This is a genomic window from Janthinobacterium rivuli, assembly GCF_009208735.1.
In the GTDB taxonomy this organism is placed as follows: domain Bacteria; phylum Pseudomonadota; class Gammaproteobacteria; order Burkholderiales; family Burkholderiaceae_D; genus Janthinobacterium.
The window spans coordinates 115343-165487 of record NZ_WFLJ01000018.1 but is presented as its reverse complement, the minus strand read 5'-3'; the positions used below and the strand labels follow the sequence as shown (position 1 = coordinate 165487).

Below are 50145 nucleotides of genomic sequence, written 5' to 3'. Positions count from 1 at the left end.
CGCGCCGATGCCGATGCCAGCGCTGGCGCCGGCGCCAGCGCTGGCATCGGCATCGGCGCGGGCACGGCCTGGGCCAGCACGACGGCAGGGGCAACAGCAGGCGCAGGCGTGGCTGCCGCCTGCCAGGGCTGCCACAGCAGCAACGCGGCAGCCACGGCCACGGTCACGCCGCCCAGCGCCAGCCAGACGGGCGCGCGCCGCGCCGCGCCGGATGCGGCGGCATCGTGCAGCTGCACTTGCGGTGCGTGGATCGACGGCAACTCGCCCAGTTGGCGCTCCGCTTGCGATTTTTTCAGTGCTTCAAGTATGTAGGACATCTTATTTCCCCACCACCATCGCCGTCGCGGCGGGCGCCGCCACGGCAGGAGCTGCGCTGCTCAGGCGCGGCTCCGAATTGTCACCCAGTTGCATCAGGCGTATGAATGTTTTCGGGCCCGCCAGGCCATCGGCCCGCAGGTTCTGGCGCTGCTGGAAAGCGCGCAGCAGGCCTTGCATCTCGGCGTCGAGCGGCTGATTGGCGACCGGTGCAGGCAAGCCCTGCTGTTGCGCCAGGCGCTGCCCCAGCCAGTCCACGTCGGCGCCGCGGGCGCCCAGCGGCACTTCGTCGCGCCAGCCGCGCGGGGCGCGCCAGAAGGTGGTGAAACTGCCATCGCTGTGCTGCGCCAGCTGGGCCAGCGGCAAGCTTTGCTGCTTGCCGTCCAGCATCAAGGTGGCGTTCTCGTCCTGCACGCGCGTCAACAGCGCCAGCTGTTCATTCCCATCCGCATCGCGCAAGGCCAGCATGGCGGGACGGTCCAGCACGCGCAGCTCGGCGATGCCGCCCCGGCTGTGCAGGCAGCGCAAGCCGGCGCGGGCGCCGGCCTGGCAAGCGTCACCGGCCGGCAACTGCTCGCCCCACAGGCTGGCCAGCTGGCGCAGCACGGCGTTGCGGTCCGGCAGGCTGGCCGGCGCGGGCACGGATGCGGCGGCCGCCACCACGGCGGACGCGGCCGGCTGCGAAGCGGCCACGGCCGGTACAGCGGGCACAGCGGAAGGGCGCGGCATGAAATGCCAGGCCAACGCGGCCGTGACCACGGCGCCGGCCAGCACCCCGCCCGCCACGTGCGGCCAGCGCAGACCCCGTCCTGCCGCCGGCCTCCCCTCTTCCGCAAACACTTCCTCGGCGGCGCGGCGCAGTATCTGGCGCGTCACCTGCGGCTGGTTTTCCACGTAAGCGCCCAGCAGCGCGCGATCGCACAGCAGGTTGATGCGGCGCGGCACGCCGTGGCTCATGGCGTGAATTTGCGCCATCAAACGGGGCGCGAACGGCGTCTGCGCCGTGCTGCCCGCCACGGCCAGGCGGTGACGGATATAGCTGGCCGTCTCGTCCGCCGACAGCGAACCCAGGTGATAACGGGCGATCACGCGTTGCGCCAGTTGCTCCAGTTCCGGCCGGGCCAGCATGGCGCGCAATTCCGGCTGGCCGATGAGTATGATCTGCAGCAACTTGCGTTCGCTCGTTTCCAGGTTCGTCAACAGGCGCAACTGCTCCAGCACGGCGGCGGACAGGTTTTGCGCTTCGTCGATGATCAGCACATTGTTCTTGCCCTGCGCGTGGCTGGCCAGCAAGTGCGCATTGATGGCGTCGACATAGCCTTTCACGCTGGCCACACCGGGCGCCAGGGCGATGCGGAATTCCTCGCAGATCGACAGCAGCAATTCCTCGACGGACAATTTCGGATTGAAGATGTAGGCGAGCTGGCAATTTTCCGGAATCTGTTCCATGAAGCAGCGGCACACGGTGGTCTTGCCGGCGCCGATTTCTCCCGTCAGCAGCACGAAGCCGCCGCCGCTGCCCACGCCATACAGCAGGTGCGCCAGCGCTTCGCGGTGGCGTTCGCTCATGAACAGGTAGCGCGGATCGGGGGCGATCGAGAACGGCGATTGCTTGAGCTGGAAATAATGCGTGTACATGGAGACCCTGCGGATGAAACGATCAAAATGCGCAGCGGCAAGCCGAACCCTTCATCGGGTGCGGGCGGGCGGCAACGGTTTGTATTTGGCGCAATAGACTTTCGCCTTGCTGCGGAAGTAGACGATTTTACTGCCAGGCACGGAACCGCGGACGGGAAAGGCGGAATTGTCGAGCTTATTGAAGCGCAGGCCCGAGGCGCCGCGGATGGCCGGTTCCAGCTTTTCCGGCGTCGAATCCGCCACCACGCCCATGAAGACGAGGGGACTGGTGTCATCGCTGACGATGACGTCGGTAATCGGCGCGCCCCACAAGGTGGCATCCGTGCGGAACCAGTAGGCGCCCCCTTCATGCTTGTAGGCGGGGCCGAAAGCCGTCAGCAGATAGGCATAGAAGGCCTTGTTGTCGATCTGGTCGATGCACAGCACGGCATTGCCCACCACTTGCCCGAACGTGGACGGCGGCGGCTTCTGCTGCGCCAGCACGCCGGACACGGGTGCACCGAAGACGAGCAGGGCGAACGCCGCCAGCAGGGCCGGCGCACGCCACGGGCGCGTCAAGGAACGGCGCAGAGGCATGATCAGCGCTTGCGCTCTTCTTTCTTGACCTTCTTGGCTTCCTTCTTTTCCTTCATGGTCTTGGCCGGTTCCTTCTTGGCTTCTTTCTTGCTGTCCTGTGCCTTGCTCATCATCTACTCCATACCTGGGCGGAAATGCCTGGGCCATTATGACACTCCCCCATGAAAATGCCACGTCATTTTCCCCCGTGCAATAGATCCCGCCCGGCTAGCACAGACTGCGCATGCGCTTATTTGCAAAAAGACGTATGCATTTTCAATTTATTATGTTTTAATACACGCAATTTATAAAAAGATATCATTTCAGCGCCGCAAGAGCAGCACTGAAGGCAAGCATACACACTGGGGACAGGACATGGGCCGGCATACGGCAGGGCCATGTGTCATCGACGTACAGCCCTCGGCGGAAACAGACAATATGATGAGAAAGATGATCTTGCTGGGCGCGGCCCTGTCGCTCTGGGCCGCTGGCACCGCGCATGCGGCGGGCACGCCACCGATGCGGGCGGCCACCTACCCGGCGGCGCCCGCCACCCTGGCTATGCGCCTGGCCAGTTTCCAGTCACCGCAGGCCAGCCTGCGCGCGCCCGCGCCGTACGAACCGAGCACGCAGTCGCTGCTGCTGGTCGCCATCGTGCTGCTGAGCCTGCGCGTGCGCGTGGGGGCCAGCAGCGAAAAGTTCAGTAGCTGACGTGAAAACGGCCGCGCAAGGCGGCCGCTCCAGTCACGCATCAGCGCACGATCAGTGCAGGCAAAGACGGCGGCGCGTCTTTTCGATCAGCGCCGCATCGTAGGGATACAGGTTCTCGATAAAGAACAATTCCGTTTCCGCCTCGTCTTCCAGGCACATTTCGATCATGACCGGGCCATCGCTTTCGCGGCCCAGGAAATCCTTCGGCCAGCGGTTCTTGCGGTGCGTGCGCATCATTTCCATGCCCAGCGCAGCCAGCGGCGCCGACACGCCAGCGGCCAGCGCCTCTTGCTGCCAGTCGTCCCAGTACTCGCTCTTTGCTGCCTTGTCGTTCATCATGCTCTTCCAACTCAGATGTAAAAGGCGGACTTTACTCTTCATGGCGCCCCTTGCCAAGCATGCGCGGAAGCAACACTACCGCGCGCGGCGCAGACCACTCGCGAAAAATTGGCATTAAACAAGGCCAATTTCAATACCATTCACGATACACAAAAACTCCTTTATTAACAATCACTTGCAATCATACGCTCGGGCATGGCGCGCCAGCGCGCAACGCATTTGTTAATACCACTTAAATACCTGTTGACAAGCCATCGGGGCGACAATATAGTGCCTTCAGCTTTTTCGCCGCCCGACAAATAAAAGAACCGAGACAGGCGCAATCAACCAAACGCGGGACTGCACAACATGATCGAATACATAATCGGCGTCGACGGCGGGGGCAGCGGTACCCGCGTACGCCTGGCGCGCCCCGATGGCCAGGAACTGGCGCAGGGACAAAGCGGCCCATCCGGCCTGGGACTGGGCATCGAACGGGCCTGGACGTCCGTGGCGCATGCCGTCACGCTGGCCTTCCGCGCCGCCGGCCTGGAACAGCCGCCGCTGCAGCGCATGGCCATCGGCCTTGGCCTGGCCGGCGTGCACAACAAGCAGTGGGCCGCCAGCTTCATCGAACACAATCCCGGCTATGCCTTGGTGGCGCTCGAATCGGACGCCCTGACCACCCTGCTGGGCGCGCATGCTGGCCAGCCGGGCGCCATCGTTGCCATCGGTACCGGCAGCGTGGGCGAAGTGCTGCACGCGGACGGCAGCCGCCACGAAGTGGGCGGCTGGGGCTTCCCCTCCGGCGACGAGGCCGGCGGCGCCTGGATCGGCATGCGCGCCATCAACCACGCGCAGCAGGTGGTCGACGGGCGCGTGCCCGGCAGCGCCTTCGCCACGGCCCTCATCGACGCCTGCGGCGGCCAGCGCGACGCCATGCAGGTGTGGCTGGCCGCCGCCAGCCAGACCAACTTCGCGCAACTGGCGCGGCTGGTGCTCGAGCACGCGGCCAGCAATGCCGTGGCGCGCACCATCCTGATGGACGCGGGCCAACAGATCGCCCTCATCGCCAAAGCGCTCGACCCGGCCGGCACCCTGCCCGTGGCCCTGTGCGGCGGCCTGGCGGCGCCCTTGTCGAGCTATCTGCCGGCGGCACTGTTGCAACTGGTCGTGCCGGCACAGGGCGACTCGGCCGCAGGCGGCCTGCGCCTGATACGCAAGCACTTGCAGGAGCAATGACCATGCTGGCCAAACTGTCCGCCTTCAAACCCGATCCGGCCAGCGACACGCCGCTCTACATGCAGCTGGCGAACATGCTGTCGGACGGTATCGCCAGCGGCGACTGGCGCGCCAACCAGGCCTTGCCTTCCGAGCGCGTGCTGTCGGACATCCTCGAGATTTCGCGCGTCACGGCGCGCAAGGCCATCGACATGCTGTGCGACCGCGGCATGCTGACGCGCAAGCGCGGCTCGGGCACCTACATCACGCCCAAGCTGGAACAGCCGCTGTCGCGCCTGACGAGCTTTTCGGAAGAATTGCGCCAGCGGGGCTTCACGGCCGGCTCGCGCTGGCTGCAGCGCGACATCGGCTCGGCCGCGCCGCTGGAACTGCTGTCGCTGGGACTGTCGCCGCACATGCCGGTGGCGCGCCTGCGCCGCCTGCGCACGGCCGACGAAGTGGTGATGGCGATCGAAACGACCACCATCCCCGCGCTGTACATGCCGGACCCGCAGCAGGTGACCGATTCGCTGTACGGCTACCTGGAGTCGCGCGGCACCATCCCGATGCGCGCGCTGCAGCATATCCGCGCCGTCAACGCCACGGCGGAACAGGCCAAGCTGGCCAATATCAAGACGGGTGAAGCCATGCTGCACATCACCCGTGTCAGTTATCTCGACAACGGCGCGGCGGTGGAACTGACCCACTCGTATTGCCGCAGTGATTATTATGAATTCGTAGCGGAGTCGCGCAGATGAGCAGCACTATCAAAGGCAATATCCTTACCCCCGGCGGCTGGATCCACGGCGCCATCGCCTTCGGCGAAAGAATCGACAGCATCGAGGGCAGTTCCAGCCACCCTTCCGGCAACGGCGACGATTACATCCTGCCCGGCTTCATCGACCTGCACGTGCATGGCGGCGCCGGCAAGGACATCATGGAAGGCGGCGAAGCCGTCTACACCATCGCGGCCATCCACGCGCGCCACGGCACCACCAGCCTGCTGGCCACCACCATGACGGCGCCGCCGGAAGACATCGACATGGCCTTGACGGCCATCGGCATCGCCGCCAACAATCGCCGCCCGAACACGGCGCGCGTGCTGGGCGCCCACCTGGAAGGCCCGTACATCAATTCCGGCAAGCTGGGGGCGCAGCCGAACTACGCGCGCGCCGCCACCCTGGCCGAAATCGAGCGCCTGCAAACGCTGGCCAGGCTGCGCGTCATCACCGTGGCGCCGGAAATCGCCGGCCACCTGGACCTGGTGCGCGCCCTGGCCGACGCCGGCGTGCGCGTGCAGATCGGCCACACGCTCGGTTCCTATGAAGACGGCGTGGCCGCGCTGGAACACGGCGCCATGGGTTTCACGCATTTGTTCAACGCCATGAGCGGCTTGCATCACCGCGAACCTGGCATGGTCGGCGCCGCCCTGGCGCACGCCGAATACGCCGAACTGATACCGGACCTGCTGCACGTGCATCCGGGCGCCATCAAGGTGGCCCTGCGCGCCATCCCGCGCCTGTACTGCGTCACCGATTCCACCGCCGCCACCGGCATGCCGGACGGCGAATACATGCTGGGCCGCCACGCCGTGCAGAAATGCATGGGCGGCGTGCGCCTGCCCGACGGCACCCTGGCGGGCAGCACCCTGACCCTGGACCAGGCGCTGCGCAACCTGGTGGGACTGGGACTGGACCTGGCCGACGCGTCCAAGCGCGTGTCGACGAACGCCGCCGATTACCTGGGCCTGGAAGAACGCGGCCGGCTGGCCCCCGGTACTTACGCCGATCTGGTGGTACTCGATCGCGATCTCAAACTCAAAGCTGTGTATATAGAAGGAGAAATCTGTGACCTCAATGATGCTTAAAGAAGCCATTTCCGCCGCCGAATGCGTCGCCCTGCAACTGGCCAGCGACACGGAACGCTACGCGGAACTGGGCCGCAAATTGAGGAGCACCTCGTTCTCGACCGCGCTGACCATCGCGCGCGGCAGCTCCGACCACGCCTGCAACTACGTCGCCTACCTGATCATGGCGCGCCTGGGCCGCGTCGTCGCCTCCCTGCCGATGTCGCTGGTGACCTTGAACAAGTCGCCGCTGGTGACGCGCGACACGCTGGCCATCTCGATCTCGCAATCGGGCCAGAGCCCGGACGTGGTCGAGCCGATCCGCTACTTCCGCGACGGCGGCGCCACCACCGTGGCCCTCGTCAACGACATCGATTCGCCGCTGGCGCACGCCGCCGAATGGGCCATGCCCCTGCGCGCCGGCAAGGAGCAAAGCGTCGCCGCCACCAAGAGCTTCATCACCAGCCTGGTCGCCGGCGCGCGCATGGTGGCCCAGTGGCAGAACGACCCCGAGCTGCAGGCGGGCCTGGAAGCGCTGCCCGAAGCGCTGCTCGAAGCGACCCGCGTCGACTGGTCGCCCGCCATCGACGTGCTGGCGCCGGCCCGCAACATCATGGTCGTGGGGCGCGGCATCAGCTTCCCCGTGGCGCTGGAAGCGGCGCTGAAATTCAAGGAAACCTCGGCCCTGCAGGCGGAAGCCTTCAGCGGCGCCGAAATCAAGCATGGCCCGATGGCGCTGATCGAAGACGGCTACCCGCTGCTCATTTTCGCCACGCGCGGCCCGACCCAGGCCGGCCTGCTGCAACTGGCCACGGAAATGCGCGGGCGCGGCGCCAAGGTCTTGCTGGCGGCCCCCGCCGACGTGGCCGAGCGCGACCTGACCCTGCCCGTGGCGGCCACGCCGGACCTCGACCCGATCGTCGCCATCCAGTCCTTCTACGTGATGGCGGCGAAACTGTCGGCCGCGCGCGGCATGGATCCGGATGCGCCGCGTCACCTGAGCAAGGTAACAAAAACAAACTAAGCACTCTTCGGCAGCTGCGCCCCCGGCACGGGGCGCGGCTGCCGTCAGCAGCACGCATATAAGCGACGGCAAGGGCATGTACCCGCGCCGCGGACTCATGGACATTGGAGCCTCGCGCTCCAGGATAAAAATGACGATCAAGAGACTGTTGGCGGTTGTTGCCTGCGCGGGCCTGCTCGCGCCACAGGCATGGGCTGCCGAGAAAATCGAATTCTGGACCTTCAGCATGAAGCCCAAGTTCACGCCGTATTTCAATGCGGTGGTGGCGCGCTATGAGGCGCAGAATCCCGACGTCAAGATCGAATGGATCGACTTCCCGTGGGACGTCATCCAGACCAAGCTGGTCACGCGCATCGTGGCCGGCACGCCGCCCGCGCTGGTCAGCCTGAACGTGCCCTGGGCCGACGAATTCGCGCGCGACGGCTTGCTCACGCCCGTCGATGGCCTGATCGCGCAAGCGCGCGCCAGCTACATTCCCAGCGCCCTGGACGACTTGCGCTTCAAGGGAAAAACCTATGGTTTCCCCATGTACAGCAATGTCGCGGTGATCGCCTTCAATACCGACATCTTCAAACAGGCGGGCCTCACGCGCGGCCCCGCCAGCCTCGATGAACAGCTGGCGTTCGCGCGCCAGATCGCGCAACGCACGGGCAAGGCCGGCATCGCCCCCGCCCTGTCGAAAATCGATGGCCTGTTCATGCAGCAGGGCCTCGCCGTCATCACCGACAACCGCGCCGTCTTCAATTCGCCGCAGCACGTGGCGCTGGTGCAAAAGCTGGCCGACACCTACAGGGTCGGCGGCCTGCTGAAGGAAAGCCTGTTCGCCGAGGATAACTTCCCCGCCGTGATCGACGCCTACAAGGGCGGGCGCCTGGGCATGCTGCTGGCGCCGCCGACGGCCATGCAGCGCATCCGCGGCGACGCGAAGGACATCTACGCCATCACCGACGTGGCGCCCGCGCCGCTGGGACCGACCGGTATCGCCGATGGCGGCTGGCTGGTGCACTTCGCCATTCCGCAAGGCGTGCCGGCGCGCCAGCTGCCATCGGTCGGCAAGTTCGCGCGCTTCCTGACGAACGATGAAAACCAGCTGGCCTTCGCCAGGCAGGCCAGCGTCTTTCCCACCACGATCAAGGCGGCGGCCGACCCGTTCTTCCTGTCCACGCCGGCCAACGCGGGCGCGGCCGAAAAGGCGGTGGCCGCCGGTGCCCTGTCGATGGGCCACTCGCGCACCCTGTACGTGGCCGGCATCGACGACTACGACGAGCTGCGCCGCTCGCTGGTGAAAGCCGTCGAGGCGGGCGTGACGGGCAAGCAGGACGTGAAGCAGGCGCTGGACCAGGCCGTCGCCATCTGGAACCGCAAGCTGGCCACCCTGCCGCGCCACTGAGGACATGATGAAACTCGCCCACCGCCATACCGTGCAAGCCTGGCTGTTCCTCGCCCCCGCCCTGCTGCTGCTGGCCGCCTTTTCCTTCTGGCCCGTCGGCTACGGCTCCGTGCTGGCCTTCACCGATTACAGCCTGATACGCGAGACGCGCTTCGTCGGCCTCGATAACTTCCGCTACATCTTCAACAACGAGATGTTCGTCTCGGGCCTGAAAAACTCGCTGCTGTTCCTGCTGATGGTGCCCTTCGTGCAGGTGGGTGCCATCACCCTGGCCGTGCTGGTCAACAACCGCCTGCCCGGCATCCGTCTGTTCCGCGCCGCCTTCTACGTGCCCGTGGTGACCACCGTCTCCGTGGTCGGCATCATGTGGGGCTTCATGTTCCACGAACAGGGCGCGCTCAATTACGTGATGCAGACCCTGCAACTGGTGAACGCGCCCGTGGGCTGGCTGACGAACGACAGCCTGGCCCTGTTTGCCGTCATGTTCGTCACCCTGTGGCGCGGCCTGGGCTGGTACATGGTGATGTACCTGGCGGCCCTGCAGGCTATCCCGTCGGACATGCAGGAAGCGGCCATGCTCGATGGCGCCAACCGCTGGCAGCGCTTCTGGAAGATCACCGTGCCCATGCTGCGCCCGACCATCATGCTGTGCTCCATCCTGTCCGTGCTGGCGGCCCTGAAGGCGTACCAGGAAGTCGACGTGCTGACGCAGGGCGGGCCGATGAATTCCACCTTCACGGCGCTGTACTACGCCTATGACCAGGGCCTCAAGCACCTGAAACTGCCGCGCGCGCTGGCGGCCAGCTTCGTCGTCTCGCTGTTCTGCATCGGCATCGCCCTGCTATGCCTGCGCTATCTCAAACCGAAGCACCGCTGACCATGGCAAGCCGCTCCCGCCCCCTGAAAACGCGCCTGCACATACTGGGCCACTACGCCGTGCTGTGCGCGATCGCCGTCGTCTGCGTCTTCCCGTTCTGGTGGACCCTGGTGACGGCCATTTCCACGCAAGGCAATATCTTCGCCTTCCCGCCCACCTTCTGGCCGAAGGCGCCGTCCTTCGACAACTTCATCGAAGTGTTCCAGGCCATCCCGATCTGGTCGTTCTTCAAGAACTCCGTGCTGATCGCCGTGTTTACCGTGTTCTGGAAACTGCTGCTGTGCTCACTGGCCGCGTATCCGCTGGCGCGCCTGAAATTCCGCGGCCGCAAACTCGTGTTCGGCCTGATCCTGGCCACCCTGGTGCTGCCGTCCGAGGTCAACTTCCTCGTCAACTTCATCACCATCACGCAAATGAGCCTGGTCGACACCTACACGGGCGTGATCCTGCCCAACGTGGTGACGGCGGTGGCCATCTTGCTGCTCAAGCAGGCGTTCGAGGAAGTGCCGCAAGACCTGATCGACGCGGCGCGTGTCGATGGCGCCTCCGAGTGGGTCATCTTCAGCCGCATCATGCTGCCGCTGATCACGCCCTGGCTGGCCACCGTCGGCATCCTGACGGCCGTCGAATCGTGGAATGAATACATCTGGCCCTCCATCGTCATGAGCAAACCCGATGAATTCCCCCTGTCGGTCGGCGTGCTGTATTTGCGCGGCACCTTCGGCAGCAGCACGCGCGTGATCGCCGCCGGCACCCTGATCACCATCGTGCCGACCCTGCTCGCCTTCCTGTTTACCCAACGCTTCTTCATGCGCGGCATGGATGGCGCAGTCAAATGAAAACGTCTCTCGATAAGGAAGCCTCCATGCACGACCAGCGCATCAGCATCAGCAAGAAAGTCCGCAGCCCGATTTCCTGGGTGCCCACCTTGTACTTCGCCCAGGGCTTGCCGTTCTACGCCGTGGCCCTGGTGGCCGGCCTGATGTTCAAGAGCATGGGCGTGCCGAACGACCAGATCGCCCGCTGGACGGGCCTGATCGGCTTTGCCTGGGTCTTCAAGTCGCTGTGGAGCCCCTTCCTGGAACTGGCGTCGAGCAAGAAAACCATGGTGGTGCTGTTCCAGTTCGCCGGTGGCCTGAGCCTGGGCCTGATCGCGCTGGCCCTGCAAACGCCGCTGTGGTTCGCCGCCTGCATCGCCGTGCTGTTCGTCGCCGCGCTGGCCTCGTCGACGCACGACATCGTCTGCGACGGCCTGTACATCGCCAGCCTGTCCGACAAGCAGCAGGCCGCCTACGCGGGCTGGCAAGGCGCCTTCTTCAACGCGGGCAAATTCATCTCGCTGGGCGGCCTGGTGATCCTGGCCGGCTACCTGGAGAAAAAAATCGGCATCAAGCCAGCATGGTCGGTGATCTTCCTGATCATCGGCGCCATGATGCTGTCGCTGGCCGCCTACCACCTGTGGGCGCTGCCGCAGGTGCGCAACGCGGCCGTGGCCGACAAGAGCGTGGCCGGCATCAGCCGCACCCTGTGGGACGTGCTGGTGGACTTCCTGAAAAAGCCCGGCATCTGGGGCATGATCGCCTTCATCATCCTGTTCCGCGCGGGCGAGGCGCAAGTGCAGACCATCGGCCCGCTGTTCCTGCGCGAAGCGCGCGAACTGGGCGGCCTGGGCCTGTCGACGACGGAAGTGGGCGCCGTGTATGGCACGGCCGGCACCGTGGCTTTCCTGCTGGGCAGCATCGGCGGCGGCTACTTCACCTCCTGGCTGGGCCTCAAGCGCGCCATGTTCTTCCTGATCCTCGCCATGAATCTGCCGAACCTGGTGTTCTACTACCTGAGCCACAGCATGCCGACCGACCTGACCCTGATCACGGCCGCGCTCAGCGTGGAGATGTTCGGCTATGGCTTCGGCTTCGTCGGCCTGATCCTGTTCATGATGCAGGTGGTCTCCGTCGGCAAGTACCAGACGGCCCACTATGCGTTCGCCACCGGCGTGATGCAGCTGGGCTTCGTGCTGTTCAAGATGATCAGCGGCGACATCCAGACGGCGCTCGGCTACAAGACCTTTTTCCTGTGGGTGCTGGTGTCGGCCGTGCCCGTATTGATCCTGTCGCGCTTCATGCGCATCGGACCAAAGGCCCCCTCCGACCAGGCTGACGCCGGCGCCACGTCCGCGCCGGCCAGCGCCAGCTAGGAATCGCACAGTCCATGGCACACATCGCATTAAAGAATATCGTCAAGCTGTACGACGACAAGCACCCGGTCATCCACGGCATCGACCTCGATATCCGCGACGGCGAATTCGTCGTCTTCGTGGGGCCGTCCGGCTGCGGCAAATCGACCCTGCTGCGCATGATCGCGGGCCTGGAAGACATCACGGACGGCGAGCTGCATATCGGCGGCAAGCTGGCCAACGATATCGCGCCGGCCGAGCGTGGCCTGGCCATGGTCTTCCAGAGCTACGCCCTGTACCCGCACATGACGGTGTTCGAGAACATGGCCTTCGCCCTCTCGCTGGCCGGGCACAAGAAGGCCGAGGTGCGCGCCGCCGTCGAACGCGCGGCCGAGATCCTGCAGATCACGCCTTTGCTCAAGCGCAAACCCAAGGACCTGTCGGGCGGCCAGCGCCAGCGCGTGGCCATCGGCCGCGCCATCGTGCGCAAGCCACAGGTGTTCCTGTTCGACGAACCGCTGTCGAACCTCGACGCCTCGCTGCGCGTGCAGATGCGCGTGGAAATCTCGCGCCTGCACCAGGAATTGAAGACGACCATGATCTACGTCACGCACGACCAGGTCGAGGCCATGACACTGGGCGAGCGCATCGTCGTCTTCAACGGCGGGCGCATCGAGCAGGTGGGCAGTCCGCACGCGCTGTACAACAATCCCGGCAACCTGTTCGTGGCCGGCTTCCTCGGCGCGCCAAAGATGAACTTCATCGCTTGCGTGGCCGTCGCGGCAAGCCCAGGCGCGGTGGCCGTGCGCCTGCCCGGCGGCGCCGTGATCGACGTTGACGCGCAGGGCGAGAGCGTGGCGCCGGGCGACCCGCTGACCCTGGGCGTGCGCGCCGAGCACGTCTCGCTGCAGGACAGGGAGACGGCGAACGACAACGTGATCGAAGCCAGTGTCAGCCATGTCGAATACCTGGGCGACGTGGCCATCGTTTACGCCGGCATGCCGGGCGTGACGGAGATGCTGGCCGTCAAGCTGGCGGCCGAGGATGGCTTGCGCCAGATGGGCGACGCCATGCGCCTGCATCTGCCGCCGCAGCGCTGTCTGCTGTTCGATGCCAATGGGCAAGCCCTGGCGCGCACGTTTGCCGCACCCGCTCAGCCGTTTATGTAACAATAGCCGTTTAGTATCATGCCGCTTCTGTTTGACTTATGCAGGCAGAACGGCTGAAATGTGTTTTTTTCGAGCTTCCTTGCCCCTCTGGCAATGCCACTGCACGACGTTGCGGCTGCCAGTGCAGGTGCGTATTTTTGTTATTGATTGAAGGATAACCCATGTCCCAATTCCGTCTTGCCCGTCTTAGCCTGCTCCTGGCCGCCATCGGCCTGAATGTACTGCCATCCCTGTCGCACGCGCAGGATGCCAAGCCGGCCGCCGCCGCTGCCGCTCCAGCCGAATCGGTGCGCCCTGAAGTGTTCAAGCTGCTCGATCCGACCGCCGTGAAGGCCTCGATGGATGCGAAAAACTACGCCGACGTGCAAAGCCGCATCGACCAGGCAGCCGCCATTCCCGCCCTGACGCCCTACGAATTGTTCGTGCTGAACCGCCTGCGCGTGGCGCTGGCCTCGACCACCAACAATGCGCCCATGGCCATGACGGCGCTGGAAGCGGTGATCGAATCGGGCAAGCTGGACAAGAAATCGCAAGGCGACTTCATCCAGGCCCTGGCGAATTACCACTACAACGCCAAGGATTATCCGAACGCCATCAAGTGGTTCACCCGTTACCAGACAGAAACTGGCGACGTGGCCACCGTGCGCCCGTACATCATCCGCGCCTACTACTTCAGCAACGATTTCGCGCGCGCCAAGCAGGAACTGATGGCCGACCTGACGGCCAAGCAGCAAGCGGGCAAGACGCCGACCATCGAAGAGCTGCAATTGCTGGCCAACACGGGTTCGAAGAGCAAGGACCCGGCCACCTACCTCGTCGCCATGGAAAACCTGGTGCGTTACTACCCGTCGGACGACTACTGGAGCGACCTGCTGGGCCGTTTGCAAGGCAAGGCCGGCTATTCGGACCGCTTCGCGCTGGACGTGCTGCGCCTGCAATTCAAGGCTGTCGACACCATGCCGCCGCAAGATTACAGCGACATGGCTGAAATCGCCCTGGTCAATGCTTTCCCGACGGAAGCGAAAAAAGTCCTCGACGCCGGCTTTGCCAAAGGCGTGCTGGGCACGGGCGCGAATGCCGCCAAGCACAAGAAACTGCGCGACCAGGCCGCCAAGGCTGCCGCCGACGATGCGAAAAACATCGCCAGCGGCGAAGCGTCGGCCATGAAGAGCAAGGATGGCACGGGCTTGATCAACCTGGGCTACGCCTTCGTGACGATGGACCAGTTCGACAAAGGTATCGACCTGATCCAGAAAGGCATCGCCAAGGGCGGCCTGAAGCGTCCAGAAGACGCCAAGCTGCGCCTCGGCTATTCCTACGCCATGGCGGGCAAGAAAGACGACGCCATCAAGGTACTGGAAACGGTCAAGGGCGGCGACGGCGTGGGCGACCTGGCCCGCTACTGGATCATGTGGCTGAACCGTCCTGCCACGACAGCGGCGGCACCGGCGGCAGCGGCCAAGTAATTCCTGCGCCCTCAAGCAGATGCAAGGCAGTTCCCGGCTCAGGCCGGGGCTGCTTTTTTTTCGACCTTGCATCCCTCATCCATGGGGGTGCCTCGCCGCCCTATCCACGCGGCATGGGCTGACGTAAGGTTTCAGACCTTGATGTAGATCTTGCGCTTGTCCATGCCGTAGGCGATCAGCCAGCACAGCAGCATGAAGCTGATGGCAAACAGCATCGAACCCACGCGTGCGGGCGCCCAACCCGTAAACCACTGCTGGTACAGCCACTGGTACAGGTTGCCGCCGCCGATGCGCACGGTAAAGGCGATGATCACCAGTACTTCCGACACCAGGTAGATGAACAGGGTGTTCTTGCCGAAAACTTCAAAAAAATACGTCCAGCCCGTGATCTTGCGCACGTCGATGAGGAACATCAGCAGCGCCAGCAGCAGCAAGTCCAGGCCGATGCCCAGCATCACGTAAGAGCTGGTCCACAGTTTCTTGTTGATCGGGAACACTTCATTCCAGCACAAGGCCACCGCCACGCAGAGGGCGCCGGCCACGGCCAGTTGAACCAAACTGGAGCGCAGCCGCGCCGGCGCGGCCTGGCGCAGGAAACTGCCCGCCAGGTAGCCGGCGATCACATTGACGATAGCCGGCAAGGTGCCGAGGATGCCTTCCGGATCGAAGGCGATGCCTTCGCCGTGATACAAATGGCTGTCACCGAGCAGGATCAGATCCAGCTTGGCCGGCGCATTGCCGTGCAAGCTGTAGTCGCCAAAGCATGCCAGGATGGCCCAGTAGCCGAGCAAGGCACAGGCGCTGAAGACCAGCGCGCCCCGTGTCTTCCCGTATTGCAGGATCAGCGCGGCGGCCAGATAGCACACGGCGATGCGCTGCAGCACGCCGGGGATGCGCGTGTGCGACAGCGGCGACCAGGCGAACTGGCCCGCATCGTCGAGCTTGAAGAAGGGGAACCAGTACAGCAGGAATCCCAGCAAAAAGATCAGCGCGCTGCGCTTGCACAGCTTGGCCAGCACGGCGCCATGGCCCAGGTTTTCATACTTGCCCAGCGCAAAGGCCAAGGCATTGCCGACGACAAACAGGAAGCTGGGGAAGACCAGGTCCGTCACGGTAAAACCATGCCATTCGGCATGCAGGAACGGCGCATACACGCTGCCCCAGTCGCCGGGCGTATTGACGACGATCATCAGGGCCACGGTCAGGCCGCGCAAGACGTCGAGGGCGAGGTAGCGTTGAGGTGCAATAGTCATGATCAAACAAATCCAAATGAGAAAAACCGCCTTCCTGCTTGCGGCAAGGAGGCGGCAAAAAACCTTGCGCCGCAGGATACAAGCTTGGCGGCGCAAGTCATGCTGGCGATCGGCGGGGACAGCCCAGGCATAAACAAGCCAGAAGCCGCCCTGCCGGTGAGCGCAAAAAAAAGCAAGCCCCTGAAACAGGAACTTGCCTTGAAAAGACCGAGGAAGACCGGGCCTGACGCGGGCGCATCAGGCCGGATCGTTGTGCTTACAGTTTTGCGCGCAGGCCCAGGTAGAAGGTGCGGCCGTTGCTGTAGAACGCGCGTGGCTGATCGCGGTTTTCAGCGTACATCTTGATGGTCGTGTTCGTCAGGTTAAGCGCATCAAACGTGATCGTGAAGTGTTCGTTGATCTTGTAGTTAAGCGAACCGGCCAGGCCACCGGCGCCTTCCACGTGCTGGCTGGCGCCACGGTCCACGCCCGCTTTGTAGGACGAACGGTAGTTGTAGGCCAGGCGAGCGCTGAGGGCATTGGCTTCGTAGAAGGCCGTCAGGTTGTACGTGCTGCGCGATGCGTTGACCAGCTCATCACCGTTATCCAGCTTGCCATCGGCATAGGTGTAGTTGGCCAGAATACCGAAGTCGCCGAACAGCGGTTGCTGGTAGCTGAACTCCGCGCCCTTGTTCTTGCCGCTGGTGTTGAATGGCGACGTGATCTGGTAAACGGCGTCGGTACCGCGCTTGCTATTGTAATAGGTCCCGCTCACCGTTCCATTGGATACGACGGACTTCAAATCCATGTAGAACAGGCCCACCGAGAATGCCGATTTTGGCGCAAAGTACCATTCTGCGCTAACCTCAGCGTTGTCCGACTTGACAGGGTCAAGCTTGACGTTTCCGCCGACACCGCTCAATGCATCGTCGTTCAGCGATACCGAACCACCGAGCGCGCTGTAATCAGGACGGGCGATGGTGCGGGCAACGGCGCCGCGGATGACCAGATCGTTGCGCACATCGAATTTGATGTTAGCACTAGGCAAGTAGTCATTATAGGTGCGTTCAAACAAGTTCTGCGAGTACGGTTTCCAGTCGGACCCGATGATCGGGCCGCCGAGCTTGTTGACCAGGGTCGACTGTTTGGTCTGCACGGCACGCAGGCCGAAGTTACCGCTCCAGTTATCGCCCGTCAAATTGGCCATGGCATAGATGGCCGAGGTTTTTTCCTGCAGTTTGAATTCGTCTGTCCAGTTATGGCGTTGCACTGGATCGAGATTGCGGTTACCAGGGATCGCGGCCCAGGCGGCCAGTGCTGCACCGTCATACTTGAAGTAATTGCTCGACAGGTTGCCACCCAGATCCTTGCCGAAATCGCCAGGGTACTGGGTACCATTCCAGACAGGGCCCGGATTGGAGATACCCAGAGGACCCGGTTTGGCATCAATCGGATGCTCGGCAGAACGCTTGTGATCGGTCAGGCGGCCGCCGAACTTGATCGAATCCCAGATGCCGGACGACAGGCGTAGTTCCGCGTCGATCTGGGCATATTTTTCCTGATCGACGGAACGCGATTCACCACCGCCGATCCATGCCGTAGAACCTGGCTTGGTGGTGGTGCCGCCCGGATAGGAAACGCTGGCCGGGCTCATGCCGTTCAATTGATACACCATGCCGCCATCGACGTTGTTCTGGTAGTAGACATCGTTGCGGTCATAGCCTAGACCATGGGTCTTGCCCAGCTTGCCGGTCAGGGTCAGGTCCTTGGTCGCGCGGTACTTGAAGTTGAAATCGAGGTAGTACGATTCGCCACCGGCGTCAGGACGGTAGATATTGTCGACTTCGCCCGCGTTCCTGGCAAAGGTGGCGCCTGTCATGGTGCCATTCTTGACGGTGTAGTTGGTCGGTATCTGGCCGTTCGGCACGCCGTCTTTCGTACTGTTGATCGAGTTGGCGGGCGCGGCCAGCCAGTTCGTGTTTTGATGCGGCGCCTTCAGTTGCGAATAGAAGCCGTTCAAGTCCAGGGTCAAGTCCTTGCTGGGCTTGAATTCGATATCGAATGCGCCGCCTTCGCGGGTTTTCTTTTGCTCGAACAGGGTGGCGCCGATAAAGGTCGGCACTTTCACGCCGGCCAGTTCAGGACGGGCCTTGGCCGCAACGCTGTCTGCGGCAATCGGCGTGTAGCCGAGGATTTCCTGGCCATCGCGGCGCACGGTCGATTTTTGCGAAAAGCCCTGCACCATGATGCCCAGGGTATTCGTGTCGTTCTTCCAGTTTACCAGGCCGGAGAACTGCGGGTCGGTCTTGCCCGCCAAGTCATTGTAGAAAGCCTGGATCGAACCTTCGGCCGTGATCTGATTCTTGAATTCCAGTGGACGGCGGGTGATCACGTCGATCACGCCCGACACGCCACCTTCAGGCAGGTCGGCCGTGGCGCTCTTGTGCACGACAACGGAACTCACCAGTTCCGATGGCAGCAGGGAGAAGCTGCTGCTGCGGCCCACGTTGCCGCCGAATTGGTTCAGCACGAACCAGTCGCCCGTGCTGATGGCGTGGCCGTTGAACAGGGTTTGCTGGAAACTGGGGCTGGTGCCGCGCAGGCTGACGCGGTCGTTTTCGCCGAAGCCGCCTTCACCACCAGCCGACGATTGGGTGTTCACACCTGGCAGGCGCTGGATCGCGTCAGCCACGTTACGGTCAGGCATCTTGCCGATATCTTCGGCGGTGACCACCTCCACCACGGAATCCGCGTTACGTTTTTGCTTCAGCGACTTTTCCAGCGAGGCACGCACGCCGGTCACCGTCACGGTGGCCACGTCGTCGGCGGCTGCTTCCTGCGCCTGTGCCGAAAAAGCCAGACCGGCGACCATCACGGCAACGGCCGCGGCGATCGGCGTACGGCTACGCGATCCGGATTTCACGACGGCAGCTGCAGGTGTCAAATTGCGTTTCATGTACTCCCCCTTGATTTAGGCTCCAGGATTGGAACCTTTTCATTTTTAACGTAGGTCTTCTTTCCAGCCCGCCCACTGTCGCCGGCATGCTGCAGACCCTTCGGCACAACCACTTACAAAACCAATTCAACGCCAATATACTACTATCCAATACCAGAACACTACCAGTTGCAACTTTTTTTTTATAACGTTGTTTGAATCACACAGACCACTTTATCCAAATCAATCCGTAGCCCGTATGCGCGGCTTAAATGCGGGGGAAGCCAGGCATAAATTGCTGGCTTGATAATTCAAATTGGTTTTATAACGGCCTTTTTTGGTATTATCCAGCGACACAAAACAGATACAGAGCGCGTCTGCAACGCGCCGTAACGGAGACCCTCAGCGTATGACAACCCTGGCTCACATCATGCAAGGCCTGGGGCAGACGAGTAGCCTGCCCCTGTACCAGCAACTGCAGCGCGCGCTGCGCGAAGCGATCGACAAGCGCATCCTCGGCCCCGAGGAAGCCTTGCCGGCCGAGCGCCAGCTGGCCAGCGACCTGTCCGTCTCGCGCATCACCGTGCGCAAGGCCATCGATGGCCTCGTCAACGAGGGCTTGCTGGTGCGGCGCCCCGGCTCGGGCAATTTCATCAATACGCGCATCGAGAAAAACTTCGCCAAGCTGACCTCGTTTTCCGAGGACATGCGGGCGCGCGGACGCACGCCGCGCAGCGTGTGGCTCAAGCGCGCGGAAGGCACCGTCACGCCGGAAGAGGCCTTGCGCCTGCGGCTGTCGCCGGGCGCGCCCGTGTACCGCTTCCACCGCATCCGCTATGCGGACGAGATACCGATGTGCCTGGAGTACGCGACCATCGTCGCCAGCTGCCTGCCGGCGCTTGATGCCGTCGACGTATCGATGTATGACGCGCTGGAACAGGCGGGCAACCGGCCCGTGCGCGCCTTGCAGCGCCTCAGCGCGCTTTTGTTGACGGGGGAACAGGCCAGCCTGTTGCAGGCGGAGGAAGGCGACGCGGGCTTGTCGGTGGAAAGGCTGGGCTTTTTGCGCGATGGCCGCGCCGTGGAATTTTGCCGCTCTTATTTCCGCGGCGATATGTATGATTTCGTGGCCGAATTAAGTACCAATTAATACCAACGGCCCGAATTTCTCAATACCAGATAACACCACTTATTGCACTGCAATATATATGCCGGCATCGCGCCGATATAAGCACGGCGGCGCTGCAATCATCGGCGGCGATTATGTGGCCGCCATGCGCAGAATATAAAAGCAGGCGGCGCGATGCGCTTTTGCGCATTGCAGCAAAAACTGGTGTTGCCCGTCATGGAGCGGGCACGGCGCGGCGGCCCAGGCACAGCAGGATCGCGCTCAGCGCCACGCACAGCCAGCCGAACAGCGGCCCCAGCCAGCCGGCCCAGGTGGAGACGGTCGGGTGCGCCGGCAGCGGCGCCAGCAAGGCGCTGCCCGGCATGGCGCTGCTGGACCGCTCCGCCAGCACCCGTCCATACGCATCGCTGACCGTCAGCATGCCCTCGCGCGCCGCGCGCAGCACCGCATAGCCGTTTTCCACGCCGCGCACGACGGTCATGCGCGCGCCCATCCAGGCGTCCAGCTGGAAATCCCAGGCCGGCACCAGCATCGTTTGCGCGCCGGCCGCGCCATACGCCTGCCCCAGGGGCGCGAAATGCATGTCCTTGCAAATGGCCAGGCCCATGGCCTGCCCCGCCACCGGCTGCACGGCATACGCACTGCCAGCAAGGAAATCGCGCTCGGGCGGCGCCAGATGGTGCTTTTGATAGCTGATGGGCGCGGCGCCATCGGGCGCGAACAGCCAGGCCAGGTTGCGCCGGCCGGCGCCGTCTTGCACGCCAAGCCCCACGGTGATCCACACGCCCGTGCCGCGCGCCAGCGCCTGGAAACGCTGCCGCACGGCGTCCGCCTGCGCGGGGGCCAGCACGGCTATCTTTTCCGGCAACAGCACCAGCCTGGCGCCCTGCCCGGCCAGTTGCCCGACATGGCGCGCGTACTGGTCCCAGATGGCTTGCGCGCGCGCCGGCGGCGTGGCCGGGCCGATAAAGTCATCGATGGCCACCAGCCCTGCCAGCGGCCCGCCTGGCGGCGGCGCACCATGGACGCGCCAGGCGCCACCGGCGAACGCGGCCGCCAGCAACAACACGCTCGTGCCCGCCGCTGGCGCATACGCGCGGCCGCCCGCCAGCAGCAAGGCCAGCGCGGACGGCGCCAGGCACAGCACAAACAACAAGCCAGGCACGCCCGCCAGGGCCGCCGTCTGCAGCACGGCGACGTTATCCGCTTGCGAATACGCGAGGCTGCCCCAGTTACCATCCGGCAGCAAGGCGGCCATCAAGGTATCGATGGCCACCCACAGCAAGGGATAGGCCAGCACCGTCCAGGACGCCCGGTAGCGCAGCACGAGGCGCCGCGTGGCCAGCACCACCAGCAGCCACAGCAGTGCCTTGACGAGCAGTACGGCCAGCACGGCCGGCAAGGGCATGAGCAGGCGGAAATAGGCAACGTTCGATGACAGGCCCAGCGCGGCGGCCAGGAACGTCATCCAGGCCGCATCGCGGCGCGACGAGCGCAGGGCCAGCCACAGCACGGGCAGCGGCGCGCACCAGGCCAGCCAACCCAGCGGCTGCGGCCCCAGCATCCAGTACAGGGGCAGGCCCGCTGCCAGCGCGGCGGCGGTTTGCAACAGGCGCTGGCGCAGCGCGGTGCCGCCGGCAAACAGGACCGGTGTGGACAAGGCAGGATTCATGTTCAAGCTTTCAAGGGGAGCCAGATTTCCACGCCGCCGATGCCGCTGGCGGGATCGAAATGCCGGTCATAGCGTTCGAAATCGGGCGCGTCGGCCACTTCCAGGCCGGACTGGGGCAGCCACTCGTTCCACACCGTATGCCAGGTGGCGCGGATGGTGGAAATATGCCCGCGGTGGTGAAACACGGCATAGCGCCGCGGCGCGATGCGCAGCCGCGTCCAGCCCTCTGGGGCCTGGGAAAAGTCGCTCACCGGCATGGCGCACAGGTAATCGAAATTGCCCGCGTCATCATTGTTGCAGCACACCCCATACAGCACTTGGCCAGGCGCCGCATGGGGCAGGAAGCGCTGCCACAGGGCGGGAATGCCGGCAGACGTTTCCGCGCGATAACGTTCAACGAGACCCGCCACCAGCAAGGCGGGCCCCTGCTCGAAACGGGGCGGTTCCAGGACCACGCCCGGCGCCACATCGATCTTGATGGCCTCCACCAGTGCGAGGTTGGCGACGTGGCGCTGGGCCCTTACCTTTTCCGGCGTGATCTGGAACTGCTCGCGGAAGGCCCGCGTAAATGCTTCATGGGAACTGTAGCCGGCCTGCAGCGCGACGGCGAGGATGTCTTGCGCGCCCTGCGCCAGCGCGCGGGCCGCCTCGCTGAGCCGGCGTGCCCGCACATAGCGCATCACGGAGTGGCCCGTGGCCAGGCCAAATGCGCGCGTCAGGTGACACGGCGAAGCGCCGCCCACATGGGCGATATCGCCGAGCGAGATATTCTCCGCATAATGCGATTCGATATACCAGAGTGCCTTGGCCAGATAGTGCATGAACGCTTCCCGTTGAACGAGCAGCGACTGTAGCATTTTCGGGGGAAGAGGATTTGACTGGAATTGCGCAATACGGGCTTACTTCCGGGTGCGCTTTTCGTGCACCAGCTGGCCACTGCTGATGCGGGCCAGCTCGGCCATCTCCTGAGCCAGGAAGGCCAGCAGGTCGTCGATGCTGACGACGCCGGAGAGCGCGCCCAGGCTGTTGACCACGGGAAGGCGGCGGATGCCGTTGACGCGCATACGTTCGATGATGTCGTAGACGTCTTCGTCTTCGCTGGCGGTGAGCAGCTGCGCGCTCATGATGTCGCCCACCAGCAGGCTGGCGGGGTCAAGGCCCAGGGCGATGACGGAAATGACGATGTCGCGGTCGGTGAGGATGCCGATGGGGACGCGCTCGCCGTTCGGCTGTTCGGCCACGATCAGGTCGCCCACATGATGCTGGCGCATCAGCAGCGCCGCTTCCTGCACGCTGGTGTCTCGCTGGCAATGGAAGGTTTGCAGGGTGCAGATGTCGCCGATACGCATGTCGCCACTCCGTTTGAGGCAGAGTGCCTACGCTACGCTGACCCGCCGTGGCGGGCTTTGCGCCAGATCAAATGAACGGGACTTACTTTTCTTCCGGCGGTGGCAGGAAGCAGGCTTCGACGATCTGCAGGTCGTTATCCTTGGCGAACTCGCGCACGAAGTGAAACGCCATCGGCTCGATCTCGCGCAACTTGGTGTTGACCACCACCGACTTGACGCCATTGACGACGGTCGGGCGCACGTAGGGCGAATACTGGAGGTGCGCATTGCGCCCGCCACCTTCAGGATTGAAACAGGACATCACTCCACAAAGGCGCTCGGCCCAATCGCTGGGTCGGAATTGCTTGCCATTGCTGGTGAGACCAAGGATGAAGAACTCGTCTGAGAGCTCCCCTGTTTTTTGAGATAACTCGGCCATGTGGCTTGTCGGGACTGGATTGCGTGAATGGCCCCGGCGGGTAAGCCGGGCTGGTAATTCAACTACGTTTGCTGCGGTAAGCCAGTATTATATCTTATAGAAGACTTGGGTTCTACCTCGATCTGCCCTGACGATGCAAACAGGGGCCGGCACGCCTTGCGCGCCAGCCCCTATTTTAACCTTGTTCCACGCGCAAGGCGCATGGATGGCGCGTGTGCGCCCGCGTCAGCCGAGGAAAACGGCGCCCGACATCAACAGCAGCAACAGCATCCACAGCAGCAAGGCGCGCCAGACCAGGCCGACCGTGCTCTGCAAAGCGCGCGCGCCCGGCTCTTCGCCTGGCAGGATATCGCTCTCGCTGTCGCTGTCGTCGACGGCCATGTCGGGGGTTACCAGCACGCGGGCCGCCGTTTCCGCTGGCGTGCCCAGGCGTACGCCCATGGCGCCGCCGCCGGCCGTCAGGATGATGCCGATGGCCTCGTCCTGCCAACGCTGGGCGAAATTGCGCCAGGCGTAGATGGCATCCTCGAAATTGCCGACCACGGCAAACGCCACAGCCGTCAGGCGCACGGGGATCCAGTCGATCCAGTAAAACGCGCGCGCGGCGAACTGGCCGAACGCTTCATTGCGCATGTGCTCGGGCTCGTTCCAGGCGCGCGCCAGGTATTCGGCCACGCGGTACATCACGGCGCAGGCAGGGCCCAGCGGCATGAGGAACCAGAAGAACACGCCAAACACATTGCGGTGCGTGGTGACCAGGGCTTTTTCCACGGCTATGCGGGCGATTTCGCTCGCTTCCATGCCCACCGTGTCGAGCTTGGTCCAATCGGCCAGCAAGTTGCGCGCCGTCGCTTCGTCGCCGGCGCTCAGGGCCAGCTGGATCGAGGTGAAATAATGACTGTAGTGACGGAAGCCCAGGGTCAGGTAGACGATGAGGACGTTCCAGGCAAAGGCCAGCAGTGTCAGCTGATAATGCTGCAAGAGCCAGTACACGCCTGCCGTCGGCACCATCAGCACGCCGATCATGAGGAACCAGCCCATGCGGCCATGGTTGGCGTGGCCGGCATTGAACCAGGTCTCCATGCGCATTGCCAGGCTCTTGATTTCGGCGTAGATCGGATTGTCCGCGCGCAAAGGTTTGAGCTGCTCGATCAGCAATGCGCAAAGTATGGAGAGAAATGTCATCAATGGTCCTTTTTGTCTTTTTCAGCAATACCGCAATGCCCGCTACGATAGCGCAGTGCAGTGCTGGAATCAAACTTATTACGTGCGGGGCACCATTTTACGCGCGCAAGAGGTGAAACAGATTGCGCAGCATGCCGGCGGTGGCGCCCCAAATGTAGAAGCGCTCGTACGGCATGGCGTAGAACGAGCGCCGTCCGCCGGGCAATTCCACTGACAGGCGCTGATGGTTGATGCCATCCATGAGGAAGGCCAGCGGCACTTCGAAGATTTCCGCCACTTCGGACGGATCGGCGCGCAGCTCGAACGGCGGCGTCACCAGGCCCACCACGGGCGTGACTTGGTAGCCGGTGCCCGTCAGATAGTCGGGCAGGCGACCCAGCACTTCAATGTGCTCGCGCGCCAGGCCCACTTCTTCTTCCGTTTCGCGCAAGGCCGTGGCGATGGGCGATGCATCGAAGGCTTCGCTGCGCCCGCCTGGAAAGCTGACCTGGCCCGCATGGCTGCTCAGGTGGTCCGTGCGCATGGTCAGCAAGATGGTCAAGCCCTGCGGGCGCTGCACCATGGGAATGAGCACGGCGGCGTGCACGGGCACGGCGCGGGCGGAAAGGAAATCCTGGGTGATCTCGGGCTGCCAGTCAGGTTGTTCGGCCAGGCGCCGGCGCAGCCAGGCGGGCGTCAGGCGCACGGCGTCCAGCGCCGCCTCGCCGGCGATCGAATCGATGGCGAGTTGTTTGGGATCAAATGCGATGGTGGCCATGGCAGCTTGCCTCAATAGCAATTCAGAATAAAAAAGGGGCGCCGAGAGGCACCCCTTTTCCCAACGCAGACGCTGATATTACGCGCTTGCTTTCGCCACAACGCGGCGATTTGGCAGTTTTTCTTTGATACGCGCCGATTTACCCGAACGCTCACGCAGATAGTACAGCTTGGCGCGGCGAACATCACCACGGCGTTTCACTTCGATCGAAGCGATCAGCGGCGAGTACAGTTGGAAGGTACGCTCAACGCCTTCGCCGGACGAGATCTTGCGAACGATGAAGTTCGAGTTCAGGCCACGGTTACGACGGGAGATAACGACGCCTTCGTAAGCCTGGGCGCGCTTGCGCGTACCTTCGACTACGTTGACGCTGACGATAACGGTATCGCCTGGTGCGAATTCAGGAATGGTTTTACCCAGACGAGCAATTTCTTCCTGCTCTAATTGTTGAATCAAGTCCATTTTTATAACTCCGAAAACCATCATGCCGGCGCACTGTGGATAGCGTACTATCCGCCCGGTAGAGGATGGGTATTACCAATTTGGGCAACATGCCCGGCACTGCAAGGCCACCCTGCTTGCCGTCCGAAAACGGCTTACAGGCTGGCCAGGAATTTTTCGTCGGCCTTGCTGAGCAAGCCGGCGGCGCGCGCACTGAGCAATAAATCAGGACGCTTGTTCGCGGTCGCTTCCAGCATGCGCTGGCGGCGCCACTTGACGATCTCGGCATGATTGCCACCCATCAAGACGGGCGGCACGGCCATGCCTTCATATGTTTCCGGCCGTGTGTAGTGCGGCGAATCGAGCAAGCCATTGACGAAGCTATCCTCGATGGCCGATGCCTCGGTGTTCAAGACACCCGGCAACAGGCGGATCACCGCATCCATCAGCGCCATGGCAGGCAACTCACCGCCCGACAGGACGAAGTCGCCGACGCTGATTTCTTCGTCGACGCAACGGTCCAGCAAACGCTGGTCCACGGCTTCGTAGCGGCCGCACAGGATCACCAAACCGGGTTCGGCTTTCAGCTGCGTGACGCGCTCGTGCGTCAACGGACGGCCTTGCGGCGACATGAACACCACGCGGGGCGCCGCCAGACCGAGGTCAAGCTGGCGTTGCTTCGCGGCATGAATTGTCGCTTCGAGGGGACGCGCCATCATCACCATGCCGGGGCCGCCGCCATACGGGCGGTCATCCACGGTACGGTGATTGTCGGTGGTGAAATCACGGGGATTCCACAGCGACAAGCCACATTTCCCCTGCTCGAAGGCACGCCGGGTCACACCCGACTGCGTCAGCGCGGCAAACATTTCCGGGAACAGGGTCACGACATCAAATTGCATCGCTCACCATCCTGCAACGTTTGCCCGGCGCATTGTGAAGCGCAGGCGGTTTAATAATCGAGGCCCCAGTCGACCGTGATCTTGTTGGCAGCCTTGTCAACGTTAATGACAAACTGGCCAACAAACGGGATCAGGCGCTCAGGCGCCTTTTCAACGGTCTCATCGGCAGTGGCGACGGGCGTAACGCGCAAGATCGACTGCGGACCATTGCTCATCATGTCGTGCACCGTGCCGAGGCACTCGCCTTGCAAATTCTCGACTGTCAGCCCGATCAGATCGGACCAATAAAATTCATCGGCCGTCAGCGTCGGGAAATGGCTACGCGGAATTTGTACAGAGACGCCTTTCAGCGCTTCTGCGGCATCCCGCCCGACCACACCCACCAGCTGGGCCACGACGTCGCCGCCGTGTAACTTCGCTTGCCTGACTTGAACATCATGCAAGGTCGGTTTATCAAACCACCAGGTTTTGACGCTTAATAATGCATCCGCGTCGTCGGAGAAAGGAGTGATCCTGACTCCGCCAGCAATGCCATAGGCACCGGAGACATAGCCTACCTGTACCAGGTCATCGGGGACTTTCACCCCGGATGCAGTCTTGACCGTCAAACCAGTGATCTAATTAAGCTGCTGCTTTGCCGTTGCTGGCAACCAGACGAGCAACGGTTGGCGACAATTGTGCGCCAACGCCTTGCCAGTAGGCCAGACGGTCTGCGGTGATACGCAGTGGAACTTCGCCACCTTGCGCCATCGGGTTGTAAAAACCGATACGCTCAATGAAGCGACCATCGCGGCGATTGCGCGAATCAGTAGCGACGATGTTGAAGAACGGGCGCTTCTTGGCGCCTCCACGAGCTAAACGAATAACGACCATAATATTTCCAAAAAGTGTGCTGAGGCGGAAAAAGCCGCAAATTATAGCGCGCTTTACCGCCAGGCAGCAAGCGTTATGATGACGGGCGTGTAATTTGGGCTAATCAAACATTATGACCAGTCATGGCCGAAGACGCAATAGGCGCGTGCGTCTATCGTGCCGCCGATGCCACGCCAGACCACGAATAAGGCGCGACAGCATCGCCTGCCTGCCGCAGGAAAGTGCTATCGTTGCGGCAGGCAATGACCGATACTGACAATCTTTACCGATGAGCAACTCTGGAGTCCCATGACCACCGCTACCATTTTGCAACAGTCGCACAAGAACAAGGCTTTCACGACACTGCTGGCCTTTCTGCTGGGCATGCTGGGCGCGCACCGCTTCTATCTGCACGGCGCCAAGGACCGCTGGGGCTGGCTACACCTGGCTGCCCTGCCCGCCAGCGTGCTGCTGCGCCAGCTGTTTCCCGAGGCCGACTGGTTTTACCAGATATTGCCGCTGACCGTGTCCGCCCTGGTCGGCTTCCTGGAAGCGCTGGTCCTGGGCCTGATGCCGGACGACAAGTGGGACGCGCGCTACAACGCCGCCTCCGGCCGCCTGTCGGACACGGGCTGGCCCCTGGCCGTGGTGCTGGTCGCTACCTTGATGCTAGGCGCAGGCGTGCTGATCGCCACCATGGCGCGCCTGTTCGACTTGCTGTACACGGGCGGCGCCTACGGTTGATTTCCTTGCGAGCATGCCATCCGATGGCGCCCGCCGCACGCACATGTAAGTGTTGGTAAGCAATCATGATTTTCCTCTATACTGCATTCACAATGCCGACATTACTGGCACATTTAACACCCCCTAGGAGAAGATCATGATTCGTCGCCCACTCATCCTCGCAGTCGCCATCACGGCCCTGTTCAGCACCTCCGCCTTCGCGCAAAACCTGTCGCCGAAGGCGCAATACGCCTACGATACGAAGCAAGCCAGCACGCGCTATGCGGACGACAAGAAATTGTGCGCAGAAGAAACCAGCTCGAAAGCCCGCATGCAATGCCTGCGCGACGCCAAGGGTGAATACGACCAGGCCATCATCAACGCCAAGGCCGCGCAAAAGGCCGGCAACTCCTACGCCAGCCAGCCTTCCAAGCAGCCGCAGCACCAGATCTGCGCCGATTGCGGCAAGGTGCTGGCAGTCAACGTCACTGAAAAAGCGGGCGAAGGCGGCGCCCTGGGCATGATCGGCGGCGGCGTGGCCGGCGCCCTGCTGGGCCGCCAGGTGGGCGGCGGACGCGGCAAGGACCTGGCCACTCTGGCCGGCGCCGCCGGCGGCGCTTTCGCGGGCAAGCAAGTCGAAGGCCACATGAAAAACAGCAAGGTGTGGACCGTCACCGTGCAATACGAAACGGGCGCCAAGGCCGATTTCGCGTTTGACCAGGATCCTGGCCTGGCCGCTGGGGACCTGGTACGCAATTCCGGCAATGGTATTGCCAGAAGATAAGCCCAACCCAAGAAAGACCGGGGTCGTACCCTCAGGGTACGACCCCAGAATTTGCTTTGGGGCTAAAAAAGAAAAAGCGCTGGAGAGTGATCTCCAGCGCTTTTTTGCATTCAGCCAGCTTCCGCTGGCCAATTTTCAACTTAAAACTGCTCTTCCGACAAGGCCATCACGCCGGCGCTGCCGTCGATGATGGTGGCGCGCAAGCCCGGTGCTTGCGACAGGATGTGGTCGGCAAAGAAGCGCGCCGTGGCGATTTTTGCCTTGTAGAACGAGGCGTCGCCGCTGCCTTCTCCCAGCCTTTGCTGCGCCACCACGGCCGCGCGCGCCATTTGCCAGCCGCCCAGCACGATGCCCGCCAGTTTCAGGTAGGGCACGCTGCCCGCGAAGACGGCCTTGATATCCGTCTTCATGTTCGCCACCACATACTCAACTACCGCTTCCAGCGCGGCGCTGCCTTCGGCCAGGTGGCGCTGCATGGCCTGGAAGTCGGCGCCGGACAGTTCGCCCAGCTGGGCTTCCGTGGCGCGCACCTGGGCGATGATGGCTTTTGCCACGGCGCCGCCGTCGCGCACCGTCTTGCGGCCCACGAGGTCGTTCGCCTGGATGGCCGTCGTGCCTTCGTAAATGGTGAGAATCTTGGCGTCACGGTAATGCTGGGCGGCGCCCGTCTCTTCGATGAAACCCATGCCGCCATGCACTTGCACGCCGTCGCGCGTGACGTCCTGCGACATTTCCGTGGCCCAGCCCTTGATCACGGGCACCAGGTATTCATAGGTGGCCAGGCTTTCCGCGCGCACCTCGGCATCCGAATGGTGGTGCGCCACGTCGCTGATGGCCGCGCCCACGTAGGCCAGCGCGCGCGCCGCCTCCGTTTGCGAACGCATCGACATCAGCATGCGGCGCACGTCCGGGTGGTGGATGATGGAGACCGGGCCAGGCGAACCGGTCAGGTCGCGCGACTGCACGCGGTCCTTGGCGAACGCCACGGCCTGCTGGTAGGCGCGCTCGGCCAGGCCGATGCCTTGCAAGCCCACGCCGAAGCGGGCCGCGTTCATCATGATGAACATGTATTCGAGGCCGCGGTTTTCCTCGCCCACCAGGGTGCCGATGGCGCCGCCGTGGTCGCCGAACTGCAGTACAGCCGTCGGGCTGGCCTTGATGCCCAGCTTGTGTTCGATCGACACGCAATGGGCGTCGTTGCGCGCGCCCAGGCTGCCGTCGGCGTTGACGAGGAATTTCGGCACGATGAACAGCGAGATGCCTTTCACGCCGGCGGGCGCGTCCGGCGTGCGGGCCAGCACCAGGTGGACGATGTTTTCCGCCATGTCGTGCTCGCCATACGTGATGAAAATCTTCGTGCCGAAGACTTTATAGGTGCCGTCATCCTGCGGCACGGCGCGCGTGCGCACGGCCGCCAGGTCGGAACCGGCTTGCGGCTCCGTCAGATTCATGGTGCCCGTCCACTTGCCGGAGACCAGGTTTTCCAGATACGTGGCCTTCTGTGCGTCGCTGCCGGCAGTCAAGAGCGCCTCGATGGCGCCATCCGACAGCAGGGCGACCAGGGCGAACGAGATGCTGGCCGAGTTGAGCATTTCAATGCACGGCGTGGCCAGCAGCTTGGGCAAGCCCTGGCCGCCGAACTCCGTCGGATGCTGCACGCCCTGCCAGCCCGCTTCGCCATACGCCTTGAACGCGTCCTTGAAGCCTTTTGACGTCGTGACCTGGCCATCGTGCCAGAAGCTCGGCTCCTTGTCGCTGGGGCCGTTCAAGGGGGCCACCACGCCGCCGCAGAACTTGGCGTTCTCTTCCAGCACGGCTTCAGCCGTGTCGGGCGTGGCGTCTTCGCAGCCAGGCAAGGTATGGATTTCGGCCAGGCCGGCCAGTTCGTTCATCACGAACAACATGTCTTTCAGCGGGGCTTGATAGCTCATCTTCTTTTCTCCAAGAAAAAAGCCACGCGCGGCTCGCCGTGTGGGGCGGGCCGGCGTGGCTTTGTCAGTAACAAAACCGGAAGGGGTGCGACTTAACCCAGTTCTTTGACCAGTTGCGGCACGATCTCGAACAGATCGCCCACGATGCCGTAGTCGGCCACGGCAAAGATCGGCGCTTCCGGATCCTTGTTGATGGCGACGATGGTCTTCGAGTCTTTCATGCCTGCCAGATGCTGGATCGCGCCCGAGATACCGACGGCGATGTACAGCGATGGCGCGACGATCTTGCCCGTCTGACCCACTTGCCAGTCGTTCGGCACGAAGCCGGCGTCGACGGCGGCGCGCGAGGCACCCATGGCGGCGCCCAGCTTGTCGGCCAGCGGCTCGAGGATGTGGAAGTTCTCGGCCGAACCCATGCCACGGCCGCCCGACACGATGATTTTCGCGGCGGTCAGTTCAGGACGGTCGGACTTGGCCAGTTCGCGGCCCACGAAAGCCGATTTGCCGGCGTCGGCAACGGCGGCGACGGTTTCCGTGGCAGCCGAACCGCCGGTGGCGGCAGCGGCGTCGAAACCGGTGGTGCGCACGGTGATGACCTTGATCTTGTCACCAGATTGCACGGTGGCAATGGCGTTACCGGCGTAGATCGGGCGCTCGAAGGTGTCTGGCGAATCGACCTTGGTGATTTCCGAGATTTGCGCCACGTCCAGCTTGGCGGCCACGCGCGGCAGGATGTTCTTGCCGTAGGCGGTGGCTGGCGCCAGGATGTGGCTGTAGTTGCCGGCGATGGCCAGCACTTGCTCGGCCACGTTTTCGGCCAGGCCGTCGGCGAAGTATGGCGCGTCGGCCACGATGACTTTCGTCACGCCGGCGATTTGCGCGGCGGCAGCGGCGGCAGCCGATGCGTTCGAACCTGCGACGAGCACGTGCACGTCGCCGCCGCACTGGGCGGCCGCGGTCACGGTGTGGTGGGTGCTGCCCTTTAAGGTAGCGTTGTCGTGTTCAGCAATAACTAATGCGACCATGATATGTCCTGTAATTGTTCTGGAGTGACGGCAAAGCCGCTTAGATGACTTTGGCTTCGGTACGCAGCTTGGCGACCAGGGTAGCGACGTCCGGGACCTTGATGCCGGCCGAGCGCTTGGCTGGCTCGACGACTTTCAGGGTCTTCAGGCGTGGCGCGACGTCGACGCCCAGGTCTTCCGGCTTGACGGTCTCGAGCGGCTTTTTCTTGGCCTTCATGATGTTCGGCAAGGTCACATAGCGTGGCTCGTTCAAACGCAGGTCGGTGGTGATGATCGCTGGCAAGGTCAATGCCAGGGTTTCCAGGCCGCCGTCGACTTCGCGGGTGACGGTGACTTTGCCGTCTTCCAGCACGACTTTCGAAGCGAACGTGGCTTGCGGCCAACCCAGCAGGGCTGCCAGCATCTGGCCGGTCTGGTTGCTGTCATCATCGATGGCTTGCTTGCCCAGGATGATCAGTTGCGGCTGCTCTTTCTCGGCCAGGGACTTCACCAGCTTGGCCACGGCCAGCGGTTCCAGTTCGGTCGTCGTTTCCACCAGGATGCCGCGGTCGGCGCCGATGGCCATGGCCGTGCGCAGGGTTTCCTGGCACTGCGTCACGCCGCAGGAGATGGCGACCACTTCAGTGACCTTGCCAGCTTCTTTCAGGCGCATCGCTTCTTCCAGCGCGATCTCATCGAAAGGGTTCATCGACATTTTGACGTTGGCGGTATCGACGCCAGTGCCGTCACTCTTGACGCGGACTTTGACGTTATAGTCGACCACGCGTTTGACGGGTACCAAGACTTTCATAGCTATGCCTTTGGGAAATTATAAAAATGACGGATCAAGTGCTGATTGTGCGTTCGATTATAAGAGAAATTTGAATCCTGAACCGAATTTAAGCACGATCGTGCGATTTTTTGTTAGAGCAATCCATCTAAACTGTCCAGCTTTGAGGATTTCAGGGGAGGCCGCCGCTACGCTGCAGGGCAGCAAAAGAGCCGGCATGAAAAGGAAAACCAGGCCGCTCCACGGCGGCCCCGGCTGGCAGAATTATTTGCGTTGCATCAGGAAGACGAATTCGGTACCCGTCTGCACATGCGACAGCAGGGCATTGCCCGTTTGCTTGGCGAAAGCCTGGAAGTCGCGCACGGAACCGGGATCGGTTGCCATGATACGCAGCACTTCCCCGCTCTGCAGCTCTGACAAAGCCTTTTTCGCCTTCAGAATCGGCAAGGGGCAATTCAAGCCCCGCGCGTCGAGTTCTTTGTGAAATTCCATAATCTCGGTATCAAGTAGTGTGTCGCTCATCATCAATATCCCGCCATTTTTGTTGTACTGATTTTCGACATACTACTCTAAATCAGGGGCATTGACGCGCTGCACCAAAATAGTTCATCGGCTGTTGTGGTGTCACAACGAGATTCCACACGGCAAAACGGCCCGCAAACATCGTCTGCGGGCCGTTTTCAAGGGGCTGTGGGGCGAAAACCCCGCATGTCCTCTAGCTTACGCCTTATTTCGCGCGTTCGCCGACCCAGGCCGGCACGCCAGCCAGGGCGTTCGCCAGACCGCTCGGATCAGTGCCGCCCGCCTGCGCCATATCGGGGCGTCCGCCGCCTTTTCCGCCCACTTGCTGTGCAACGAAGTTCACCAGCTCACCCGCTTTGACCTTGCCAGTCGCATCCGCCGTCACGCCGGCGATCAGGCTGACCTTGCCGTCAGCCACGCTGGCCAGCACGATGGCGGCCGTCTTCAGCTTGTCCTTCAGCTTGTCCATGGTTTCGCGCAAGCGGGCCACGTCGGCACCATCCAGCACGGCCGCCAGCACCTTGATGCCGTTGACGTCGACGGCTTGCGTGACCAGTTCATCGCCCTGGCCCGAGGCCAGTTTCGATTTCAGCGCGGCCAGTTCCTTCTCCAGCGCCTTCACGTGATCCTGCACCTGGACGATGCGGGCGGTCAGCTCTTCCGGCTGCGCCTTCAGGGCGTTGGCCGCTTCGACCAGACGGCGGTTGATGGTTTGCACCAGCGCCAGCGCGCCCTCGCCCGTCACCGCTTCCACGCGGCGGATGCCGGCGGCCACGCCGCTTTCGCCGATGATCTTGAACAGGCCGATGTCACCCGTGCGCTGCACGTGGACGCCGCCGCACAGCTCTTTCGAGCTGCCGATGTCGAGCACGCGCACTTCGTCGCCGTATTTTTCGCCGAACAGGGCCATCGCGCCATGCTTGACGGCATCGTCAAACGACATCAGGTGCGCTTGCGTGGCGCGGTTTTCCAGGATCTCTTTATTGACGATGGTTTCCACCGCGGCGATTTGCTCGGCCGTCATCGGCGCATTGTGGCTGAAGTCGAAACGGGTTTTATCGGGATCGACCAGCGAACCCTTTTGCGCCACGTGGCTGCCCAGCACTTCGCGCAAGGCCTTGTGCATCAAGTGCGTGGCCGAGTGGTTGCGGATGGTGCGCGCGCGCTTGGCCGTGTCGACTTCGGCCGAGACGGCGTCGCCCACCTTCAGCACGCCCGACTCCAGCACGCCATGGTGGCCAAACACGTCGGCCTGGATCTTCAAGGTATCGCTGACGGCAAACGTGCCCGCGCCCGAGGCGATCACGCCCTGGTCGCCCACCTGGCCGCCCGATTCCGCGTAGAACGGCGTGGTGTCGAGCACGACGATGCCCGCTTCACCGGCTTTCAGTTCAGCTACCTGCGTGCCGGCCGCGTACAGCGCCACGACCTTGCTGCTGAACGTCAATTGATCGTAGCCGACGAAGGTGTTTTTCTCGCCCGTGTACTCGACCTTGCTGTCCTTGTGCGTCTTGCCGCCCTTGCGCGACAGCTCCTGGCTTTCCTTCAGGGCCGCGTCGTAGCCGGCCTGGTCGAACGTGATGTCGCGTTCGCGGCAGATGTCGGCCGTCAAGTCTGGCGGGAAGCCGTAGGTTTCGTACAAAGTAAACGCGGTGGCGCCGTCGATGCCCGTGCCATCCTTGGCCAGCTGCGCTTCCAGCACTTTCATGCCCGTTTCCAGGGTTTCGCCGAAACGCTCTTCCTCGGCTTTCAGCATGTTGGCGACGTTGTCTTTCGCTTCTTCCAGCTCTGGATAGGCGCCGCCCATCTCGATGGCCAGATCGGCCACCAGCTTGTAGAAGAACGGTTTAGTCTGGCCCAGCTTGTGGCCATGGCGCAGGGCGCGGCGGATGATGCGGCGCAGAACATACGCGCGGCCTTCGCTGCCTGGAATGATGCCGTCGACGATCATGAAGGCGGCGGCGCGGATGTGGTCGGCGATCACGCGCAGCGACTTGTTTTCCAGGTCCGTGGCGCCCGTTTCGCGCGCGGCAGCCTTGATCAAATGCTGGAACAGGTCGATTTCATAGTTCGAATGCACGTGCTGCAGCACGGCGGCCAGGCGCTCCATGCCCATGCCCGTGTCGACGCATGGCTTCGGCAGCTTGTGCATGACGCCCGCTTCGTCGCGGTTGAATTGCATGAACACGAGATTCCAGATTTCAATGAAACGGTCGCCGTCTTCGTCAGGCGAGCCCGGCGGGCCACCTGGAATATCGGCGCCGTGGTCGTAGAAGATTTCCGTGCACGGACCGCATGGGCCCGTGTCCGCCATCTGCCAGAAATTGTCGGACGCGTAGCGCGAACCCTTGTTGTCGCCGATGCGGATGATGCGCTCGACGGGCACGCCGATTTCCTTGGCCCAGATATCGTACGCTTCGTCATCCTCGATGTACACGGTGACGGTCAGCTTATCAGCCGGCAAGCCATACACCTTGGTCAGCAGTTCCCACGCGTATTGAATCGCGTCGCGCTTGAAATAGTCGCCGAAGCTGAAGTTGCCCAGCATTTCAAAGAACGTATGGTGGCGCGCCGTGTAGCCGACGTTTTCCAGGTCGTTGTGCTTGCCGCCGGCGCGCACGCAGCGCTGCACCGAGGTGGCGCGCGTGTACGGACGGCTGTCCGTGCCCGTAAACACATCCTTGAATTGCACCATGCCGCTGTTCGTCAACAGCAAGGTCGGATCGTTGCCTGGCACCAGGGAGCTGGAACGGACGATGGAATGGCCCTTGGACTCGAAAAATTTGAGGAACTTGTCGCGGATTTCAGTTGATTTCATGTTTTTTTGGCAAAGAGTGGCGGCAGCTTTAAAGGGAAGATTATACGTGATATGGGGTGCGGCAATGACGGGTGGGCAGGGCATTGTTGCGCCCGTGCCAACATCGACAGCCGGCCAGCTCAGGCCGGGTCGTGGCCGCTGGCGCAGGCGTGCACAGTGGTGGCAACTACGGCGCTCCCCGCTGTGGCCGTGGCCCCGGCGGCGGCATTGCAGTCGGCGCAGCGGCCGTACAGGGTCAGTTCGTGGCGTTCGACGACAAAGCCTTGCGGCGCCATGCGCTTCAAGTCGCCCGGGCAATCATGCACGTCGAACACGCGCTGGCACGTGGTGCACTGGAAATGGTGGTGGTGGTGATTGGCGGCCGTGTTCGACTCATAGCGCGGGTTTTCACCCGGCAAGGTCACCACGTGCACCTTTTCTTCCAGCACCAGCGACTTCAAGTTGCGGTAAACGGTGGCGATGCCCAGCTGCGTCACTTGCAAGCTGGCCTGTTCGAGGATTTCCTGCGCCGACAAGGGGCGCTGGGCCGACTCGATGGCGGCTTGAATGGCGGTTTTTTGACGTGTTGTGCGTTCCATAGCCGACAGAATACACCATCCGTCTATATGTACCGTCCGGAAAAACTGTCACACAGTAATGATAATGGGTTATCATTATCATCTTCTGGCAGCCACCCCATCCGGCAATGGCCTGCCCTGACCCGTCAAACCGATCGCCGATAAAGGAATTCTTGCCCATGTCCGTCCGTCCTCACCAACCCACTCCCCTCGCGCTGGCCATCATGCTGGCCTTTGCCGCCCCTGCCAGCGCCCTGGCGCAGCAGGCGACCACCTTGCCTGCCGTCACCGTCTCGGCCAGCGCCCTGGCCCTGGGCAGCGACGACATGAGCACGCCCGTGACCGTGCTGGAAGGCGAGGAACTGGTGCGCGCCCGCGAGGCGACCCTGGGCGAAACCCTGGCCGGCCAGCCCGGCATCACGTCCAGCCATTTCGGCGCCGGCGCCAGCCGCCCCATCATCCGCGGCATGGATGGCCCGCGCGTCAAGGTGCTGTCCGATGGCGCCGAGGTGCAGGATGCGTCGACCATCAGCCCCGACCACGCGGTGGCGGCCGAACCCATGCTGTCGGAACAGATCGAAGTGCTGCGCGGCCCGTCCGCGCTGGCGTATGGCGGCGGCGCCGTCGGCGGCGTCGTCAATGTGATCGACAAGAAAATCCCCACGCGCGTGCCGGCCAAGGGCTTTGAAGGCAGCGCGGAAGTGCGCGCCAACTCGGCCGCGCGCGACAAGGCGGGCGCCTTTGAAGTGACTGGCGGCTCCGGCAACATCGCTTTCCACGCGGAAGGCGTCAAGCGCGACGCGAAAGAATACAAGGTCGGCAGCGGCTGGGAAGGCGGCTCCAGGGTGGCCGGCAGCTACAACAAGACGGACACGGGCAGCGTGGGCGTGTCGTGGGTGGGACAGCGCGGCTTCCTGGGCCTGGCCTTCACCAGCCAGCACGCGGAATACGGCTTGCCCGGCCACAACCACGAATTCGAAAGCTGCCACCCGCACGGCACGCACCTGCATTGCGGCGGCCATGAAGGCCACGGCCACGGCGATGAGGAAGAACACGACCATGACCACGAACATGGTGCCGTTCCCTACGTGAAACTCAAGAGCGAGCGCTGGGACGTGCGCGGCGAATTGCGCGATCCCGTGCCCGGCTTCGCCAAGCTGCGCCTGCGCGCCGCGTTCACCGACTACAAGCACGATGAAATCGAAGGCACGGAAATCGCCACCACCTTCAAGAACAAGGGCCATGACGCGCGCCTGGAAATGGAACACCATCCCGTCTTCGGCTGGCGCGGCGTGGTCGGCCTGCAAACGTCGAAGCGCGATTTCTCCGCCCTGGGCGAGGAAGCCTACGTGGCGCCCACCGTCACCAAGAAACACGCGGCCTTCCTGGTCGAGGAATACAAGCTCGACCAATGGCGCTTCGAAGCGGGCTTGCGCCACGAATGGCAAGACATCACGGTCGACAGCGCCACCTTGCAGGACCGCAGCGCCAAGGGCACGTCCGTGTCGCTGGGCGCCGTGTGGAAATTCGCGCCCCAGTATTCGCTCGGCTCGACCATCTCGCGCACGCACCGCCTGCCCAGCGCCGAGGAACTGTATGCGCACGGCGTGCACATGGCCACGGCCACGTACGAGCTGGGCAATCAAAACCTGGGCAAGGAAACGTCGAACAATATCGATTTGACCCTGCGCAAATACGCGGGCGCCACGACCTTCTCGGCCAGCGCCTATCGCAACAAGGTGGACAACTACATCTTCGGCTCCACCCTGGACAACCACGAAGGCTTCCAGCTGATCCAGTACGCCCAGCGCGACGCCACGTTTACGGGCGTGGAAGGGCAGATCCGCCAGCAATTGAACCCCATGTTCGGCGCCAGCGTCTTCGGCGATTACGTGCGGGCCAAGCTGGCCGACGGTGGCGCGGATGGCAACAATAACTTGCCGCGCATCCCGGCCCAGCGTGTTGGCGTGAAGTTCGACGCCAACTGGCAGGCGTGGAGCGGCGTGGCCGAGTTCTACCGTGTGGGCAAGCAGGACAAGGTGGCAGCGTTCGAGACGGCAACGCCCGGCTACAACATGCTCAACCTGTCCGCCAACTACGACACGCGCATCGGCACGACGCCAGCCCAGTTCTACATCAAGGCGAACAACCTGACGAATGAACTGGCGTACAGCCACACCTCGTTCATCAAGAATGCGGCGCCGTTGACGGGGCGTAACTTGACGGTCGGCATGCGCGTGACGTTCTAAGGATGGAAGCGTAGGTCGGCTTAGCGCGTGGCGCGTAAGCCGACGTTGCCACGGCACCACGAAGTCGGATTACGCTACGCTAATCCGACCTACGCCTTGATCAGATCGATCCTGTCGGTACAAAACCCGTCCACACCCCAGGCCAGCAGCTCGCTGGCCCGTTCCGGAGTGTTGACGGTGTAGCAGAACAGTCCCAATCCCTCCCCTTTGACTTCCAGCGCCAGCGCGCGCGTCAGCTGCTGGTGATCGCAATGAAGCGCCACCACGCCCAGTTCCCTCGCCGTCCGCGCCCAGCCATCCGGTATCTGTTCGACCAGCCAGCCGCGCGCCAGTTCCGGCGCCGCCTGGCGTGCCGCCTGCAGGGCGGCGATGCTGAATGACGACAGCAGCGGCAGCAATTCGCCGGCGGCAATTTCCTGCGCAAAGTAATCGCGCGTGGCGCGCGCCACCACCGTGCCGGTCTGCACGTCGAAGCCGGGTGCCGGCTTGATTTCGATATTCATCCAGATGCGCTGCGCCTTGCAATACGCCACCACGGCCGCGAAGCTGGGCACGCCCTCGCCCGCGAATGCGGGGCCGAACCAGGCGCCCGCCTCCATCGCTGCCAGCTGCGCGGCCGTGTAGGCGTTGACATGGCCGCTGCCGGCCACGGTTCGGCCCAGCTCGGGGTCATGCACGACGACGGGCACGCCGTCGGACGCCAGCATGACGTCGAATTCCACGGCGCGGTAGCCGTAGGCCAGGCCGCAGCGCAGGCCGGCCAGGGTGTTTTCAGGCGCCAGGGTGCCGCCGCCGCGGTGCGCCAGGGTGCGTGGATAGGGCCACATGGGGTTTCCTTTATTGCCAATAATTTGTCGATCAAGCCAGGTTTGCCATACTATCGCGTACAGCGGCCGGCATGCAAAGGGCGCGATCCCCCGATTGGCGCCGCCTGCGCCGCCTTTCGTCGCAACGCCATTGCACGCGCGCCTATCTTCGCCGACTATTGCAACATTGCAAATCTGAAAGCTACTCGCATGCAGACCACCGACACCGTTGCGCGCAAGGCCGGCTTTCCCTACCGGCGCCTGCTGGCCGACGCGCGCTATGCATTGTTGCTAAATGTGCTATGCGCCGTCTTCATCACCTACGTGCTGAGCGGTGGGCAAAGCTTCTGGCTCAACCTGCTTGCCTCCATGTGCATCGGCGGCATCGTCTTCCTGCTGATCGACGGCATCCGCCTGGCCTACTGGGGCGAGCACCGGCGTGCGCCATGGCTGCCTTTCAGCATCCTCGTCATCGTCAGCGCCGCTGTGGCGCAGGTGGCCGGCACCATGCTGTTCGGCTGGCTGGCGCATATCGACGTCCCCGCACCCACCGCCATGTCGCCACGCAATATCGGCATGACGGTTTTCACGCTGGCGGCGGCGGGCGCGGCCATCTTGTTCTTTGCCAGCCGCGAAAAGATCAATCGCCTGCAGGCGCAGGCGGCCGAGGAAAAGGCCCGCGCCGAGTCCGTGGCGCGACAGGCCATGCAGGCCCAACTGCAGCTGCTGCAGGCGCAGATCGAACCGCACATGCTGTTCAACACCCTGGCCAACCTGCAGGGCCTGATCAGCTTTGATCCGGAGCGCGCCCAGTTGCTGCTCGACCAGCTGATCCAGTACTTGCGCGCCACACTGAGTTCGTCGCGCGCCGGGTCCACCACCCTGGAGCAGGAATTTTCGCTGATGCAAGCCTACCTGGGCCTGATGTCCATCCGCATGGGCGCGCGCCTGCGCTTCACGCTGGACTTGCCCGAGGCCTTGCGCCATGTCAAGGTGCCGCCCATGCTGCTGCAGCCGCTGGTGGAAAACGCCATCCAGCACGGCCTGGAACCGAAGATCGAAGGCGGCCACGTCCACGTGCAAGCCTCGACGGACAGCGGCGTGCTGATGCTGACCGTCAGCGACGATGGCCTGGGCCTCGACCATCCGGGCCAGACCAAGGGCACGCAGCTGGGCCTGGCAAATATCCGCGAACGCCTGCGCGGCATGCATGGCGATGCCGCCAGCCTGTCGCTGGCCGCCAACCATCCGGCCGGCGCGACGGCCTGCCTGACACTCCCCCTTCCACCCACCACCACGAGCCCCACGCCATGACCAGCCCTAGCCCACGCGCCCTGATCGCCGAAGACGAACCGATACTCGCCGCCGCCCTCGCGCATGCCTTGCAGCGGCTGTGGCCGGAACTCGACATCGTCGCCACCTGCCCCAATGGCGTGGACGCCTTGCGGCAAGGCCTGGCGCTGCGGCCCGACATCCTGTTCCTCGACATCAAAATGCCAGGCAAGACGGGCCTGGAGGCGGCCGAGGAGCTGGCCGAGCAGTGGCCCGCCGACACGCCCTTCCCGCACATCGTGTTCGTCACCGCCTACGACGACTATGCGCTGGCCGCCTTCGAGCACGCGGCCGCCGATTACGTGTTAAAACCCGTCAACGATGCGCGCCTGGGCAAGACGGTGGAACGCCTGCGGCAGCGCTTGCGCGACAGCGCGACAGCAACCCCAGCGCCGGATGCCACGCTGGCGCCGCCAGCCGGCCCCGCCGGCGACGACAACATGGCCCGTCTGCTGAACCAACTGCAAGCCATGCTGCCACCCGCGCCGCGCCTGCAAATGATACGAGCCGCCGTGGGCAACAGCGTGCGCATGATCGCCCTGGCCGACGTCGTGTATTTCGAGGCGCTGGACAAATACATCAACGTCGTGTGCCAGGACAGCGAAGCGCTGATACGCACGAGCCTGAAAGAGTTGCTGCCCCAGCTGGACCCGCAACAATTCTGGCAAATCCACCGGGGCACCATCGTCAACGCCAGCGCCATCGCCACGGCCGTGCGCGACGACGCGGGCAAGCTGTCGCTGACCCTGCGCCAGCACCCGGCGCAACTGCGCGTCAGCCCTTTGTATGCACATCTGTTTCGCCAGATGTAGCACGCCTAATGCAGCTGGTGCTTCAGGTCCGATAATTCATCGTGGACCTTGAGCACCGCGCTCTTCATTTCCGGCGTCACGCTGGACGCCGTGCCGCACGCCCGCTTGGCGCGGTCGCCCAAGGACTCCATCTGGTCGACGGCTTGCCGGATGCGCGCATCGTCTCGCGTGTCGATCGCTTGCCGCACGGCGCTCGTTTGCTGGTCCAGCTGCTTGATGCAGTCCTTCAAGTCCATGGGCATGCCCTGCTGCTTGCCACACAGCTGGGCAGCGTGGCCGATCGCGTGTTCAATGGCGCCAAAGCGCCGTGCCACTTCCTTCAGTTGCATCATGATGCGTCCTCCCCTGTATCAGGAATTGGATCGTCAAGACGGCACAGGGTTCCCCGCCAGCGGCCATGGCGTCAGAATTTCCACGTGGTACTTTTTTGTAAGCGCTTGTGACATTTTAGACAATTATCAAATCCTTCAGATACATTGGCGTACCTGAACCACCATGCCACCATGACCTCGTTGCCACCCCTGCCCCGCCGCGCTCCCGGCCTGCTGCTGATCGTCCTGCTGCACGTGGGCTTCGCGTATCTTGTCCTGCAATCGCGGCCCCGCGTCCCCACGGACGAGAATCTGCCGCAGGGTCCATCCATCACCTGGCTGCGTCACACGCTCCCGGCGGCGCCCAAGCCGGTACCCGTTCCGTTGCCCAGCACAAAACCAGCCGCCGCGCGCCCGCCGCGCCTGCCAGGGCCGATGTCCATCAGCAGGTCCTTGCCGCCACCCGCCGTCGAGCAGATACCCGCGCCAGCGCCAGCAACGCCGCAAGCGATCACGCTCGTCGCGCCACCGAGCGCGGCCGCCATCCTGGCGCAAGCCAAGCGCGACGTGGGCAAGATCGACAGGGATTTGCGCAAGGAGTTCCCGCAGCGGGGAGAACAAAAACTCGAGGACACCGCGTTCAAACGCATGCAGCAAGGCTTTGCCGAGGCCTACGCCGCCGTGCCGCCGAAATGGTACGAGGCGTCAAAAATCGAGGAAGTGGGCGCGAACGAGGCCAAGGGCAGCCGCACGTATAAAATCACCAGCGCGCTGGGCACATTGTGCGTGACCACGCGCGCCGGCAAGAATGGGGAAACGATGATCGGCAACTGCCCCAAGTAACGGCATCAGCCGACGGCTTCGCGCGCGCCCAGCGGCTGCAAATGGCGCAGGCGCAGGGCGATCAGCACGCCGCCGCCCAGGCACAGGCCCAGCATGACGACGACGCCCGTCCAGCCGTCGAAGCCCCACATCATGCCCGAGGCGGAACCGATCAGGCTCGAGCCCAGGTAGTAGAACAGCAGGTAGAAGGCCGAGGCCAGCGCCTGCGGCGCGCGGGCGCGGCGGCTGACCCAGCTGCTGGCGATCGAATGCGAAGCGAAGAAGCCGAAGGTGGCCAGCGCCATGCCGATGACGATCAGCGGCAGCGAGTCGAACAGGGTCAATACAATGCCGGACAGCATCACCGACAGCATGATCCACAGCACGCCCCGGCGCCCCAGGCGGTCCACCAGACGACCCGCCCAGACGGAACTGAAGATGCCGATCAGGTACAGAAAGGCGAGCAAGCCGACCGTGCTCTGGCGCAAGCCGAATGGCGCGGCCAGCAAGCGGTAGCCGATGTAGTTGTACAGGCTGACGAAACAGCCCATCAGCACGAACGCCAGGCAGAACAGCCACGGCAAGCCCTGGTCGGAAAAATGCTGGCGGATGGCATGCGGCAAGGCATTCCAGCCCTTGGTGCTGGGCACGAAATTCTTCGATGCGGGCAGGCTGCGCCAGAATTCCGCCGCCGCCAGCACGCCGGCCACGCCCAGCACGCCCAGGGCCCAGCGCCACGACAGGAAATCGCTGAACATGGAGGCGATCAAGCGTCCCGACATGCCGCCAAACGCGCTGCCGGCAATGTACAAGCCCATCGACAGGCCCAGGGACGGCCCCTCGATTTCCTCCCCCAGATAGGCCATGGCCACGGCCGGCATGCCGCCCAAGGCCACGCCCAGCGCGGCGCGGATGGCCAGCAGTTGCGCATAATCCTGCGCGAAGGCGGACAAGATGGTGAGTATCGCGGCGGAAAACATCGACGCCACCATCAGCGGCTTGCGCCCCACCCTGTCCGACACGGCGCTCAGCAGTACCAGCGAGATGGCCAGCAAGCCGCTCGACACGGACAAGGACCAGCTGCTTTGCGCCGGCGTCAGGTGGAACTGCTGCGACAGCAACGGGAACAGGGGCTGGATGCAATACAGCAGGCTGAAGGTGGAAAAGCCGCCAAAGAACAGGGCGCGGTTGCTGCGCTTGAATTCGAGGGAACCCTTGGCGATGGCCGTGCGCGGGACGGGAACGGGCGCGGCGGGAGAAGCGGAATGGGCAGCAAAGGCGAGCGATGAATCAGACATGGCCGTGTTTCGGAAAGGAAGCGAGTCTTCATCTTAGGATTGCCAACTCATATCGTCCAATATATATTCAAGGTCCAACTCATACTTTAAAACGATTACTGGACTAACATGGAACTGCGCCACCTGCGTTACTTTGTCGCCGTCGCCGAGGAGCTGCACTTCACGCGCGCGGCCGAGCGCCTGCACATCGGCCAGCCGCCGCTGAGCCAGCAAATCCAGGCGCTGGAAGGAGAATTGGGCGCGCAGTTGTTCGAGCGCAACAAGCGCTCCGTGCGCCTGACGCAGGCGGGCACGCTGTTCCTCGACGATGCGCGGCGCATCCTGGCCCTGGCGGAACAGGCGGCCGTCACGGCGCGCCGGGCGCAGCGGGGCGAGGCGGGCGAACTGCGCATCGGCTTTACCTTCTCCACGCCATTTACGCCGTATTTCGCCACCGTCATCAACCGCTACCGCCAGCAATTCCCGCACGTCACCTTGACCCTGCATGAAATGGCGACCCTGCATCAGCTGAAAGCGATCTCGGGCAGGACCATGGACCTGGGCTTCGTGCGCCCGCCGGAAACCACGTATCCGGACGATATCCGCCTCACTGAATTGCGCCAGGACCCGCTGTTCCTCGTGCTGCCCGTCGCCCACGCGCTGGCGGCCAAGAAGGCGATTGCCATTGCCGACATGGCGGGCGAAGGCTTTGTGATGTACCCGAAGGATGCGGGCACGGGGATTTATCCGCAGATCTTCCGCCTGTGCAAGGCGGCCGGCTTCGTGCCCCAGGTGGCGCAGGAAGCGGGCGAGGCGTCGACCATCATCGGCCTGGTGGCGGCCGGCTGCGGCATTTCCGTGCTGCCCTCCTCGTTCGACCGCATCCGCATGGATGGCGTGTGCTACCGCCCGATCGCCGACCCGCAGGCGACCACCAGTTTATTACTTGCACAAAGGGAAGAAGAGACGTCGCCGCTGGTGGCGGCGTTCGTGAAACTGGCCGAGGAAGCGGCCATGGAAGGGGGAGCGTAGGCCGGCAGGCGCCGGCCCACGTACTGCATTACGAGTAGTCCGCGTCCAGCTCCGAACCCGCGTAGTTTTCCAGGTCCTCGAACAGGCTCTTCATGCTGGCCCGCGTGAGGATTTTATGCACGACGGTACAGCTGCGGCGGTACGAGGCGATGCGGTCGAGCAACACGGGGTGATGCTGCACGGGCACCTTGGCCTCCAGGGCGGCCCAGCCTTCCTCGAAGTCGGGCTTGTTCTTGCGCACGGAACGCACGAAGCGCTCGAACTCCTTTTGACCCGTGCGCGCCACGATGCGCCCGCCGCCTTCGATGGCGAAGATGATGGCCAGGGCAATGACGCCTTCGGCATTCAAGTCGCTGTCGCTGACGGGGCCGTTGTCATGGTGGCGACGCAGCCAGCCAGCCAGGCGCACGACGGCTTGCACTTCCTTGCGCTGCTGCAACTGGAGCGCATACTTTTCATAGCCGGCCCAGTTCTGGTTCGGGTCGGCCTGGCAAATATCGATGAACAGCTCGCGCAAACGACGCTGCAGGTAGACGGGATCCTGGTCGTATTCGCCGACCAGGGCGTCTTCGGGCAGCTGCGACAATTCCTTGATCAGGCGAAAACCCACCTGAAACGCGTGTTCGGCGCCGTGCTCGACGAGGAAATCGAGCGCGGCCTGGTCGCCTTCATGCGTGACGGCCTGCTCCAGGCCAAGCGACACGCCGCCCACCGTCAGGTACAACGCTTTCTGGATGCCGTCGGCCGTGCGTTCATTCGTGAACTTCTCGGCCACCATGGCCGTGATGCCCGTCAATTCATCGGCCAGGTTCAGCGCCGCGTCGTCGCGCGGGTCGCCCGGCAACAGTTTGATGGCGCGCACGAGGCGCGGAAGATTCTCTACAACAATTGCTGGCAGCATTAGACGTTCCCTGCTTTCATTACGAGAAAATGCCCGTGCCCAGGCTGCGGCGCGTGCTGGAACGCGGCGCGCTGCGCGTGCTCGGCACTTGCTTGCGCAGGCGGTACAGCAATTCTTTGGTACTGCGCTGCAACATGGTCGGCTCTTCATCCGGATCGTCCGAGTATTCCGCGTCGGCCAGGTCGGCGCTGTGGCGGAAGTCGGGGAACAGTTCGAACAGCGAGCGGTCCCAGCCGTCTTCATTGGCTTGCGCCAGCTCGATGGCCAGCGGCACGATGTCGTTGTCGGACGACGTCACGCCCGTCACATACGGTCCCTTGATGACGATCTCGCCCGCCACTTCGAGGATTTCCTTCGGCGCCATCGAGAACAGGATGGCGAACGCCGTGGCGCCCCAGTCGGTGGCGGACGCTTCGAGCAGCAGCTCGCGGCGGCGCTCGGCATCGTCGGTGGAAAACACCACGCCGTGGATGTGCGCGAACAAGGCTTCGGCGATGCGTTCCGGATCGTCCTCGATCTGGTCGTCGCTCCAGGTGGCGGCGATGAAGGCCAGGCTGTCGGCCCAGGCTTTCGGCGGCACCAGCAAGGTGGCCAGCGACATCTTGCCGCCGTCAAAGCCGGCCAGGTGCAGGGCCGTCACTTGCGGCGGGATGGCATTGAGCACTTCCACCACGGCCAGGTCGCCATACTGGTCGGCCGCGTCGGCAAACGCCTGCTCGGCATGGCCCAGCGAGCCGGACAGCACCAATTCCGTGACCTGTTTCGTCAGCGCGGGCAGGTTGCTCTTTTGTTCATTATTATCGGCCATGGTCATCTCCATCCTGGTCAAACATCTGGGCGAAATCGTCGGTGGCTTCGTCTTCGTCGTGCTCGTCGTCGCCGTCGTCATTGGCGGCCAACTGGTCGAGCGACTGGTCGTCGTCGTCCCACAGGCGCGGATTCTTGTGCAAGAAGGCCGTGATGATGGCCTGGCGCGCCAGGTCGGGGAAGCTTTCTTCGATGGCGGCGTACATCTTCGCCGCTTCCGGCGCGGCGCACGTGGCCATCGAGAACACGCGGGCCGGGTCGCCGAACTCGTAGTCTTCGCTCTCGGCCAGCAAGCCTTTCGGGTCGCTGAAGGTGATGTGGTCGACCAGCGCGAAGGCCAGCATGTTCACGTCTTCGATGCCGCCGCCGCTGGCGTACTCGCTGACCAGCGCGTCAACCATGCTCTTGTAGTTCTTGCGGTTCGGCGGGTCGCCGAGGATGCCGTCGATCTGGCCTTCCAGCTCGCGCGACTGATACGCGAATTCAGGGTGTACTCTTCTCATGCTGTGCTTTCCAATGTGATGCGCGGCGCTGGATTAAAAGCGCCGTTGTTGTTGTTTTTCAAGTAATTCTGGCCGGCTGATGCGGGCCGCATCGATTTAATCGACAGGTAATACTGTGCCATGCAGGCGAAACACGCCGCACCACAGGGCATACGCTTCCGCTTCCGGGTCGATGATGATGCGGTGGTTCACGCTCTGGTCGTATTCGGCGCGCTTGACCGGGTCGGCCAGGATTTCATACGCCTTGGTGACGCTCTTGAAGCGCGCCTCGGCGCCGGGGGCCTGGTTGCGGTCGGGGTGGAAACGCATGGCCAGCGAACGGTAAACCTTCTTGATCTCATCGTCGCTGGCATTGGGTGCGACACCGAGGACGTTATATAAATTTTCCATACATGGCTCCGGGGTCACGGTTTGTTTGCTAATTAAAGGCGAATTATCCTATAGAACGGCGCCCGCGTCGCTTGCATGCTGGGATATGAGGTCAAATACGTGCTTATAAAGCGCTTGCGGTACGGTAAAATGCTTTTTACTGTCACTCTTCCGCATTGATCAATGAGCAACGATAAACCGAATACCGCCGCGCCAGCGCTGGCGCCCAATTTCTTGCGTAACATCATCGAAGCCGACCTGGCTGCCGGCGCCCACGTGCGTCCCGGCCTGCCCCAGGTGATCACGCGTTTCCCGCCGGAGCCGAACGGCTACCTGCACGTGGGCCATGCCAAGTCGATCTGCGTCAACTTCGGCCTGGCGCGCGATTACGCCGGCCAGTGCAACCTGCGCTTCGACGACACCAATCCGGCCAAGGAAGAGCAGGAATACGTCGACACCATCATGGACAGCGTGAAATGGCTGGGCTTTGACTGGGAACCGAAGCATGCCGATGGCCAGAGCCACCTGCACTACGCGAGCGACTATTTCGACCAGCTGTACGCGATGGCCGAATACCTGATCACGGCCGGCTTTGCCTACGTGGACAGCCAGAGCGCCGAAGACATGGCCGCCAACCGGGGCAATTTCGGCCAGGCCGGCAAGAATTCGCCGTTCCGCGACCGTCCGCGCGACGAATCGCTGGCCCTGTTCCGCGCCATGAAGGCGGGCCAGTTCAAGGATGGCGAGCACATCCTGCGCGCGAAGATGAGCGAAGATGCCATGAGTTCGCCGAACATGAACTTGCGCGACCCGGCCATCTACCGCATCCGCCATGCGCATCACCACCGCACGGGCGACGCCTGGTGCATCTATCCGATGTACGACTACACGCACCCGATTTCGGACGCGCTGGAAAACATCACGCATTCGATCTGCACGCTGGAATTCCAGGACCACCGCCCGTTCTACGACTGGCTGCTGGAAACCCTGGCCGCCGGCGGCTTCTTCCAGCAACCGGTGCCGCACCAGTTCGAATTCTCGCGCCTGAACCTGACCTACATCGTCACCAGCAAGCGCAAGCTGCGCCAGCTGGTGGAAGAGCAGATCGTCGACGGCTGGGACGACCCGCGCATGCCGACCCTGGTAGGCATGCGCCGCCGCGGCTACACGCCGGAAGCGATTCAGCTGATGTGCGAACGCACGGGCGTGACGAAATCCGACGGCTGGATCGATTACAGCGTGCTCGAAGGCTGCCTGCGCGAAGACCTGGATCCGAAGGCGCCGCGCACGGTGGCCGTGCTGCGTCCGCTGAAGCTGATCATCGACAATTTCCCTGAAAACGAGAGCGTGGAATGCACGGCGCCCGTGCATCCGCACTTCCCGGAACGGGGCTTGCGCACCTTCCCCATCTCGCGCGAGCTGTGGATCGAGGAAGACGACTTCATGGAAGTGCCGAACAAGGGCTATTTCCGTTTGTATCCGCCGATCGACGACAAGCCGGGCAGCAAGGTTCGCCTGCGCTACGGCTACGTGATCGAGTGCACGGGCTTTGACAAGGATGAAAACGGCAAGGTCATCGCCGTGCATTGCACCTACTTCCCGGACAGCAAGTCGGGTACGGAGGGCAGTTCCAATTACAAGGTCAAGGGCAATATGCACTGGGTCAGCGCGCCGACGGCCATTCCCGCCGAAGTACGCCTGTACGACCGCCTGTTCACGGACCCGCAGCCGGACGCGGGCGGCAAGGACTTCAAGCTGGCCCTGAACCCGCTGGCCAAGGAAGTGGTGCAAGCGTGGCTGGAACCGGGCGCGGAACTGGCCCAGCCGGAACAGCGCTTCCAGTTCGAGCGCCACGGTTATTTCGCGGCCGACCGGGTCGACAGCCAGCCGGGCAAGCCCGTCTTCAACCGCATCGTCACCCTGAAGGACAGCTGGCAGCCAGCCAAGTAAGGCGCCGGACGCCCCATGAAAAAAACCGCTGCGGCGGTTTTTTTTCGTTTCAACGAGAAATATTGCCAGTTGACTATATTCACGATAGTTTTGTATATTAGGCAGCTATTGAGCAATTTGCAATTTCCATAGTGCTTGTGCAACTTGGTACAGCCTCCACCACACAGGCGGCACCCGATTCCTCTTCCTGATGCGGATGGCGATGTCTTCTACTGCCGGCGAACACCCCTTATCTGCTGAAAAAAGACCGCTGTGGCTACTCGGCTTTGC

48 protein-coding genes and 1 pseudogene are annotated in these 50145 nt (G+C 63.2%); 20 read left to right on the top strand and 29 right to left on the bottom strand.

The window, feature by feature from the left end; translation table 11 throughout:
* The 3 genes and pseudogenes from GCN78_RS29430 to GCN78_RS22805 all read right to left on the bottom strand — a co-directional run.
* Positions 1-317, bottom strand: a pseudogene (locus tag GCN78_RS29430) (general secretion pathway protein GspB); the annotation flags it as partial.
* Between the two features lies 1 nt (position 318).
* A complete protein-coding gene (locus GCN78_RS22810; RefSeq protein WP_152253732.1) occupies positions 319-1953 on the bottom strand; it encodes an ExeA family protein in 1635 nt (544 codons plus the stop codon).
* 51 nt (positions 1954-2004) lie between these two features.
* Positions 2005-2529, bottom strand: coding sequence for a hypothetical protein (locus GCN78_RS22805; protein ID WP_152253731.1), 525 nt, complete (start codon positions 2527-2529; stop codon positions 2005-2007).
* A 417-nt stretch (positions 2530-2946) separates the two neighbouring features.
* Here GCN78_RS22805 and GCN78_RS22800 point away from each other — a divergent pair, with 417 nt between their 5' ends.
* Complete coding sequence (locus GCN78_RS22800) at positions 2947-3219, top strand: hypothetical protein (protein ID WP_152253730.1); 273 nt, start codon at positions 2947-2949, stop codon at positions 3217-3219.
* 51 nt (positions 3220-3270) lie between these two features.
* On the opposite strand, the gene GCN78_RS22795 is transcribed toward GCN78_RS22800, so the two are convergent.
* Positions 3271-3558: a hypothetical protein gene (locus GCN78_RS22795; protein WP_034759823.1), complete on the bottom strand. Its 288-nt coding sequence runs from the start codon at positions 3556-3558 to the stop codon at positions 3271-3273.
* A gap of 348 nt (positions 3559-3906) precedes the next feature.
* Between GCN78_RS22795 and GCN78_RS22790 the strand changes: the two genes are divergently transcribed.
* The 10 genes from GCN78_RS22790 (at position 3907) to GCN78_RS22745 (ending at position 14703) form a co-directional block, all read left to right on the top strand.
* Positions 3907-4779, top strand: coding sequence for a glucosamine kinase nucleotide-binding domain-containing protein (locus tag GCN78_RS22790; protein ID WP_152253729.1), 873 nt, complete (start codon positions 3907-3909; stop codon positions 4777-4779).
* A 2-nt stretch (positions 4780-4781) separates the two neighbouring features.
* A complete protein-coding gene (locus GCN78_RS22785; protein ID WP_152253728.1) occupies positions 4782-5516 on the top strand; it encodes a GntR family transcriptional regulator in 735 nt (244 codons plus the stop codon).
* A complete protein-coding gene (gene nagA, locus GCN78_RS22780; RefSeq protein WP_152253727.1) occupies positions 5513-6625 on the top strand; it encodes an N-acetylglucosamine-6-phosphate deacetylase in 1113 nt (370 codons plus the stop codon). The genes GCN78_RS22785 and nagA overlap by 4 nt, the downstream gene beginning before the upstream one ends.
* Positions 6615-7628, top strand: a complete 1014-nt coding sequence (locus GCN78_RS22775) for an SIS domain-containing protein (RefSeq protein WP_071079063.1) — start codon at positions 6615-6617, stop codon at positions 7626-7628. Before nagA ends, GCN78_RS22775 begins: the two co-directional genes overlap by 11 nt.
* Positions 7629-7758: 130 nt before the next feature.
* Positions 7759-9018, top strand: a complete 1260-nt coding sequence (locus GCN78_RS22770) for an ABC transporter substrate-binding protein (RefSeq protein WP_152253726.1) — start codon at positions 7759-7761, stop codon at positions 9016-9018.
* Between the two features lie 4 nt (positions 9019-9022).
* Entirely contained in the window at positions 9023-9895 is an 873-nt protein-coding gene (locus GCN78_RS22765) for a carbohydrate ABC transporter permease (protein ID WP_226939780.1), read from the top strand.
* Positions 9896-9897: 2 nt separating this feature from the next.
* The gene (locus tag GCN78_RS22760) at positions 9898-10734 is read left to right on the top strand and encodes a carbohydrate ABC transporter permease (RefSeq protein ID WP_152253725.1); all 837 of its coding nucleotides are present in this window, start codon (positions 9898-9900) and stop codon (positions 10732-10734) included.
* A 26-nt stretch (positions 10735-10760) separates the two neighbouring features.
* On the top strand, positions 10761-12089 hold the full coding sequence (locus GCN78_RS22755; RefSeq protein ID WP_152253745.1) for an MFS transporter: 1329 nt from the start codon (positions 10761-10763) through the stop codon (positions 12087-12089).
* A 14-nt stretch (positions 12090-12103) separates the two neighbouring features.
* Entirely contained in the window at positions 12104-13237 is a 1134-nt protein-coding gene (locus GCN78_RS22750) for an ABC transporter ATP-binding protein (protein ID WP_152253724.1), read from the top strand.
* Between the two features lie 161 nt (positions 13238-13398).
* Complete coding sequence (locus GCN78_RS22745) at positions 13399-14703, top strand: tetratricopeptide repeat protein (protein WP_152253723.1); 1305 nt, start codon at positions 13399-13401, stop codon at positions 14701-14703.
* Positions 14704-14834: 131 nt separating this feature from the next.
* On the opposite strand, the gene GCN78_RS22740 is transcribed toward GCN78_RS22745, so the two are convergent.
* Both GCN78_RS22740 and GCN78_RS22735 read right to left on the bottom strand, forming a co-directional pair.
* The gene (locus tag GCN78_RS22740) at positions 14835-15956 is read right to left on the bottom strand and encodes an acyltransferase family protein (protein WP_152253722.1); all 1122 of its coding nucleotides are present in this window, start codon (positions 15954-15956) and stop codon (positions 14835-14837) included.
* 256 nt (positions 15957-16212) lie between these two features.
* The gene (locus GCN78_RS22735) at positions 16213-18891 is read right to left on the bottom strand and encodes a TonB-dependent receptor (RefSeq protein ID WP_152253721.1); all 2679 of its coding nucleotides are present in this window, start codon (positions 18889-18891) and stop codon (positions 16213-16215) included.
* A gap of 388 nt (positions 18892-19279) precedes the next feature.
* On the opposite strand from GCN78_RS22735, the gene GCN78_RS22730 reads away from it, so the two are divergent.
* Positions 19280-20020: a GntR family transcriptional regulator gene (locus GCN78_RS22730; RefSeq protein ID WP_035825427.1), complete on the top strand. Its 741-nt coding sequence runs from the start codon at positions 19280-19282 to the stop codon at positions 20018-20020.
* Positions 20021-20213: 193 nt separating this feature from the next.
* Here the strand turns inward: GCN78_RS22730 and GCN78_RS22725 are convergent, their stop codons facing one another.
* From GCN78_RS22725 to rpsP, 10 genes are all read right to left on the bottom strand, one after another.
* Positions 20214-21671 carry a carbon-nitrogen hydrolase family protein gene (locus tag GCN78_RS22725; RefSeq protein WP_152253720.1) on the bottom strand — a complete coding sequence of 486 codons (1458 nt, stop codon included), beginning with the start codon at positions 21669-21671 and terminating at the stop codon, positions 20214-20216.
* Positions 21672-21673: 2 nt separating this feature from the next.
* Positions 21674-22492 (bottom strand): AraC family transcriptional regulator, encoded by an 819-nt coding sequence (locus GCN78_RS22720; protein ID WP_152253719.1) that lies wholly within the window; start codon positions 22490-22492, stop codon positions 21674-21676.
* A gap of 78 nt (positions 22493-22570) precedes the next feature.
* A complete protein-coding gene (locus GCN78_RS22715; RefSeq protein ID WP_152253718.1) occupies positions 22571-23020 on the bottom strand; it encodes a CBS domain-containing protein in 450 nt (149 codons plus the stop codon).
* Between the two features lie 82 nt (positions 23021-23102).
* A complete protein-coding gene (locus tag GCN78_RS22710) occupies positions 23103-23438 on the bottom strand; it encodes a DUF3579 domain-containing protein (protein WP_029496213.1) in 336 nt (111 codons plus the stop codon).
* 225 nt (positions 23439-23663) lie between these two features.
* On the bottom strand, positions 23664-24623 hold the full coding sequence (locus GCN78_RS22705) for a CobD/CbiB family protein (RefSeq protein ID WP_152253717.1): 960 nt from the start codon (positions 24621-24623) through the stop codon (positions 23664-23666).
* 97 nt (positions 24624-24720) lie between these two features.
* A complete protein-coding gene (locus GCN78_RS22700; protein ID WP_152253716.1) occupies positions 24721-25380 on the bottom strand; it encodes a CoA pyrophosphatase in 660 nt (219 codons plus the stop codon).
* A 78-nt stretch (positions 25381-25458) separates the two neighbouring features.
* Entirely contained in the window at positions 25459-25842 is a 384-nt protein-coding gene (gene rplS / locus GCN78_RS22695) for a 50S ribosomal protein L19 (RefSeq protein ID WP_010395528.1), read from the bottom strand.
* A 134-nt stretch (positions 25843-25976) separates the two neighbouring features.
* Complete coding sequence (trmD, locus tag GCN78_RS22690; protein ID WP_152253715.1) at positions 25977-26723, bottom strand: tRNA (guanosine(37)-N1)-methyltransferase TrmD; 747 nt, start codon at positions 26721-26723, stop codon at positions 25977-25979.
* 50 nt (positions 26724-26773) lie between these two features.
* Positions 26774-27331 carry a ribosome maturation factor RimM gene (gene rimM / locus GCN78_RS22685; protein ID WP_058051091.1) on the bottom strand — a complete coding sequence of 186 codons (558 nt, stop codon included), beginning with the start codon at positions 27329-27331 and terminating at the stop codon, positions 26774-26776.
* Positions 27332-27344: 13 nt separating this feature from the next.
* Entirely contained in the window at positions 27345-27596 is a 252-nt protein-coding gene (rpsP, locus tag GCN78_RS22680; protein ID WP_076567307.1) for a 30S ribosomal protein S16, read from the bottom strand.
* 288 nt (positions 27597-27884) lie between these two features.
* On the opposite strand from rpsP, the gene GCN78_RS22675 reads away from it, so the two are divergent.
* Together GCN78_RS22675 and GCN78_RS22670 are read left to right on the top strand one after the other, a co-directional pair.
* Positions 27885-28319 carry an NINE protein gene (locus GCN78_RS22675; RefSeq protein ID WP_152253714.1) on the top strand — a complete coding sequence of 145 codons (435 nt, stop codon included), beginning with the start codon at positions 27885-27887 and terminating at the stop codon, positions 28317-28319.
* Between the two features lie 136 nt (positions 28320-28455).
* Positions 28456-29082 carry a glycine zipper 2TM domain-containing protein gene (locus GCN78_RS22670; RefSeq protein WP_152253713.1) on the top strand — a complete coding sequence of 209 codons (627 nt, stop codon included), beginning with the start codon at positions 28456-28458 and terminating at the stop codon, positions 29080-29082.
* 140 nt (positions 29083-29222) lie between these two features.
* Here the strand turns inward: GCN78_RS22670 and GCN78_RS22665 are convergent, their stop codons facing one another.
* The 6 genes from GCN78_RS22665 to GCN78_RS22640 all read right to left on the bottom strand — a co-directional run bounded on the left by GCN78_RS22665 (position 29223) and on the right by GCN78_RS22640 (position 36725).
* Complete coding sequence (locus GCN78_RS22665; RefSeq protein ID WP_152253712.1) at positions 29223-31013, bottom strand: acyl-CoA dehydrogenase; 1791 nt, start codon at positions 31011-31013, stop codon at positions 29223-29225.
* Positions 31014-31105: 92 nt separating this feature from the next.
* Positions 31106-32038 (bottom strand): electron transfer flavoprotein subunit alpha/FixB family protein, encoded by a 933-nt coding sequence (locus GCN78_RS22660; protein WP_034759881.1) that lies wholly within the window; start codon positions 32036-32038, stop codon positions 31106-31108.
* A gap of 40 nt (positions 32039-32078) precedes the next feature.
* Complete coding sequence (locus GCN78_RS22655; protein ID WP_034759884.1) at positions 32079-32828, bottom strand: electron transfer flavoprotein subunit beta/FixA family protein; 750 nt, start codon at positions 32826-32828, stop codon at positions 32079-32081.
* A gap of 243 nt (positions 32829-33071) precedes the next feature.
* Complete coding sequence (locus GCN78_RS22650) at positions 33072-33299, bottom strand: sulfurtransferase TusA family protein (RefSeq protein WP_010395510.1); 228 nt, start codon at positions 33297-33299, stop codon at positions 33072-33074.
* 235 nt (positions 33300-33534) lie between these two features.
* Entirely contained in the window at positions 33535-36147 is a 2613-nt protein-coding gene (gene alaS, locus GCN78_RS22645) for an alanine--tRNA ligase (RefSeq protein ID WP_152253711.1), read from the bottom strand.
* A 119-nt stretch (positions 36148-36266) separates the two neighbouring features.
* Positions 36267-36725 (bottom strand): Fur family transcriptional regulator, encoded by a 459-nt coding sequence (locus tag GCN78_RS22640; RefSeq protein ID WP_152253710.1) that lies wholly within the window; start codon positions 36723-36725, stop codon positions 36267-36269.
* 158 nt (positions 36726-36883) lie between these two features.
* Between GCN78_RS22640 and GCN78_RS22635 the strand changes: the two genes are divergently transcribed.
* A complete protein-coding gene (locus GCN78_RS22635; protein WP_193316830.1) occupies positions 36884-38953 on the top strand; it encodes a TonB-dependent receptor domain-containing protein in 2070 nt (689 codons plus the stop codon).
* An 89-nt stretch (positions 38954-39042) separates the two neighbouring features.
* Here the strand turns inward: GCN78_RS22635 and ugpQ are convergent, their stop codons facing one another.
* Entirely contained in the window at positions 39043-39780 is a 738-nt protein-coding gene (gene ugpQ / locus GCN78_RS22630) for a glycerophosphodiester phosphodiesterase (protein ID WP_152253709.1), read from the bottom strand.
* A 189-nt stretch (positions 39781-39969) separates the two neighbouring features.
* Between ugpQ and GCN78_RS22625 the strand changes: the two genes are divergently transcribed.
* Together GCN78_RS22625 and GCN78_RS22620 are read left to right on the top strand one after the other, a co-directional pair.
* Entirely contained in the window at positions 39970-41073 is a 1104-nt protein-coding gene (locus GCN78_RS22625; protein WP_152253708.1) for a sensor histidine kinase, read from the top strand.
* On the top strand, positions 41070-41903 hold the full coding sequence (locus GCN78_RS22620) for a LytR/AlgR family response regulator transcription factor (protein ID WP_152253707.1): 834 nt from the start codon (positions 41070-41072) through the stop codon (positions 41901-41903). The genes GCN78_RS22625 and GCN78_RS22620 overlap by 4 nt, the downstream gene beginning before the upstream one ends.
* Positions 41904-41908: 5 nt before the next feature.
* On the opposite strand, the gene GCN78_RS22615 is transcribed toward GCN78_RS22620, so the two are convergent.
* Positions 41909-42235, bottom strand: coding sequence for a hypothetical protein (locus tag GCN78_RS22615; protein ID WP_152253706.1), 327 nt, complete (start codon positions 42233-42235; stop codon positions 41909-41911).
* Positions 42236-42406: 171 nt separating this feature from the next.
* On the opposite strand from GCN78_RS22615, the gene GCN78_RS22610 reads away from it, so the two are divergent.
* Entirely contained in the window at positions 42407-43057 is a 651-nt protein-coding gene (locus GCN78_RS22610) for a hypothetical protein (RefSeq protein ID WP_152253705.1), read from the top strand.
* Between the two features lie 5 nt (positions 43058-43062).
* Here GCN78_RS22610 and GCN78_RS22605 read toward each other — a convergent pair whose 3' ends face one another.
* Complete coding sequence (locus GCN78_RS22605) at positions 43063-44334, bottom strand: MFS transporter (RefSeq protein ID WP_226939779.1); 1272 nt, start codon at positions 44332-44334, stop codon at positions 43063-43065.
* A 108-nt stretch (positions 44335-44442) separates the two neighbouring features.
* On the opposite strand from GCN78_RS22605, the gene GCN78_RS22600 reads away from it, so the two are divergent.
* Positions 44443-45345 carry a LysR substrate-binding domain-containing protein gene (locus GCN78_RS22600; RefSeq protein WP_152253704.1) on the top strand — a complete coding sequence of 301 codons (903 nt, stop codon included), beginning with the start codon at positions 44443-44445 and terminating at the stop codon, positions 45343-45345.
* A gap of 28 nt (positions 45346-45373) precedes the next feature.
* Here the strand turns inward: GCN78_RS22600 and GCN78_RS22595 are convergent, their stop codons facing one another.
* The 4 genes from GCN78_RS22595 to GCN78_RS22580 all read right to left on the bottom strand — a co-directional run bounded on the left by GCN78_RS22595 (position 45374) and on the right by GCN78_RS22580 (position 47946).
* Entirely contained in the window at positions 45374-46246 is an 873-nt protein-coding gene (locus tag GCN78_RS22595) for a hypothetical protein (RefSeq protein ID WP_152253703.1), read from the bottom strand.
* A gap of 19 nt (positions 46247-46265) precedes the next feature.
* Positions 46266-47054 carry a hypothetical protein gene (locus GCN78_RS22590; protein ID WP_152253702.1) on the bottom strand — a complete coding sequence of 263 codons (789 nt, stop codon included), beginning with the start codon at positions 47052-47054 and terminating at the stop codon, positions 46266-46268.
* Positions 47044-47556 carry a hypothetical protein gene (locus GCN78_RS22585; RefSeq protein WP_070221376.1) on the bottom strand — a complete coding sequence of 171 codons (513 nt, stop codon included), beginning with the start codon at positions 47554-47556 and terminating at the stop codon, positions 47044-47046. The genes GCN78_RS22590 and GCN78_RS22585 overlap by 11 nt, the downstream gene beginning before the upstream one ends.
* 96 nt (positions 47557-47652) lie before the next feature.
* Positions 47653-47946 (bottom strand): DnaJ domain-containing protein, encoded by a 294-nt coding sequence (locus tag GCN78_RS22580; protein ID WP_152253701.1) that lies wholly within the window; start codon positions 47944-47946, stop codon positions 47653-47655.
* Between the two features lie 162 nt (positions 47947-48108).
* Between GCN78_RS22580 and GCN78_RS22575 the strand changes: the two genes are divergently transcribed.
* Positions 48109-49875 carry a glutamine--tRNA ligase/YqeY domain fusion protein gene (locus GCN78_RS22575; RefSeq protein ID WP_152253700.1) on the top strand — a complete coding sequence of 589 codons (1767 nt, stop codon included), beginning with the start codon at positions 48109-48111 and terminating at the stop codon, positions 49873-49875.
* Positions 49876-50145 lie beyond the last annotated feature (270 nt).

Excerpts from the sequence above, each read along its gene's own strand:
- ugpQ (WP_152253709.1), bottom strand. The coding sequence starts at position 39,780 with ATGTGGCCCTATCCACGCACCCTGGCGCACCGCGGCGGCGGCACCCTG.
- GCN78_RS22610 (WP_152253705.1), top strand. The coding sequence starts at position 42,407 with ATGACCTCGTTGCCACCCCTGCCCCGCCGCGCTCCCGGCCTGCTGCTG.
- GCN78_RS22600 (WP_152253704.1), top strand. The coding sequence starts at position 44,443 with ATGGAACTGCGCCACCTGCGTTACTTTGTCGCCGTCGCCGAGGAGCTG.
- GCN78_RS22590 (WP_152253702.1), bottom strand. The coding sequence starts at position 47,054 with ATGGCCGATAATAATGAACAAAAGAGCAACCTGCCCGCGCTGACGAAA.
- GCN78_RS22715 (WP_152253718.1), bottom strand. The coding sequence starts at position 23,020 with ATGCGTATCGGCGACATCTGCACCCTGCAAACCTTCCATTGCCAGCGA.
- GCN78_RS22765 (WP_226939780.1), top strand. The coding sequence starts at position 9,023 with ATGATGAAACTCGCCCACCGCCATACCGTGCAAGCCTGGCTGTTCCTC.
- GCN78_RS22605 (WP_226939779.1), bottom strand. The coding sequence starts at position 44,334 with ATGTCTGATTCATCGCTCGCCTTTGCTGCCCATTCCGCTTCTCCCGCC.
- GCN78_RS22755 (WP_152253745.1), top strand. The coding sequence starts at position 10,761 with ATGCACGACCAGCGCATCAGCATCAGCAAGAAAGTCCGCAGCCCGATT.
- GCN78_RS22775 (WP_071079063.1), top strand. The coding sequence starts at position 6,615 with ATGATGCTTAAAGAAGCCATTTCCGCCGCCGAATGCGTCGCCCTGCAA.
- trmD (WP_152253715.1), bottom strand. The coding sequence starts at position 26,723 with ATGCAATTTGATGTCGTGACCCTGTTCCCGGAAATGTTTGCCGCGCTG.
- GCN78_RS22795 (WP_034759823.1), bottom strand. The coding sequence starts at position 3,558 with ATGATGAACGACAAGGCAGCAAAGAGCGAGTACTGGGACGACTGGCAG.
- GCN78_RS22810 (WP_152253732.1), bottom strand. The coding sequence starts at position 1,953 with ATGTACACGCATTATTTCCAGCTCAAGCAATCGCCGTTCTCGATCGCC.
- GCN78_RS22635 (WP_193316830.1), top strand. The coding sequence starts at position 36,884 with ATGTCCGTCCGTCCTCACCAACCCACTCCCCTCGCGCTGGCCATCATG.
- GCN78_RS22725 (WP_152253720.1), bottom strand. The coding sequence starts at position 21,671 with ATGAATCCTGCCTTGTCCACACCGGTCCTGTTTGCCGGCGGCACCGCG.
- GCN78_RS22750 (WP_152253724.1), top strand. The coding sequence starts at position 12,104 with ATGGCACACATCGCATTAAAGAATATCGTCAAGCTGTACGACGACAAG.
- GCN78_RS22575 (WP_152253700.1), top strand. The coding sequence starts at position 48,109 with ATGAGCAACGATAAACCGAATACCGCCGCGCCAGCGCTGGCGCCCAAT.
- rpsP (WP_076567307.1), bottom strand. The coding sequence starts at position 27,596 with ATGGTCGTTATTCGTTTAGCTCGTGGAGGCGCCAAGAAGCGCCCGTTC.
- GCN78_RS22805 (WP_152253731.1), bottom strand. The coding sequence starts at position 2,529 with ATGCCTCTGCGCCGTTCCTTGACGCGCCCGTGGCGTGCGCCGGCCCTG.
- GCN78_RS22785 (WP_152253728.1), top strand. The coding sequence starts at position 4,782 with ATGCTGGCCAAACTGTCCGCCTTCAAACCCGATCCGGCCAGCGACACG.
- GCN78_RS22705 (WP_152253717.1), bottom strand. The coding sequence starts at position 24,623 with ATGACATTTCTCTCCATACTTTGCGCATTGCTGATCGAGCAGCTCAAA.
- GCN78_RS22720 (WP_152253719.1), bottom strand. The coding sequence starts at position 22,492 with ATGCACTATCTGGCCAAGGCACTCTGGTATATCGAATCGCATTATGCG.
- GCN78_RS22670 (WP_152253713.1), top strand. The coding sequence starts at position 28,456 with ATGATTCGTCGCCCACTCATCCTCGCAGTCGCCATCACGGCCCTGTTC.
- GCN78_RS22790 (WP_152253729.1), top strand. The coding sequence starts at position 3,907 with ATGATCGAATACATAATCGGCGTCGACGGCGGGGGCAGCGGTACCCGC.
- GCN78_RS22650 (WP_010395510.1), bottom strand. The coding sequence starts at position 33,299 with ATGGAATTTCACAAAGAACTCGACGCGCGGGGCTTGAATTGCCCCTTG.
- GCN78_RS22800 (WP_152253730.1), top strand. The coding sequence starts at position 2,947 with ATGATGAGAAAGATGATCTTGCTGGGCGCGGCCCTGTCGCTCTGGGCC.
- GCN78_RS22730 (WP_035825427.1), top strand. The coding sequence starts at position 19,280 with ATGACAACCCTGGCTCACATCATGCAAGGCCTGGGGCAGACGAGTAGC.
- GCN78_RS22580 (WP_152253701.1), bottom strand. The coding sequence starts at position 47,946 with ATGGAAAATTTATATAACGTCCTCGGTGTCGCACCCAATGCCAGCGAC.
- rplS (WP_010395528.1), bottom strand. The coding sequence starts at position 25,842 with ATGGACTTGATTCAACAATTAGAGCAGGAAGAAATTGCTCGTCTGGGT.
- GCN78_RS22660 (WP_034759881.1), bottom strand. The coding sequence starts at position 32,038 with ATGGTCGCATTAGTTATTGCTGAACACGACAACGCTACCTTAAAGGGC.
- alaS (WP_152253711.1), bottom strand. The coding sequence starts at position 36,147 with ATGAAATCAACTGAAATCCGCGACAAGTTCCTCAAATTTTTCGAGTCC.
- GCN78_RS22665 (WP_152253712.1), bottom strand. The coding sequence starts at position 31,013 with ATGAGCTATCAAGCCCCGCTGAAAGACATGTTGTTCGTGATGAACGAA.
- GCN78_RS22770 (WP_152253726.1), top strand. The coding sequence starts at position 7,759 with ATGACGATCAAGAGACTGTTGGCGGTTGTTGCCTGCGCGGGCCTGCTC.
- GCN78_RS22595 (WP_152253703.1), bottom strand. The coding sequence starts at position 46,246 with ATGCTGCCAGCAATTGTTGTAGAGAATCTTCCGCGCCTCGTGCGCGCC.
- GCN78_RS22735 (WP_152253721.1), bottom strand. The coding sequence starts at position 18,891 with ATGAAACGCAATTTGACACCTGCAGCTGCCGTCGTGAAATCCGGATCG.
- GCN78_RS22745 (WP_152253723.1), top strand. The coding sequence starts at position 13,399 with ATGTCCCAATTCCGTCTTGCCCGTCTTAGCCTGCTCCTGGCCGCCATC.
- GCN78_RS22615 (WP_152253706.1), bottom strand. The coding sequence starts at position 42,235 with ATGATGCAACTGAAGGAAGTGGCACGGCGCTTTGGCGCCATTGAACAC.
- GCN78_RS22640 (WP_152253710.1), bottom strand. The coding sequence starts at position 36,725 with ATGGAACGCACAACACGTCAAAAAACCGCCATTCAAGCCGCCATCGAG.
- GCN78_RS22710 (WP_029496213.1), bottom strand. The coding sequence starts at position 23,438 with ATGGCCGAGTTATCTCAAAAAACAGGGGAGCTCTCAGACGAGTTCTTC.
- nagA (WP_152253727.1), top strand. The coding sequence starts at position 5,513 with ATGAGCAGCACTATCAAAGGCAATATCCTTACCCCCGGCGGCTGGATC.
- GCN78_RS22585 (WP_070221376.1), bottom strand. The coding sequence starts at position 47,556 with ATGAGAAGAGTACACCCTGAATTCGCGTATCAGTCGCGCGAGCTGGAA.
- GCN78_RS22655 (WP_034759884.1), bottom strand. The coding sequence starts at position 32,828 with ATGAAAGTCTTGGTACCCGTCAAACGCGTGGTCGACTATAACGTCAAA.
- GCN78_RS22620 (WP_152253707.1), top strand. The coding sequence starts at position 41,070 with ATGACCAGCCCTAGCCCACGCGCCCTGATCGCCGAAGACGAACCGATA.
- GCN78_RS22625 (WP_152253708.1), top strand. The coding sequence starts at position 39,970 with ATGCAGACCACCGACACCGTTGCGCGCAAGGCCGGCTTTCCCTACCGG.
- GCN78_RS22675 (WP_152253714.1), top strand. The coding sequence starts at position 27,885 with ATGACCACCGCTACCATTTTGCAACAGTCGCACAAGAACAAGGCTTTC.
- GCN78_RS22760 (WP_152253725.1), top strand. The coding sequence starts at position 9,898 with ATGGCAAGCCGCTCCCGCCCCCTGAAAACGCGCCTGCACATACTGGGC.
- GCN78_RS22700 (WP_152253716.1), bottom strand. The coding sequence starts at position 25,380 with ATGGCCACCATCGCATTTGATCCCAAACAACTCGCCATCGATTCGATC.
- GCN78_RS22740 (WP_152253722.1), bottom strand. The coding sequence starts at position 15,956 with ATGACTATTGCACCTCAACGCTACCTCGCCCTCGACGTCTTGCGCGGC.